This is a genomic window from Fusicatenibacter faecihominis, from assembly GCF_020686945.1.
GTDB lineage: Bacteria > Bacillota > Clostridia > Lachnospirales > Lachnospiraceae > Limivivens > Limivivens faecihominis.
In genome coordinates this window covers 57672-115342 of sequence record NZ_JAJEPR010000004.1, presented here as the reverse complement: position 1 = coordinate 115342, position 57671 = coordinate 57672, and the positions used below count along the sequence as shown (strand labels likewise).

At 49.7% G+C, this 57671-nt stretch carries 55 protein-coding genes and 1 riboswitch (2 of these 56 cut by a window edge); of the genes, 3 read left to right on the top strand and 52 right to left on the bottom strand.

What is annotated here, in order from left to right; translation table 11 throughout:
• The 5 genes from LKD71_RS03560 to LKD71_RS03540 form a co-directional block, all read right to left on the bottom strand.
• Positions 1 to 276, bottom strand: the start of a protein-coding gene (locus tag LKD71_RS03560; protein WP_227614364.1) for a peptide ABC transporter substrate-binding protein. 1362 nt of this gene lie to the left of the window's left edge; the window shows 276 of its 1638 coding nt (coding positions 1–276); it begins with the start codon at positions 274 to 276; its stop codon lies off the left edge, out of view.
• A gap of 67 nt (positions 277 to 343) precedes the next feature.
• On the bottom strand, positions 344 to 2563 hold the full coding sequence (locus tag LKD71_RS03555; RefSeq protein WP_227614363.1) for an alpha-galactosidase: 2220 nt from the start codon (positions 2561 to 2563) through the stop codon (positions 344 to 346).
• A gap of 270 nt (positions 2564 to 2833) precedes the next feature.
• Complete coding sequence (locus LKD71_RS03550) at positions 2834 to 4045, bottom strand: NADP-dependent isocitrate dehydrogenase (protein WP_227614362.1); 1212 nt, start codon at positions 4043 to 4045, stop codon at positions 2834 to 2836.
• The gene (locus LKD71_RS03545) at positions 4033 to 4722 is read right to left on the bottom strand and encodes a GntR family transcriptional regulator (protein WP_227614361.1); all 690 of its coding nucleotides are present in this window, start codon (positions 4720 to 4722) and stop codon (positions 4033 to 4035) included. The genes LKD71_RS03550 and LKD71_RS03545 overlap by 13 nt, the downstream gene beginning before the upstream one ends.
• A gap of 7 nt (positions 4723 to 4729) precedes the next feature.
• A complete protein-coding gene (locus LKD71_RS03540; RefSeq protein ID WP_227614360.1) occupies positions 4730 to 6172 on the bottom strand; it encodes a 2-isopropylmalate synthase in 1443 nt (480 codons plus the stop codon).
• Between the two features lie 439 nt (positions 6173 to 6611).
• Here LKD71_RS03540 and LKD71_RS03535 point away from each other — a divergent pair, with 439 nt between their 5' ends.
• Positions 6612 to 7514, top strand: a complete 903-nt coding sequence (locus LKD71_RS03535; RefSeq protein ID WP_227614359.1) for a S8 family peptidase — start codon at positions 6612 to 6614, stop codon at positions 7512 to 7514.
• A 2-nt stretch (positions 7515 to 7516) separates the two neighbouring features.
• Here LKD71_RS03535 and LKD71_RS03530 read toward each other — a convergent pair whose 3' ends face one another.
• The 30 genes from LKD71_RS03530 to LKD71_RS03385 all read right to left on the bottom strand — a co-directional run bounded on the left by LKD71_RS03530 (position 7517) and on the right by LKD71_RS03385 (position 43225).
• Complete coding sequence (locus LKD71_RS03530) at positions 7517 to 7705, bottom strand: hypothetical protein (RefSeq protein WP_178046336.1); 189 nt, start codon at positions 7703 to 7705, stop codon at positions 7517 to 7519.
• 41 nt (positions 7706 to 7746) lie between these two features.
• Positions 7747 to 8934, bottom strand: a complete 1188-nt coding sequence (gltS, locus tag LKD71_RS03525) for a sodium/glutamate symporter (RefSeq protein WP_227614358.1) — start codon at positions 8932 to 8934, stop codon at positions 7747 to 7749.
• Positions 8931 to 9905, bottom strand: a complete 975-nt coding sequence (locus LKD71_RS03520) for a TAXI family TRAP transporter solute-binding subunit (RefSeq protein ID WP_227614357.1) — start codon at positions 9903 to 9905, stop codon at positions 8931 to 8933. Before LKD71_RS03520 ends, gltS begins: the two co-directional genes overlap by 4 nt.
• Before the next feature lie 22 nt (positions 9906 to 9927).
• Positions 9928 to 11322: an alanine/glycine:cation symporter family protein gene (locus LKD71_RS03515; RefSeq protein ID WP_227614356.1), complete on the bottom strand. Its 1395-nt coding sequence runs from the start codon at positions 11320 to 11322 to the stop codon at positions 9928 to 9930.
• A gap of 118 nt (positions 11323 to 11440) precedes the next feature.
• Positions 11441 to 13117, bottom strand: coding sequence for a diguanylate cyclase (locus LKD71_RS18280; protein ID WP_227614355.1), 1677 nt, complete (start codon positions 13115 to 13117; stop codon positions 11441 to 11443).
• 23 nt (positions 13118 to 13140) lie between these two features.
• Positions 13141 to 14076: a bile acid:sodium symporter family protein gene (locus tag LKD71_RS03505; RefSeq protein WP_227614354.1), complete on the bottom strand. Its 936-nt coding sequence runs from the start codon at positions 14074 to 14076 to the stop codon at positions 13141 to 13143.
• A 139-nt stretch (positions 14077 to 14215) separates the two neighbouring features.
• A complete protein-coding gene (gene eno, locus LKD71_RS03500) occupies positions 14216 to 15511 on the bottom strand; it encodes a phosphopyruvate hydratase (protein ID WP_227614353.1) in 1296 nt (431 codons plus the stop codon).
• Between the two features lie 405 nt (positions 15512 to 15916).
• Positions 15917 to 16122, bottom strand: a riboswitch (cobalamin riboswitch).
• Between the two features lie 69 nt (positions 16123 to 16191).
• Positions 16192 to 18978, bottom strand: a complete 2787-nt coding sequence (locus LKD71_RS03495) for a leucine-rich repeat domain-containing protein (protein ID WP_227614352.1) — start codon at positions 18976 to 18978, stop codon at positions 16192 to 16194.
• Positions 18979 to 19830, bottom strand: a complete 852-nt coding sequence (locus tag LKD71_RS03490; RefSeq protein ID WP_117764620.1) for a bifunctional 5,10-methylenetetrahydrofolate dehydrogenase/5,10-methenyltetrahydrofolate cyclohydrolase — start codon at positions 19828 to 19830, stop codon at positions 18979 to 18981.
• A 29-nt stretch (positions 19831 to 19859) separates the two neighbouring features.
• Positions 19860 to 20489, bottom strand: a complete 630-nt coding sequence (locus tag LKD71_RS03485) for a cyclodeaminase/cyclohydrolase family protein (RefSeq protein WP_178047397.1) — start codon at positions 20487 to 20489, stop codon at positions 19860 to 19862.
• Positions 20490 to 20581: 92 nt separating this feature from the next.
• Entirely contained in the window at positions 20582 to 21220 is a 639-nt protein-coding gene (locus LKD71_RS03480) for a DUF3786 domain-containing protein (protein ID WP_227614351.1), read from the bottom strand.
• Positions 21221 to 21250: 30 nt separating this feature from the next.
• The gene (acsV, locus tag LKD71_RS03475; protein WP_227614350.1) at positions 21251 to 23173 is read right to left on the bottom strand and encodes a corrinoid activation/regeneration protein AcsV; all 1923 of its coding nucleotides are present in this window, start codon (positions 23171 to 23173) and stop codon (positions 21251 to 21253) included.
• Between the two features lie 3 nt (positions 23174 to 23176).
• Positions 23177 to 23962, bottom strand: a complete 786-nt coding sequence (acsE, locus tag LKD71_RS03470; protein ID WP_178047395.1) for a carbon monoxide dehydrogenase/acetyl-CoA synthase methytransferase subunit — start codon at positions 23960 to 23962, stop codon at positions 23177 to 23179.
• Positions 23963 to 24040: 78 nt separating this feature from the next.
• Positions 24041 to 25390, bottom strand: coding sequence for an acetyl-CoA decarbonylase/synthase complex subunit gamma (gene acsC, locus LKD71_RS03465; RefSeq protein ID WP_178047394.1), 1350 nt, complete (start codon positions 25388 to 25390; stop codon positions 24041 to 24043).
• A 29-nt stretch (positions 25391 to 25419) separates the two neighbouring features.
• Positions 25420 to 26361, bottom strand: coding sequence for an acetyl-CoA decarbonylase/synthase complex subunit delta (gene acsD / locus LKD71_RS03460; RefSeq protein WP_227614349.1), 942 nt, complete (start codon positions 26359 to 26361; stop codon positions 25420 to 25422).
• 344 nt (positions 26362 to 26705) lie between these two features.
• Positions 26706 to 28829, bottom strand: coding sequence for an acetyl-CoA decarbonylase/synthase complex subunit alpha/beta (gene acsB, locus LKD71_RS03455; protein ID WP_227614348.1), 2124 nt, complete (start codon positions 28827 to 28829; stop codon positions 26706 to 26708).
• Between the two features lie 39 nt (positions 28830 to 28868).
• Positions 28869 to 29630 carry an ATP-binding protein gene (locus tag LKD71_RS03450; protein WP_178046725.1) on the bottom strand — a complete coding sequence of 254 codons (762 nt, stop codon included), beginning with the start codon at positions 29628 to 29630 and terminating at the stop codon, positions 28869 to 28871.
• 83 nt (positions 29631 to 29713) lie between these two features.
• Complete coding sequence (gene cooS, locus LKD71_RS03445; RefSeq protein WP_227614347.1) at positions 29714 to 31606, bottom strand: anaerobic carbon-monoxide dehydrogenase catalytic subunit; 1893 nt, start codon at positions 31604 to 31606, stop codon at positions 29714 to 29716.
• Between the two features lie 166 nt (positions 31607 to 31772).
• Positions 31773 to 32543: an ATP-binding protein gene (locus LKD71_RS03440; RefSeq protein ID WP_227614346.1), complete on the bottom strand. Its 771-nt coding sequence runs from the start codon at positions 32541 to 32543 to the stop codon at positions 31773 to 31775.
• 31 nt (positions 32544 to 32574) lie between these two features.
• Positions 32575 to 33495: a methylenetetrahydrofolate reductase gene (locus LKD71_RS03435; RefSeq protein WP_227614345.1), complete on the bottom strand. Its 921-nt coding sequence runs from the start codon at positions 33493 to 33495 to the stop codon at positions 32575 to 32577.
• Between the two features lie 43 nt (positions 33496 to 33538).
• Positions 33539 to 33730 (bottom strand): CooT family nickel-binding protein, encoded by a 192-nt coding sequence (locus tag LKD71_RS03430; RefSeq protein ID WP_178046729.1) that lies wholly within the window; start codon positions 33728 to 33730, stop codon positions 33539 to 33541.
• A gap of 29 nt (positions 33731 to 33759) precedes the next feature.
• Complete coding sequence (locus tag LKD71_RS03425; RefSeq protein WP_227614344.1) at positions 33760 to 34170, bottom strand: cobalt transporter; 411 nt, start codon at positions 34168 to 34170, stop codon at positions 33760 to 33762.
• A 246-nt stretch (positions 34171 to 34416) separates the two neighbouring features.
• On the bottom strand, positions 34417 to 35793 hold the full coding sequence (locus tag LKD71_RS03420) for a hypothetical protein (RefSeq protein ID WP_227614343.1): 1377 nt from the start codon (positions 35791 to 35793) through the stop codon (positions 34417 to 34419).
• A 95-nt stretch (positions 35794 to 35888) separates the two neighbouring features.
• Positions 35889 to 36683: an ABC transporter ATP-binding protein gene (locus LKD71_RS03415; protein WP_227614342.1), complete on the bottom strand. Its 795-nt coding sequence runs from the start codon at positions 36681 to 36683 to the stop codon at positions 35889 to 35891.
• The gene (locus LKD71_RS03410; RefSeq protein WP_227614341.1) at positions 36683 to 37615 is read right to left on the bottom strand and encodes an ABC transporter permease; all 933 of its coding nucleotides are present in this window, start codon (positions 37613 to 37615) and stop codon (positions 36683 to 36685) included. The genes LKD71_RS03415 and LKD71_RS03410 overlap by 1 nt, the downstream gene beginning before the upstream one ends.
• Positions 37616 to 37645: 30 nt before the next feature.
• Positions 37646 to 38683, bottom strand: coding sequence for an ABC transporter substrate-binding protein (locus tag LKD71_RS03405; RefSeq protein WP_227614340.1), 1038 nt, complete (start codon positions 38681 to 38683; stop codon positions 37646 to 37648).
• 166 nt (positions 38684 to 38849) lie between these two features.
• Entirely contained in the window at positions 38850 to 39863 is a 1014-nt protein-coding gene (locus LKD71_RS03400) for an NAD(P)H-dependent glycerol-3-phosphate dehydrogenase (protein WP_227614339.1), read from the bottom strand.
• A gap of 14 nt (positions 39864 to 39877) precedes the next feature.
• The gene (gene plsY, locus LKD71_RS03395; protein ID WP_227614338.1) at positions 39878 to 40531 is read right to left on the bottom strand and encodes a glycerol-3-phosphate 1-O-acyltransferase PlsY; all 654 of its coding nucleotides are present in this window, start codon (positions 40529 to 40531) and stop codon (positions 39878 to 39880) included.
• Between the two features lie 2 nt (positions 40532 to 40533).
• Positions 40534 to 41862, bottom strand: coding sequence for a ribosome biogenesis GTPase Der (gene der, locus LKD71_RS03390; protein WP_178045167.1), 1329 nt, complete (start codon positions 41860 to 41862; stop codon positions 40534 to 40536).
• Positions 41855 to 43225, bottom strand: coding sequence for a DUF512 domain-containing protein (locus LKD71_RS03385; protein ID WP_227614337.1), 1371 nt, complete (start codon positions 43223 to 43225; stop codon positions 41855 to 41857). The genes der and LKD71_RS03385 overlap by 8 nt, the downstream gene beginning before the upstream one ends.
• 166 nt (positions 43226 to 43391) lie before the next feature.
• Here LKD71_RS03385 and LKD71_RS03380 point away from each other — a divergent pair, with 166 nt between their 5' ends.
• Together LKD71_RS03380 and LKD71_RS03375 are read left to right on the top strand one after the other, a co-directional pair.
• Entirely contained in the window at positions 43392 to 44567 is a 1176-nt protein-coding gene (locus LKD71_RS03380) for a ribose-phosphate pyrophosphokinase (protein ID WP_178045169.1), read from the top strand.
• A gap of 109 nt (positions 44568 to 44676) precedes the next feature.
• Complete coding sequence (locus tag LKD71_RS03375) at positions 44677 to 45963, top strand: O-acetylhomoserine aminocarboxypropyltransferase/cysteine synthase family protein (protein WP_227614336.1); 1287 nt, start codon at positions 44677 to 44679, stop codon at positions 45961 to 45963.
• Positions 45964 to 46011: 48 nt separating this feature from the next.
• On the opposite strand, the gene pgeF is transcribed toward LKD71_RS03375, so the two are convergent.
• The 17 genes from pgeF to LKD71_RS03290 all read right to left on the bottom strand — a co-directional run.
• The gene (gene pgeF, locus LKD71_RS03370) at positions 46012 to 46863 is read right to left on the bottom strand and encodes a peptidoglycan editing factor PgeF (protein ID WP_227614335.1); all 852 of its coding nucleotides are present in this window, start codon (positions 46861 to 46863) and stop codon (positions 46012 to 46014) included.
• Positions 46864 to 46876: 13 nt separating this feature from the next.
• Positions 46877 to 47230 (bottom strand): YraN family protein, encoded by a 354-nt coding sequence (locus tag LKD71_RS03365; protein WP_227614334.1) that lies wholly within the window; start codon positions 47228 to 47230, stop codon positions 46877 to 46879.
• 37 nt (positions 47231 to 47267) lie between these two features.
• Positions 47268 to 48029: a ribonuclease HII gene (locus LKD71_RS03360; RefSeq protein WP_227614333.1), complete on the bottom strand. Its 762-nt coding sequence runs from the start codon at positions 48027 to 48029 to the stop codon at positions 47268 to 47270.
• 3 nt (positions 48030 to 48032) lie between these two features.
• Positions 48033 to 48578 (bottom strand): signal peptidase I, encoded by a 546-nt coding sequence (lepB, locus tag LKD71_RS03355; protein ID WP_227614332.1) that lies wholly within the window; start codon positions 48576 to 48578, stop codon positions 48033 to 48035.
• Between the two features lie 24 nt (positions 48579 to 48602).
• On the bottom strand, positions 48603 to 49457 hold the full coding sequence (ylqF, locus tag LKD71_RS03350) for a ribosome biogenesis GTPase YlqF (protein ID WP_227614331.1): 855 nt from the start codon (positions 49455 to 49457) through the stop codon (positions 48603 to 48605).
• A 20-nt stretch (positions 49458 to 49477) separates the two neighbouring features.
• Positions 49478 to 50023: a signal peptidase I gene (gene lepB, locus LKD71_RS03345; protein ID WP_178046105.1), complete on the bottom strand. Its 546-nt coding sequence runs from the start codon at positions 50021 to 50023 to the stop codon at positions 49478 to 49480.
• A gap of 59 nt (positions 50024 to 50082) precedes the next feature.
• Complete coding sequence (gene rplS / locus LKD71_RS03340) at positions 50083 to 50430, bottom strand: 50S ribosomal protein L19 (RefSeq protein ID WP_117764564.1); 348 nt, start codon at positions 50428 to 50430, stop codon at positions 50083 to 50085.
• 120 nt (positions 50431 to 50550) lie between these two features.
• Complete coding sequence (locus tag LKD71_RS03335; RefSeq protein WP_227614330.1) at positions 50551 to 52008, bottom strand: hypothetical protein; 1458 nt, start codon at positions 52006 to 52008, stop codon at positions 50551 to 50553.
• Positions 52009 to 52017: 9 nt separating this feature from the next.
• Positions 52018 to 52749, bottom strand: coding sequence for a tRNA (guanosine(37)-N1)-methyltransferase TrmD (gene trmD / locus LKD71_RS03330; protein WP_227614329.1), 732 nt, complete (start codon positions 52747 to 52749; stop codon positions 52018 to 52020).
• Entirely contained in the window at positions 52746 to 53258 is a 513-nt protein-coding gene (gene rimM, locus LKD71_RS03325; protein WP_227614328.1) for a ribosome maturation factor RimM, read from the bottom strand. The genes trmD and rimM overlap by 4 nt, the downstream gene beginning before the upstream one ends.
• 9 nt (positions 53259 to 53267) lie before the next feature.
• The gene (locus LKD71_RS03320) at positions 53268 to 54080 is read right to left on the bottom strand and encodes a C40 family peptidase (RefSeq protein ID WP_227614327.1); all 813 of its coding nucleotides are present in this window, start codon (positions 54078 to 54080) and stop codon (positions 53268 to 53270) included.
• 72 nt (positions 54081 to 54152) lie between these two features.
• Entirely contained in the window at positions 54153 to 54383 is a 231-nt protein-coding gene (locus tag LKD71_RS03315; protein ID WP_117764958.1) for a KH domain-containing protein, read from the bottom strand.
• A gap of 22 nt (positions 54384 to 54405) precedes the next feature.
• Positions 54406 to 54651, bottom strand: coding sequence for a 30S ribosomal protein S16 (gene rpsP / locus LKD71_RS03310; protein WP_178046110.1), 246 nt, complete (start codon positions 54649 to 54651; stop codon positions 54406 to 54408).
• A 35-nt stretch (positions 54652 to 54686) separates the two neighbouring features.
• Entirely contained in the window at positions 54687 to 56036 is a 1350-nt protein-coding gene (gene ffh, locus LKD71_RS03305) for a signal recognition particle protein (protein ID WP_227614326.1), read from the bottom strand.
• Positions 56036 to 56353, bottom strand: a complete 318-nt coding sequence (ylxM, locus tag LKD71_RS03300; RefSeq protein ID WP_117764551.1) for a YlxM family DNA-binding protein — start codon at positions 56351 to 56353, stop codon at positions 56036 to 56038. Before ylxM ends, ffh begins: the two co-directional genes overlap by 1 nt.
• Positions 56354 to 56436: 83 nt before the next feature.
• Positions 56437 to 57336 (bottom strand): phosphatidylserine decarboxylase, encoded by a 900-nt coding sequence (locus LKD71_RS03295; RefSeq protein WP_227614325.1) that lies wholly within the window; start codon positions 57334 to 57336, stop codon positions 56437 to 56439.
• 10 nt (positions 57337 to 57346) lie between these two features.
• A protein-coding gene (locus LKD71_RS03290) for a CDP-alcohol phosphatidyltransferase family protein (protein WP_178046112.1) crosses the window boundary here: on the bottom strand, positions 57347 to 57671 show its 3' portion. The gene runs 299 nt beyond the window's last position; the window shows 325 of its 624 coding nt (coding positions 300–624); its start codon lies beyond the right edge, outside the window; the stop codon is at positions 57347 to 57349.

Below are 57671 nucleotides of genomic sequence, written 5' to 3'. Positions count from 1 at the left end.
GGTCCAAACCAGGCCGTCGTCAGAAGTTTCGTAGCTTTCTGCGCCTGCGTTGGTCAGCTTTCCGTCGATCAGACGAACCAGGGTCTCCTGGCACTCCAGAACGATGGAGTTTTTCTGATCATCATCTGCACGTCCGGGATCCATGGTATCCGGATCGGAGAACATGACGGTGCTTACAACGGCCTCACCGTCTGCTGATACAGCAATTCCGGTTCCGGCTACTACAGTCATGGTCATGGCTGTTGCAAGTAATGCTGACAGAAGTTTTCTTTTCATAGTTTTGTCCTCTCTTTCATAAAAAGATTTTTATATTTACCATGCTTTGCATGGAAAAATATCTTTCTCAGAGTTTTTTCAGATAAAAGACTCTGGACTGGTAGTCCCCCTGGGGAACGCCGGTGCCGCTGACGCCGCAGGCTTCATCGGAGGTCACAAGACCGGCCTGTATCAGTTCGTCGCCATAAAAGCTTCCCTCAAAGCCCGATACCTGATATTCCGCCTCCGGATCCAGTCCTGAAAGCCGAAGTCTCTGATAACAGCCGTTTGCCGGCTGACGCTGGCGGTAATAACCGGCCAGAGCTTCCGTTCTGTCCTCGGAAACCACAACCCAGGCAGCTTCATCGCCCTCAAAAGGACTGATAAGACGATAAAAGTTTCCGGTCATGATGAGTTTCCGGTGTTCCTTCACGAAACGGATCTGCTGGCGGACTTCTTCTTTCTCTTCCTCCGTCAGGATGTTCAGATCCAGCTCATAGCCAAACACGCCAAAGAGCGCCGTCTCTCCTCTGGTTTTCAGAGAAGTGTTTCTGTGGGTCTGCTGGTTCGGCGCTACCGATACATGACAGCCCATGGAACTTAAGGGATAAACCACAGAAGTTCCGTACTGAATCCTAAGCCGCTCCACCGCGTCGGTGTTATCGGAAGTCCAGGTCTGGGGCGCGTAATAGAGCATTCCCGGATCAAACCGGGCCCCGCCGCTGGCACAGGATTCAAAAAGAATATCTGGAAACTCGGTGATCAGCCGCTCATAGAGCGAATAGATGCCGAGCATATGACGATGAAATACCTCACCCTGGAAAGCCGCGTCTCTTCCCTTGGAAAAGACCTCCGACATACTCCGGTTCATATCCCATTTAATATAGGAAACAGGCGCTTCCCGGAGAACCTTCGCAATCATGTCGCCGATGCCTTTTACGACCTCCGGCTTGCTGTAATCCAGTACAAACTGGTTTCTGCCGTGGCACTGGGGTCTTCCCGGCTCGCCCAAGAGCCAGTCCGGATGTTCCCGGTAAAGGCGGCTCTCGTGATTGACCATCTCCGGCTCAATCCAGAGACCAAACTTCATGCCCAGGGCTTCGACTTTTTTCGCCACTCCGGTAATGCCCTCCGGCAGTTTGGAAAGGTCCGGATACCAGTCTCCCAGAGAACTGGTGGCGTCGTCTCTCTTGCCGAACCAGCCGTCGTCCAGAACCATAAGCTCCACGCCGAGGTCTGCAGCGGTCCGGGAGATATTGAGGATCTTCTCCTCGGTAAAATTCATAAAAGTAGCTTCCCAGTTGTTGATGAGAACCGGTCTTACTTTATCTCTCCAGCTGCCCCGGCAGAGTCTCGTGCGGTACAGCTTATGGAAGGTCTGACTCATGCCGTTCAGTCCTTCGGAAGAATAAACCATCACGGCCTCCGGCGTCTGGAAACTCTCGCCGGGTTTCAACGTCCAGGAAAATCCTTCCGGATGAATGCCTAAAAGCACTCTCGTGACTCCGTAGGTGTCCACATTGACCTTGCCAAGGAAATTGCCGCTGTATACCAGGCTGAAACCGAGAACTTCGCCCTGCTTCTCATCCGCATTGGGTCGTTTCAGCGCCAGGAACGGATTAAACTGATGGCTGCTGTGGCCTCTCATGCTGTAGACTTCCTGGGCGCCCTCTCTTAAGTGTTCCGTTCGGACATAACGTTCTCTCGCCCAGGCTCCTGTCAGCGTCACCAGATCGTAATCCCGGTCCGGAAGATCCAGGGAAAGGCTCATAGCTTCATCGAGGACTACCGTCTCCTCTCCGGTCTGACGGAAGCAGGCGTTTCGACAGACAGCCGGGAACGCTTCATAGATCGTATAACTGAGGATCAGCTCGGTTCCGATGAGTTCATCTTTTAAAGTGATCTCAAGGGTCTCCGCTTCGTTTTCTTTTTCCACATAGGTGGCCGGAAGTCCTGGAAGCTTCGGTTTGCCCGGATAAATCCGGTGACTCTGGTAAACGAAACCGGAAAGGCGGCTGCCATTCTCACGGAGCAGCTCATAGGCCGGATAACGCATATCTCCTGTTCCGTAAGCCGGATATTCCTGCCTTAAGGCCTCCAGGGAGAAAAAACGGTCTCCCTCATAAACGCAAGGAGCCATATCCCGAAATCCAAGCTCACTTAAGTGGGAAAAATCTTCCCGGTCCCTCAGTCGCGCTCCCGTATAGAGCTGACCCAGCTGGCCATTCCGCATAATCTGGAAAATATAGCTGATCTTATCATTGTAAAGGTGAAATTCTCTGGTCTTTTCGTGATAAACGATGCTCATGGAATGTTTCCCCTTTTCTGATTTCTAATGAAAACTCATCAAAAATCATCTTCTCTTTTCTTTATTAACTGTTACAAATATACCACGCAGTATATTAACTTGTCAATACTATATACATATTTTCAACAAAATAATATTAGATATATCTTTTATTCTGTGCAATTCATTCAAAAGAAATACAGCAGATACAGAATCTCTGTACCTGCTGTATGGATGGGTTCTGATAGGAAGCATCTCTTATTATGCATACTTTATAATTAGATATATCTTTTATGCAAGACTTTTCTCCAGATTCTCGCGGACCGCCTTGATAAAGCCTTCACTGTTCAGCACGGTCGGATTCTCAATGCTGGTGATCAGAGCCAGATCCTTGGTCATCTTTCCACTCTCGATCGTGGAAAGGGTGGCCTTCTCGAGTTTATCCGCAAAGGTCATAAGCTCCGGAATCTGATCCAGCTCGCCGCGCTTTCTTAAGGCTCCGCTCCAGGCAAAGATCGTAGCCACGGAGTTAGTGGAAGTCTCCTCCCCTTTCAGATATTTGTAATAGTGGCGCTGTACAGTGCCGTGGGCTGCCTCGTACTCAAACTTGCCGTCCGGGCTCACGAGAACGGAGGTCATCATAGCAAGAGAACCAAAAGCGGAAGACACCATATCGCTCATCACGTCGCCGTCATAGTTCTTGCAGGCCCAGATAAAGCCGCCCTCGGCCTTCATGATCCGGGCAACCGCATCATCGATCAGGGTATAGAAATAGGTGATGCCTGCCTTTTCAAAGGCTTCTTTATAGTCTCTATCGTAAATCTCCTGGAAAATATCCTTGAAGGTATGGTCATATTTCTTGGAGATTGTATCTTTGGTGGCAAACCAGACATCCTGTTTCGTATTCAGCGCATACTGGAAGCAGCTCCTAGCGAAGCTCTCAATGGAACTGTTCAGGTTGTGCATGCCCTGAAGAACGCCCGGGCCCTTAAACTGATGAATCAACTCTCTCGTCTCGGTTCCATCCTCAGCCGTAAAGACAAGCTCTGCCTTTCCCGGTCCCGGAACGATCATCTCGGAGGCCTTGTAGACGTCGCCGTAGGCGTGACGGGCCAGAGTAATCGGTTTCTTCCAGTTTTTCACGCAGGGCTCGATGCCTTTTACCACGATCGGAGCACGGAACACGGTGCCGTCCATAATAGAACGGATCGTACCGTTGGGACTCTTCCACATCTCTTTTAAGTCGTACTCTTTCACCCGGGCTGCATTGGGGGTGATGGTAGCGCACTTGACTGCCACGCCGTATTTGATGGCCGCCTTGGCAGAATCCACAGTCACCTGGTCATCAGTTTCGTCTCTGTGTTTGAGACCCAGATCGTAATACTCAGTTTTCAGATCAACAAAAGGAAGAAGAAGTTCATCCTTGATCATTTTCCAGAGAATCCTTGTCATCTCGTCCCCGTCCATCTCAACCAGCGGGGTCTGCATCTTTATTTTTTCCATTTTGTCTCGTCCTCCATGATCGTTTCTATCTGACAGTTTCGGATATTGCTGATGGTATTCATCACATGTCTGGTAGCCAGCTCATCCGCCCGGTCCGGATTCTTGTCCCGGATGGCCAGCATAATATTTTCATGCTCCTGGGTGGATTTTTCCGCCCGCTGGCCGCTCTCCAGGGAAGTCTTCCGCACACGCTGGACATACTGGTGCAGGTTCTTAAGCTCATGCTCCAGAAGTTTGCTCTGGCAGCCCTCAAAGAGGATCTCATGGAAACGGCTGTCCAGCTCTACCAGCTGGTCATAGTTGCCCTTTTTCTCATGAAATTTGGAGAGGAGAATCACTTCCTCCATCTCGTCCAGCTGCTCTCTCGTGATCCGCTCGCAGGCCATCCGGGCGCAGAGCCCTTCCAGCCGGGAACGCATCTGGTAGATGACCTCCACATCCTGGGCCGTGATGCCGTTGACGTAAGCGCCCTTGTTCGGCACAATCGTCACCAGTCCTTCAAGCTCCAGCTGTCTTAACGCCTCCCGTACCGGGGTCCGGGAAACACCCAGCTCTTTTCCGAGGGTGCTCTCCCGGAGCTCCTCCTGGTATTTGTAACGGCCGCTCAATATATTTTCCCGTATGGTATGAAACACTTTCCCCCGAAGGGAAAACTGATCTGTCGCGTCCACAGACATATCCTCCTTAAAGTTCCGAATCCGGAACAGTTTCTTTGAGCGCCGGAGCCCCTTTTCTTCCGGGGAGCGGGATATTCAGTTTCTTGCAGGAATCGCTGATGACGGTCACAAGCTCCTGATTGGTCAGGATCGTCACACGACCGCTCTCATACTCCCGGTCTACCCACTCTTTGACCATTTTTACCAGAGGCGTATCCTTGCTGATCTTCTCCTCCTCCGGCAGATGATAGTAGGTATTGATCCAGTGGGCAATTCCCGCAAGGCCGGAAGTGTTGGATACTGCCACCAGCACCGGACGGTTCAGAAATTTATCCGTATCGAAAATATTGTAAATCTCCTCGTTTTTCAGAAGACCGTCCGCATGGATGCCCGCCCGGGTTACATTGAAGTTCTCGCCGACGAAAGGCGTTCTGGGCGGCACATGGTAGCCGATCTCCTTCTCATAGTATTCTGCCAGCTCTGTGATGATTCTGGTGTCCATTCCATCCAGAGTGCCGCGAAGCTGGGCGTACTCAAATACCATAGCCTCCAGAGGCGTGTTTCCTGTCCGCTCGCCGATACCGAAGAGGGAGCAGTTGACGCCGCTGGCGCCATAGAGCCAGGCTGTGGTGGAGTTGGTCACAGCTTTGTAGAAATCGTTGTGGCCGTGCCACTCGATGAGCTCGCTGGGAACGCCCGCATGGGTCATAATACCGTAAATGATACCGGGTACGGAACGCGGAATCACGGCTCCGGGGTAGTTGACGCCATACCCCATGGTGTCGCAGCAGCGAACCTTGATGGGAATCTGATAAAATTCCATCAGACGCATAAGCTCCAGGCAGAAGGGAATCACATAACCGTAGATATCGGCTCTGGTGATATCCTCCAGATGACAACGGGGACTCACACCGATCTCCAGGCAGTCACGGATGATACCGAGGTAATGCTCCATAGCCTCTCTTCTGGTCATTTTCATCTTATAGAAGATATGATAATCGGAACAGCTGACCAGGATACCTGTCTCTTTCATTCCGATGTCTTTTACCAACTCAAAGTCTTTCTTGTTGGCACGGATCCAGCTCGTGACCTCCGGGAATTTATAGCCCCGCTCCATACATTTGATGACGGCATCTCTGTCCTTCTTGCTGTACAGGAAAAATTCGGACTGGCGGATCTTGCCTTTGGGGCCACCCAGTTTATGCAGATAATCAAAGATCGTTACGATCTGTTCGGTGCTGTAGGGAGCACGGGACTGCTGCCCGTCACGGAAGGTCGTATCCGTGATCCAGATTTCCTCCGGCATGTGATGCGGAACCACGCGGTCATTGAATGCGATCTTGGGAACCTCACTGTAAGGAAACAGGTTCCGGAAAACGTTGGGGGTCTTTACATCCACGAGGGGATACATGTGCTCTTCCAGCTCGAGAAGATTTGTCTTGTTGTTCATTGTCACACGACGGTTTTCCATCTTTCTATCACTCCTATGCATCTGTTGTTTGTTTCTTTTTGCATCATTGTATACAATTATACATGTATTGTCAAGCACATTTCAAAATAACTTGTGAAAAATATATCAAAATGATGCCAGGGTCAAAAGTTCAAAAAGCTGTTCGTGCTTGCACGATAAAGCTTTTGAACTTGGGACCCGCCAAACATGAGAAAGCAGCGATTTACGCAGTAAATCAGCGGATTTCGAATGTTTATAGAATTGCGGGAGCTGCTTTGCAGCGGAGCAATTCGTAGGCATCAGTTGGGGGCAAAAGACCTTTTGACCCCAACATCATCAAAATACCAGGGGACAAAGTTCTCAAAGTCGTCCATGCTTGCATGATAAGACTTTTGAACTTAGGACCCGCTCCCCGCATATACTGATAAAAAATGCATTCCACAAAAAAGGATGGAAATTTATGGATCGCGTGCGAAAACTGACCGGAGCTGAGCCGCTCCTCACCAAAGGCTTTACCGGAAAGGGCATCACCGCGGCCATCCTGGACAGCGGAATCTACCCGCATCCGGACTTAAAGGAACGCATAATAGATTTCCGGGATTTCTTAAACGGACAGACCGGCTGCTACGACGATTACGGCCATGGCACCCATGTGGCAGGGATCCTGGCCGGAAACGGAAAACTCTCCCGCGGCCGTTACCGGGGCATCGCTCCGGACTGCCACCTGCTGCCGGTAAAAGTCCTGAACCGCCGCGGAAACGGCAGCCGTCAGGATATCCTCCGGGGCATCGAGTTTGTCATCGCCACCAGAGAACAGTATCACACCCGGATTCTCAACATCTCTGTCGGCACTCTGGAGGAAGGAAAAGATGACGAGGAGCTCATTCAGGCCGTGGAAACCGCCTGGGACGCCGGCCTTGTCGTGGTAGCCGCCGCAGGCAATCTGGGGCCCGGAAAGGAAAGCATCACAAGCCCCGGGAGCAGTCGGAAGATCATCACAGTCGGAGCCTCCGACGACGAGCGAAAAGAAGAATTTTTCAAAAGGAGCCGGATCCAGCCCGGCTATTCCGGCCGCGGGCCCACCTGCGCCTGTATTGTAAAGCCGGAGCTTACGGTTCCCGGCACAGGGATCGTCTCCTGCAACGCCCGCTACGCTTCCACCCGCCGGGCTTACACAGTAAAAAGCGGCACCTCCATGGCCACGCCTGTGGTTTCTGGAGCCGCCGCTCTGCTTCTCTCTCTGCATCCGGATCTTTCCAATCTCGATGTCAAAATGCATATGTGCGAAAGCGCTGTCGATCTGAAACTTCCCGGAAGCCGTCAGGGCTGGGGTTTTCTCCGGATCGACCGGTTACTTCGCTGATCTTATTTTTTCTTTCTGTGAATGTGGATTTCCGGAATCGCCACATTCTCATAAGTGATGTTTTCTTCCGGCTCCGGCTCCGGTTCTTTCTCGTGGGCCTCTCCGATATGAACCTCGGGGACAGCGAGATTCTCGCTTTCTATCTTGTAAGAAGTTTTTGCCTTCTCTTTTTTCTTTCTTCCAAAAAACATAAATCCTCCCTCGAATGTCCGCATCCGGACATTCTTTTTTATTATATAAAGTTGATAAAAACAGTGATCGCCAGGCTGTTGATGAAGTCTGCGAAAAGGCTGCCCACCAGCGGCACCAGAAGGTAAGCCTTGACGGAGGGCGCATATTTTTCACAGAGCACCTGCATGTTTGCCATGGCGTTGGGCGTCGCTCCCATTCCAAAGCCACAGACTCCGGCAGAAAGAACGGCAGCGTCGTAATCGCTTCCCATGACACGGAACACGATAAAGTTCGTGTAGACAAAGAGCAGCACGGTCTGACCAGCCAGAAGCACCAAAAGGGGCAGGGCCAGAGCCGCCAGCTGCCAGAGCTTCAGGGTGATCATGGCGATACCGAGGAACAGGGACAGACTGATGCCGCCGATATCGTTGATCTCGCCCATGTAGATCGTGAACTTGCCGGAATATTCGCCGATATTCCGGATAAAGGCGGCCACGATCATGGCTCCGATATAGACCGGGAAGGTCATTCCCGTGAGAGAGAGAAGCCTTGACACAATGGTTCCAAGGCCCATGGCAATGATGAGCTGGAACACAGCGGAGGGGTACATACTGGCATGGCGTTCATGTTTTTTCTCCTCCTCCACCAGAAGGCTGTCATCCTCGGAAACCACAGTGTCTAAGAGGTTCTTTTTCTCAATCAGACGTTTTCCCAAAGGACCGCCCATCATGCTGCCGGCAATCAGGCCGAAGGTAGCGCCCGCGGTACAGAGGGTCGTAGCTCCGGAGATTCCGAAATCCTCCAGAATCGGTCCGAAAGCTCCGGCAGTTCCGTGGCCTCCCACCATCGGAATGGAACCAGTGCATAAACCCACCAGAGGGCTGATCTGAAGAAGTTTCGCAAGACCCACTGCCAGGAAATTCTGGCAGAAAATCAGACCGATGACAAGGCCAAGAAACACAATCAGAGCCTTTCCTCCGCTCTTTAAGACTTTTAAGTTTGCCTGGAAGCCCACGGAGGTGAAGAAAAATACCATGCACACATCCTTTAAGATATCGTCAAAGGAAAACTCCGCAATACCTGTCACATAGCAGATACAGGTAAACACCGCGAAAATGACGCCGCCAATGACCGGAGCGGGAATACAGAATTTTTCCAGAATACTGCACTTACGTTTCAAATATTTTCCAAGCATCAGAACCAGCACTGCAGCCGCAATGGTCTGATACATATCCAGCTGAATCTTCATTTGCTTCCTTTCTCCGTCCCGTCTTCCAGAGCCACACCGCAGTCCTCGTAGTATGCGGCCGCTCCTTTATGGAAGGGAACGGTGATTCCCTCCAGGGCTGCCGTCTCATCAAGGGAAATATCCACCGGCAGGGCGTACTGGACTTTCTCTTTGTTGTCAAAAAGTGTCTTTGTGATCTCTTTTACCTGAGCCGAAGAAAGCCTGTCGCTGGCCAACAGCACAGCCTTGACTCCCAGCGTTCTCGTTTCTTCCTCCTGTCCTTCATAGGTACCGGCCGGAATGAGATACTCGGAATAAAAATCATAGGACCGGGTCAGCTTGTTCAGCGTCTTCTCATCCAGACTGAGGAGCCGGACGCCGCACTGCTTCGCTAGCTCGCTGATGACTGTGGTCTCCACGCCCGCCGTACAGAAGAAAGCATCGATCCTTCCATCTTTCAACTGCTCGGCTGCGTCTGTATAATTGAGATTTACTTCCGTCAGCATCTGATCCGTCAGGCCGCTGGCCGCCAGGATCTTCCCGGCGTTCTGCTTCGTACCTGACTCTTCCTCTCCGATGCTCACCGTTTTTCCCAGAAGATCATCCATACTTATAATAGAAGAATCTTCTCTCACCACGATCTGGCAGGCTTCTGTATAAAGGGCAGCCACCGCCCCATATCCCTGGTAAGTTTTCCTGTCGGCAAAGTTTCCATCGCCGTTCCAGGCATCATGGAGGAGGTCCGCCTGGGCGACTGCCAGCTGGATATAACCCTCTGACAGCAGCCTTAAATTTGCCGCGGAACCGGCCGTCGTTTTTACGTCTATCTGAAAATCATTATTTTCCGTGCTCAGAACATTGGCGAAGGTATCTGCAAAGATGTGATACACGCCGCCAAGCCCTGCCGCTCCGAAGCGCAGCTTCTTCGTTCCCGCGCTGCAGCCTGTAAGCAGAAGGAGCATGACACATAAAAAAATCCATTTTTTCTTCAAGGGAACACTTCCTTTCTTTTTTTCAGGCCTTCTCTTTCTCAAAAAACTCCTTCGCCAGCTTCACCACCGTACCGGAAAGCAGGAAAAGAGCAATGAGGTTCGGGATCGCCATCAGCCCGTTAAAGGTGTCCGCGATATCCCACAGAAGTCCCAGCTCCATCGTCGCACCCAGAATCGTCACAAAAGAATAGACCACAAAGAAGGGACGGACAACTTTTTCACTGGAACAGAGATATTCGATGCAGCGGGCGCCGTAAAGGCCCCAGCCGATGATTGTGGAAAAGGCAAAGCAGCAAAGAGCCACAGCCGTAAAGACAGAAAACCAGCCGCCGTAAGTGGCGGTAAAGCCTGAGATCGTCAGTTCAGCTCCGGCAGGCTTTCCATAGCCGACGGAAACGCCACTGCAGAGAATCACGAGAGCCGTCAGGGTGCAAATCACAAAGGTATCTGCGAAAACTTCAAAGATACCAAACATTCCCTGCTTTACCGGCTTCTTTGTGTCCGCGCAGGCGTGAGCAATGGAGCCCGTACCAAGGCCGGCCTCATTGGAAAAAATTCCGCGGGACACGCCTTTTTTCAGGCTCAGGAACATGCTTCCCACCAGACCGCCGGTGAAGGCTTTCGGTGAAAAAGCGCCGCCGATGATGGAGGCGAAAACCGCCGGAACATTCCGGATATTGAGAAACACCACGCCCAGAGCCATGACCACATAGAAAAGAGCCATGAAAGGCACAAGCTTCTCCGTCACGCTGCCGATCCGTTTCACACCGCCGAGAAGCACCATGGCCACCAGCATGGCAATGAAAATACCGATAATGAGATTCAGCATTGAGAGAGCCGTCCGGTTTGTCAGATTGTACTGGACCAGAGCCGTATCGATTGCGGTGGTAATCGTATTCACCTGGGTGGCATTACCGGTACCGAAGACCGTCAGCACGCCAAAGAGCGAATAGAAGAAAGCCAGCCACTGCCATTTTTTCCCGAGGCCGTTTTTGATGTAGTACATGGGACCGCCTACCAGGTCACCCTCCTTATTCCGCTCGCGGAAATGGACAGCCAGCGTCACCTCTGCAAATTTGGTACACATGCCGAAAGCGGCAGAACACCACATCCAGAAGATGGCTCCCGGGCCGCCGATGGCAATCGCTCCCGCCACTCCTGCGATATTTCCGGTTCCCACTGTAGCGGCCAGAGCCGTGCAGACTGCCTGGAAAGGCGTCATGGAACCGTCTGAAGCATCCTTTTTCCGAAACATCCGCCCGATCGTGGTACGGATGGCATAAGGAAATTTCCGGATCTGCAGAAATCCCGTGCGAATACTTAAGAACATACCCACGCCAAGAATGCAGATCATGGCAGGAACACCCCAGATAAAATTGTTGACCGCATTGTTCACGGCCATTATGATTTCAACCATTTTTCTGTTTCTCCCTTTTCTTTTGTTTTCCCCGCGTTGCTGTAAACAGCTGACGCGTCAGATTCCTAAATTAGTATGTTATCACAAAAGAAAAAAGATGACAAGCCCGGATATGTCATCACCCGGGCTCGTATCTGTTCTCTCTGTGATATTTTTCTTTCTCTTTGTACATCTGATGATCCGCCGTCTTGGTCAGCGCTTCCAGATCCATGGTCTCCTCTTTCCAGACGAAGCCCGCGGAAATGCTCACCTCTTTTTCCTTCATTTTCGCATAGACGGTCTTAAGCTTCCTGAAGAACTCCTCTTCCTCCATGCCCACGGCAATAACAACAAACTCGTCCCCGCCAATGCGGAAGGCTTTCTCCGGGAAGGAAGTCTTAATGACTGCCGCCGCATTCCGGATCAGCTCATCTCCTGCCTCATGACCTTTCTGATCGTTGACCTTTTTCAGACCGTTCAGATCGATGAAAGCCACTCCGACTTTTTCCACATGCCGGTTCTTGTAGCGCTCCAGAACCTCAATATATTTATTTCGGTTAAAAAGCTCTGTCAGCATATCCCGGTAGCTCAGATATTTCAGTTTTTCCTGCTCTCTTTTCCGGGTGAGGCTGTCGGTGACAAAGAACTGAAGCGAAGCCAGCAGAGTCTCATCGCTGTAGTGCTTCCTGGGATTGTCCACGCCCATGAAGCCGACGATTTTTTCATCTCTTAAAAGAGGAACAGCCAGCAGGCGGTTGATATCCTGCATTTTCAGGATCTCATAGTGGGGCGTTCCTTTTTCTAACTCCAGATCCGGAATATAGTATACATTTGACTCCTCAAATTTCTGCATCCAGATGGAGATCACCTCCACAGGAATCCCCTGAAGGTTCTCCTGCTGCTCCGTCACCTGATCTTTCACATACTCGTAGGTGTTCGTCAGGATTCCCTGGTCCGTATCCAGTTTGAAAATGTAGGTCCGGTCTGCGTCAAAGTAATCGTTGATGATCTCCAGCAGATGATGAATTGCCTTATCTACATTCACGCTCGAGGAAAGCGCTTTGACGCAGCGGTTCAGAATCGTGGCGATCTCCAGACGTTCCTCGGTCTGGGCCTTGCTTTTTGACATTTTTTCGAGTTCTTCACTCTGCTCCTCCATGGCTGCAACATAGATCAGCACCATAGAAAAACTGATGGCTATACTGACAAGAGAAGCTTCATAATGGAAAAACTGCACCAGCGCCGCCAGAGTCGGAAGAATAATATAGGAACTCATAAACAGGAAATCTCTCCGACGGATCCGCTTCCGATACTGAACCAGCAGAGTAAAATCAAGCAGCATACCGCTGGCCGGAAGCACCATGGCGAGCAGACAGGTGGAAGTTCTGTGATAAAGATTTGTCTCGTCAATAGTATAATAGAGATGCGTAAACTGCGATACAACCACCAGAAAGGCGGCAAAAAATCCAATATACGATACCAGTCTGTATCTTTTATTCTGCTTCCGCTCTTCCGGAGGCATCAGGTGACAGCCGACATACCAGTTGAAAAAGACAAGGACGAGATCTGAAGTCAGAAACAGCAGAAAGTTGCTGATCCGTACCATCCACCAGGCCGTTTTTCCAGGTCGGCCATCGAAGGCCCAGGCAAAAGCCTCACTGCTCAGAAACAGGGCTGTAAAGAGCTGCATATGCAGCATCCATCTCTTTTTCTCCCGGTTGTAATTTTTATCTTTCCCCATACACCAGGCTGCCAGAAGGCAGAAAAGGCTTCCCCACATAAGGACTGTAGTATGGGCCATATGATGATCCGGCACCGTTATTTCCTCCGTTTTTTACGTTAATGATACTTTCTTTCAATGAGTTTTCCATAGCATGCCGCCAACACCTGCTGAAACAGCGTTCCGATCATCACAGGAAACAGAACCTCCCCGGGAAAATAAGCCGCCGCAATCACGGCCCCCGCGCTGATGTTCCGCATGCCGGAGCCATAGACCATGGACACCGCCGTCTCCCTCTCTCCTCCAAAAAACCGGGACAGAAACCAGCCGATAGCATAACCCGAGGCCGCCAGCAGGAGAATTGCCGCCGCCACAAGAACACGCTGGGGCGTCAGATCCCGCACATAGGGAGCGACCTTCGATGAATTAGAGGTCACGACGAAGATCAGACACATTTTGGAAAAAGGTGCCAGCTTCGACGGCCATTCTTTCCGCACTCTTCCATGAGTCAGCTCGTTGAGACTCATCGCCGCCAGCGCCGGAAGGGCTATCATAAAAAGAAGTTCCCGCATCATGCCCGCCGCATCCATGGATACCCGGGAACCAACAAGGAGCTGAAGGGTCGCCGGAATCAGAAAAGGTGCCAGAAGGGTGTCAGCGATGACCAGAGACAGGGACAGCGGGCTGTTTCCGCCGTAAATCGTCACCCACATAAGGCCGACCACGGCTGTAGGCACGGAAAATTCCAGCACCATACCCGTGATGAGGTCGTCATTTCCCGGAAAGAGCAGGTGTCCCAGGCCGCAGGCCAGAACCGGCAGCAACACATGGAGCACGCCGAGACAGGCCAGCAGGGGAAAAGGCCGCTTCAGCACCCGGGCCATATCGTGAAAATCCGATTTCAGAGCTCCCGTGAAGGTCATAAAGGCAAACACCAGGGAAACATAAGGCAGCCCATGCTTCGCGACATCCGGAAAAAGCACACCAAAAAGAAGACAGGCCGGTGTAACCAGCGCCATCCATTTTTCTATAAATTGATTAAATTTACTGAGCATATTTCTTTCTTCCTTAATATATATTTTTTATGATACGATGAATCTGGAAAAAAGGCAAGAAAAAAAGACCTCCGGGGAACATCTTCGGCGATATTCCCCAAGGTCTTTTCGTTTTCAGGTCAGATGTCTGCAGATTGCCTTAGCGGCTGATATGGAAAGCTTTTTTGCCCGGATAAACGGCAGACGCGCCCAGTTCCTCCTCGATGCGGAGCAGCTGATTGTATTTTGCCACACGCTCACTTCTGCTGGGAGCGCCGGTCTTGATCTGGCAGGTGTTCAGTGCAACAGCCAGGTCTGCGATTGTGGTGTCCTCAGTCTCACCGGAACGATGAGAGGTAACAGCGGTGTAGCCTGCATTGTGGGCCATCTTGATAGCTTCCAGAGTTTCGGATACGGAACCGATCTGATTCAGTTTGATCAGGATGGAATTTCCGCAGCCAAGAGAAATTCCTTTGGAAAGACGCTCAGTGTTGGTAACGAAGAGGTCATCTCCTACCAGCTGAACCTTGCCGCCCAGCTCTCTGGTCAGCACCTGCCAGCCTTCCCAGTCTTCCTCATCCAGGCCATCCTCGATGGAATAGATCGGGTATTTCTCACAAAGCTTCTTCCAGTGCTCAACGAGCTCTGCAGAAGTATATTTCCTGCCGCATTTCGGAAGGATGTACTCGCCCTTCTTCTCGCCCTTCCACTCACTGGAAGCAGCGTCCATAGCCAGAACGAAATCTTTACCCGGCTCGTAACCGGCTTTTCGGATAGCTTCCAGAATGCACTCGATAGCTTCCTCGTCACTTCCAAGGTCCGGAGCGAAACCACCCTCATCACCTACGGAAGTAGCCAGTCCTCTGGATTTTAAGAGAGCTGCCAGTGCGTGGAACACCTCGGTACACCATCTGAGTCCCTCACGGAAACTCTCTGCGCCAGCAGGCATAATCATGAACTCCTGTACATCTACGGTGTTTGCTGCATGAGCGCCGCCGTTCAGGATGTTCATCATCGGAACCGGAAGACGGTTGCCGTTTACGCCGCCCAGGAAACGGTACAGGGGAATCTCCAGTGCGGTTGCTGCTGCTCTGCAGCTTGCGATGGATACAGCCAGGATCGCATTAGCGCCCAGGTTGGATTTATCCTTGGTTCCGTCTGCTTTCAGCATTGCTGCATCTACTGCATAAATATCAGAAGCATCCACGCCTTTCAGCACGTCGTTGATGACAGTGTTGATATTGTTCACTGCCTTGGATACTCCTTTTCCTCCAAAACGTTCTTTATCTCCATCACGCAGCTCCAGAGCCTCGAACTCACCGGTGGATGCTCCGCTGGGAGCAGCTCCTCTTCCGATGGTGCCGTCTGCCAGATAAACTTCCGCCTCAACGGTGGGATTGCCTCTGGAATCAATGATCTCTCTTCCGATTACTTTTTCAATGGATAAATGTTTCATCTTTATTTCGATCCTTTCTCCATGCACCCTCCCACCCTTGCTCAGGGGGCGGAAGGAGTCTGCATGATTTATTCACAGTAAGTTAGGTTTTTCTAACCATGGTTAGCTTATCATAACTTTCTGCGAAATGCAAGAGAAATCCCGGAACATAATTGAGAAAGTTTGCGTAACAAGTATTTTTGTATAGCAAAACAGCAGCACCATAACGGCGCTGCTGCTTTTTTTACATCGAAAGAACAGATGCGGAATTTCTGTTCTTAAGAAGGAGGTATTGTTCGTGTATATTAATATGCTCGAGATGCATACAATCATAATCATAAATAAAAACTGCCTGCCTACCCATGGCTGACATCTCTGAGACACCTGCGGAATAGTGTCCGATTGGATGTTTGACTTTACTCGGAAGCCCATCTCAAATACCAAGCAGGTTTCCTGACTTACAGATCGTTACACCGGCTCCCCTTCTCACATTTAATATGGGTAATGCAATGGGATCATTGAGCGGTATTCCCTGTTTACAGTGACCGGATCGTCCAGGATTCTCACCTGGTTCCCTCTTCAGACAGTAACTGCGGAATTGTACTGCCTGCACTTGATACTGCAATATTAAATTACACTAACAACATTATAGACTTAAAAAGGGAGGTTGTCAACCCCCCCTTTTTCTAATAAAATTGATTCTATTTTGTAATTTTTGCTTTTGTGGAAAGTCCTTTGCTGCGAAGCAGTTTTTTGTAGGTGTTAACTTTGTTCTTCGGTACCTTCACCACCAGCTTTTTGTAATTGTTTTTTCCCATATTGGTGAATGCCTTGCTTCCGATTTTTTTGGAGGTCAGTTTCTGCGTCTGGATCGTAAAGGAAACCATTTTTACGTCATTACAGAAAGCCTTGCTTCCGATTTTTTCTACTCTTGCCGGAAGCGTCATTTTCCGAAGGGAAACACAATTTGCAAAGGACAGGTTTCCGATCGTTTTGACATTTTTGCCAAGAACAACCGTTGTCAGTTTCCCGCAGCCGTAGAAGGCTTTCGAACCGATGGTCGTTACACGGCTTCCCGTTTTAACTGTAGTCAATGAGGTGCAGTTCTGGAAAGCTCCTGCTCCGACCGTGGTTATATAACCGGAAATGGTCACTTTTTTCAAGTTCTTATTATTTTTAAAAGCACCGGCAGCGATGGAGGTCACCCGATAAGTTTTTCCATTGAACTTCACCGCGGACGGGATCGTAACCATGGAAGCATTTTTATTTTTCAGCTGTTTCAGTTCTACCGTACTTGCAGTTTTCACTTTATAGACATTCTTTGTTTTGCTGTCGGTCTTCACAGTTCCCGGCTTTAAAGCCATATTGGAAGCCGATGGTTTCTGCTCGGATGGTCTCTGACCGGACGGCTTCTGATCCTGGCCGGTGGAAGCGGCTGCTTTGATCTCAAAAGTCAGACGGATGCTTCCGTAATAAGACTCGTTTCCGCTGATCGTCAACTTTGCCGTTCCTACCTTCTTGTTATTGGAATAAGAAAGGCTGTAGTCTTCTCCTGCTTTCAGTGTCTGGCTGCCAAGCTTTACTGTTACAGCCGGCGTGATTGCCTTTCCGGTGTAAGTATAGCTTGCATTGAGACCGCTTACCTTGGCTCCGGAAAGATCGATCTTATAGCGGAGTGCATTTTTCTTCGCGTACTGGACCGCATAGGAATTGTATGGCGCATAGATCGTTCCTGCCATCACATGGCTATAATTGCCAATCCAAAAATATCCTGTCCAGGTGATATCCTCGCCGATCTTTGTCACACTGGCCGGAATGGTCAGTTTTTCCAGATCATCACAGCCGTAGAACGCCTCTTTCCCAATGCTTTTAAGCCCTGGTTCGATCTCGATCTCTTCCAGATTGGTAAAATACGGAAATGCTCTTTCCGGTATTTCCGTGATACCAGAGCAAATGACCACTTTTTTTACTTTACTCTGGATCGCATGCCAGGGACCCTGCTGCGTATAGGAATATCCGTCACCCGAAGAAGCAACCGGAAAGCGGTAGCGATCCTCCGGATCCAGGAAGAGTGCACCGTTTCCATAAACAGTCAGTACGCCATTTTGAAGTTTCCAGCCGACCCCTTCTCCTGCCACATGGTACATTTTTTTAGTTGTATTTCCGGTATTGCTGTCAATGGAATAAAAATCCACCATATTTTTATTGGAGGCATAATAAACGACTTTTTCGCCTTTTACAACCGGCTGACAGCCGCTGATCGGAGCTCCTGTGGTATATTCCTGGCTGATCCGGTTTCCTTTTCCATCAATGAAAACATAATGGAGTGTACTGCCAGCCAGAGTATCCTCTTCCGTTCCGCTTCCTTCTGTCTCATCGTTGTATTCTTCCCAGGAAACCATAAAGCGGTTGTCATTCACCTTTGTGATTTTAACGCCCATAAAGGCTTTTCCGGATTCTGTATAATTGGTCAGTGAAATTACTTTTGTCGCTTCCTCTGTGAAATCATCCAACGGAGTCACGGTAAGATAAATATTCATGGGAAGATTATTTTCTCTTGCCGTGTCATACTTTGTCTGATCAATGGAGGTTCCCAGACCAAGAACAGATGTATCCGAAACTTCCATGGCATCTACGCTGGCATAACAGGGAAGCGCCCAGGAAGAGGTACGGTTTCCTCCGTACTGATACACCGAGATCCGTTTCCACTGCTTTGCTGCCGTATCATACCTGGAAAGCGTCGTGCAACGAGAACCTTCACTCTGCTCCAGAAGATAAAGCTGGTTATCTCTCACTTTCACATACTGCGCAAAAGAATGCCAGAGATCATTATCAATGATCTCACCCGTCATGGTTTGCTGATCCACAGCGATCACCAAAAGTCCCTGATGACCCTGGCCTAAAGAGGCATCTACATACCCCTCATGTCCGGTAGCGATATAGAGAATCCCATTGAGTTCCGTCATTTCCACACAGCCATCAAAGGGATAACGTACCTGTCCGAACTCATCACCGGCAATACCGGTAATATGCGCCGTTTCCGTTTTATTCCAGTTCCGGTCATAGCGGATCACACGGATGACTTCCTTTGCGTCGTCTTCTCCCGTATTATTCTGGCCCTCTACCAGATAATAGCCGTCGGAGCCATTATAAAAGCCACCCCAGAGATCCAGTTCCAAAGGAATACTTTTCTTGCTTTTGATATTAAAATCATTATCGTAATACTCAATACAGACCGTTTTTTCCTTGTTAAAAACTCTCATATACCCATCATCCAGGCTGACCAGATCCGAATATCTCTTCAGATAAACTCCACGGTTGTCCCACGCTGTGGGTAGAAGGGTGTCATCTGCTTTCACATTTCCCGCCGGGAAAAACAGAATGCAGAACAGCAGGACCATAAGGATAAAAATATTTTTTCTCTCTTCATAACTTTCCTCACTGTCAAAAAGGGATGCGCCACCAGGCACACCCCTTCTAAAAATCATTTATGCAAGTGTTCTTGCAGCTGCCTCTACGACATGGCCTACCAGTACAGAGGTAGTAACGCTTCCAACACCGCCCGGAACCGGAGTGATGGCATCAACGATCGGCTCAACTTCATCAAAAGCAACGTCTCCACAGAGTTTGCCTTCTGCATTTACATTGATTCCTACATCGATGATCGTCTGACCCGGCGCCACATAAGAAGCATCTACAACACCGGCGCGGCCTGCAGCCACGATCACGATATCAGCCTCTTTTACTACGGACGGCATATCAACGGTTTTCGTATGGCATACGGTAACGGTTGCGTTTTTCTTGATCAGCATCATGGCAGCCGGTTTACCAACTACCAGGCTTCTTCCGACAACAACTGCTTTCTTTCCGGTGCAGTCGATTCCGTAGTAATCCAGAATCTCCATGCAGGCCTGCGGTGTGCAGGGCGGGAAACCTACGTTCTTGCCGGTGAATACGCCGGACATGGAACCATCGGTCATGCAGTCTACATCTTTTGCCGGATCCAGAGCATTCTCGATCACAGACTGATTCAGATGTTTCGGAAGCGGACGGAACAGAAGAACGCCATGGATCTGCGGATCTTTGTTCACTTTGTCAATCACAGAAAGGAGCTCTTCCTGAGAAACGTCAGCCGGAAGAAGGATTTTCTCACAGGCAACGCCCAGAGTCTCACAACGTTTGGTTGCTCCTCTCTCATAAGAGATATCGCTCTCATTCTCACCTACACGGATGATGCAGAGAGTGGGGTTTACACCTTTCCCCTGAAGCTCAGCAACCTGAGCTTTGATCTTTTCATTTAATGCAGCCGTTACTTCTTTACCTAAAAGTCTCTTTGCCATTTTATCTGTACCTCTCTTTTATCTCATTCTCAGCGCAGGCGTGCAGCCACACTCTGATAAATCTCTTCTGCCTTTTTGGTGTATACAGAAAGCATCTCATCTGCTTTCTTGTTCAGTTCATCAGCATACTCACGATTTTTCATGGATTTGGTATTGATGAACACATTCAGAGAAGCTCCCTCAAGAGCTGCTTTACAGAACGTTGCACCAACGCCGGCATCGCTGATCGCCAGAGTAGAACCTTTCTCAGCAAACACTTCGATCAGGTCAATGGCTTCACAGCATCTCTCCATGATTTCCATGGGTACAGAGCAGGCATCTTTGAGAACGATCTCCATGACACGAGCTTTCTCAGCCTTCTCTTCCTCGGTGTTTCTTGGCATACCATATGCTTTGGAAAGGGGCTCGAAGACCTCTGCATCTCTCTCAATGAGATGAAGAAGCTCTTTCTGAAGAGCATCTGCCTTTCCTTTCAGCTCATACATTTCCTCTTCTACATCCGCATATTTCTTTTTGCCGACGGTAAGGCTGCCTACCATGTTTCCAAGGGCAGTTCCGATGGCTCCGACCAGAGCGGAAGCTCCGCCGCCGCCGGGAACGGGTGCTTTGGATGCCAGTACTTCTACAAATTCATTGCAGGGTACAGTTGAAAATCCCATAATTCATACCTCCTGATTTTATAGCTTTTTAGAAACTATCCGGTTTTTCCTGACTGCGAGTCAAAATGTCTCATGGAATGATCCCGGAGTAATTACAGCTTTTTCATGGTTCCGATCGTGATATCTCCCACCACTGCCATATCCTCCGCAGAAAATGACAGGGGAAAATTATCGGAGAAAAGGATCTGAGCAGATGGTGGAAACTCATCGTCTCCGGCCCAGAGAATAAACTGGACAAAATAACCATTGATAAACTCAAACTCATAGGAAGCATCTCCCATGGGCAGTTTTTTTGCTCCCATCCGTTCCATAACTGCACAAAAGTCTGCCAGACGATTGCCATAGGAAAACGCCAGTCTGCTGATACATCGTCCAGTAAACTGCTGAAGATAAACGGTTCCCCAGGGCACCTCACGATAGGTAAGATACTTACCCGTCGGTGCGGCAGCTATGCCGTTGGCGATCATGCGGATCGCCATGATCTTCGCCGGCACTCCCTCCAGAATCGCCGCATACTGAGTATCTGTCTCATCAGCCCGGCGGACTTCAAATTCCGGCCAGGAAATGAGAAATTCCTTTCCCAGCATACGAAGGGTGAATACTTTTTTATCTTTATCGTAAGGAATTCCAGAACGCAGAGATGCCGTTTCCGGATCCAACGCCTGAAACTCCTCCAGATAATGGGTAAAGGGAATCCGTTCTTTGTTATCTTTTTCGTAAGGAATATTCATGTATTACCTCATCTGCTTTATCTCACTGTCTTACTGAATACTCGGGAAAAGGCTTTTATCCGTATGAGGCACAAAACAGGCTGCCACAAACTCATCCATATAGGTGGGCACATTGCTGAGCTCAATATAGGTCATGTTCTGAGCAATTTCATATACCTTTCTTTCTGCCTCCGTTGAATACAGCATTGCGTATGCACCGGCCAGTGAAGTATTTCCAAGATAATGGTACATCTCCACAGGGATATCCGGGAACATACCAATCTCAATGGCATTGCCCATATTGATGCCGCTTCCGATACCACCCGCCACATAGACATTCTCGATCATGCTGATATCAAAATCACAATAGGAAAGCATCGTACGGATGGCTGAGAAAATAGCGCCCTTTGCACGGATAAAGCTGTCAATATCTGCCTCTGTCAGTTCCACATCCTTGACAGAGCCTGCCTCTTCCTCAAAGGCAATGATATAGCTTCCCATTCCAAACTCATCTCTGCGGATCCGTCTGCCCTCCCGGATGATCTGTCCTTTCGGGTTGATAACGCCGCAGCGGAACAGTTCAGCAATCATATCAATGATACCGGATCCGCAAAGACCTACCGGTTTGGTTCCCGGATCACCGATCACCGAATACGTCGGCTCCAGTGTCTCTTTATCCAGTTTGATGGCTTCAATGGCTCCGTCTGTGGCACGCATACCACAGCTGATATCTCCACCCTCGAAGGCAGGACCAGCGGAACATGCGCAGCTCATCAGGAAATCAGAATTTCCAAAGACAATCTCACCGTTGGTTCCGAGGTCGATAAAGATGGAGAACTCGGGTTTATTCCAGATCATGCTGACAAAAGCGCCGGCTGTGATATCTCCGCCCACATAGCTTCCGATATTCGGAGCCAGAATGATATGGGCATCCGGATTGACCTTCAGACCGATATCAGAGGCAAACAGCGAATTCGTTTTGAAAAATGTGGGAATATAGGGCTCCATACGAACCGGATCTGCATCCACTCCCATCAGAAGATGGTTCATCGTGGTGTTGGCGCCGATGGCGAGACGGTAAACCTGAACCGGTTTGATCTTCGCGCTGGCACACATATTCAGAATCAGCGGATTTAAAGTTTCTTTGATGATCGCATCCTGAAGCTTCTCTCTTCCACCAGGTTTTCCGGACTCGATGATACGGTTGATCACATCCGCACCATAACGGATCTGGCCGTTTCCGGCACTACCTTTTGCAAGAACTGCTCCATTCAGCATATCAATGATAATGGCGGAAACGCTGGTAGTACCAATATCAATGGCAATACCGGCCACTACGGGCTCTTCTGATGCCGGCAGTACATCATAGACAAACACATCTTTGTCTGTCTTGCGGATGACTGCTTTCACATGAAAATCACTGGCACGGAAAACATGTGCCATTTTCTTGATGACAGAATAAGGCACCCGGATCTTATCCATACCGGTAACCTCTTCCACAGCCCATGAAAAGCGCTCATTGTCCGGCATGGTATCATCCAATGTCGGTGCACTCATCGTTACATCGATAACTTCCAGGTTATTTTTAAGTTCAATACCTACTTCCGTAATCTGTTCTTTCAATTCCTCAAAGATCTTAACCTCTTCCGCTGAGCTTAAGTCTGCCATTTTCATCCGGCTCTTATATGCACTGGCAATATCCGGCACCAGAACTTCCACATCATCTATGATCTTACTGATGCAGGCCAGACGCCAGCCTGCCGCATACTCTTCATCGGAAATATGGCTGGTTTTCTTTGAGTCGAGGGTGCCTCCCACAAGCTTTACCTTACATTTTCCGCAGGCTCCGTTTCCGCCGCAGGGTGCATCGATAGCTACGTTTGTTTTTCTCGCTACCTCAAGAAGGCTTTCACCGAAAGCAGCGAAGACTGTTACATCTTCGCTGTTTTCAAACTTAAAAGTGACCTTATGCATTTATTACAGCTCCAGATAGGAATCTGCGTACAGGGTGTTTCCTTTGAATACATCACAGGATTTGATGGTCTCCATCAGACGGAGGTCATTCGGGTTTACGATAGCGGAGGTCAGACCCTGCATCATAGCCATAGCTACCAGAGCGGAATCCATAATCGGACGGATGGTCTTCGGCATACCGTTACTGTTGTTGGAAAGTCCGCCGGTGGAGTTCAGACCCATATCAGCGAACATCTTGATGCACTCAAGAACTTCCATCTGTTTGTCCTGCATTCCTTTAACAACCAGGAACAGCGGATCGAACCAGAGATCCTCAGCTTCCATACCGTGCTCCAGACCTCTCTCCAGAAGCATCTGGCAGTAACCCATACGCTCGTCGTTGTCTTTTGCGATTCCTTCGCCGTTGCAAAGCGCGATTACGATTGCATCGTTAGCAGCTGCCAGATCAATGTTCTCGATTCTTCCTGCAGCATCAGCGGAGTTTACAATCGGTTTTCCTTTGCTTCTGTTGTAAACAGAGATACCAGCCTCGATAGCCTCTTTGTTGGAAGTATCCAGTGCCAGAGGAACGTTATCGAACTCGCCCTGAAGAAGCTGTACTGCCCATTTCATCAGGTCCGGGCCGTAACCCTCAGCCGGTCCGATGTTTACATCCAGGTAAACAGCGCCTGCATCCAGCTGCTGTTTTGCTCTTTTCAGAATCGGCTCCGGATCTCTCTCCATAAATGCCTTGTTGACTGCCGGAGCAGTAGTGGAAAGTCTCTCACCAATCGTAACAAATTTTGCCATGGTTGTGTTCTCCTTTATTCTTTTTTATTTTAGATGCCGGCATCAGATTTTTCTGAACCGACATCCTGCTTTTATATCTTAGCCCTGCATATCCTTAAGGAATTTTACAAGCTGAACGGCCTCTCTGGGTCCAACAATGATCTCCCAGCCAGGCATTTTAGCTTCCAGATCACCCTTCAGTACAGCAACTTTACCCGGGATAACCAGTTTGTGGTTCTTGATCTTGCCGGCAATATCCTGCTCCTCGAAGAATTTGGAGATAGAGGTAGAGGAGAATTTACCAGCTGCCCAGGAAGTCAGAACGGAAAGTCCGCCTGCATCGTTGATGATCAGGTTGCACGGTACGCCGGAACGCTCCAGCTCACCGGATACTACGAAATATGTAAGAGCAAAGTCTACAGTGGTCAGACAGATAGAATTCTCATCACCACCGTTGATGGAGTAGATACCCGGCTCTACCTTCATGGGCTTCTGCGGGTCTGTGAATACGTTCTGTCTTAAGCCGTACAGCGGAAGTGCGGTAGCGTAATCCATCTCTTCTACTACTACGATAGAACCGTATTTCATGGTAAACAGAGATGCCAGTGCTGCCTGCAGGTGTTTGTCACCATGAGCCAGAACAGCTGCATTTACCAGAGACGGATAACCGCAGGTTCTGTTGCCGTCTTTGATAGCGGCACGACGGAACTGAACAGCGATGGCATAAGCCTCTTTGATAGAGTTTTTGCCGCAGTCGATGATCAGATTCTTGTTGCCCAGTTTCTCCAGAGCTGCTACGGTATCGTAAAGCTCGTTGATGTCTTTTCCGGATACGCCAAGTGCTACGCCAGCCTCAGTAGCTACTGCGCTCATAGCCTCGTAGTTGGAAGCATCTGCACCGTTCAGGATCGGTTTCTTGTCTTTGCTTACCTCAAGGGCAGCTTTTGCAAGCTCAACATCCTTGGTATCGATGATCAGTACTCTTCCCTCGATATCAGCTGCTTTTTTCACCAGCTCTACGAAATCTACTTTTGCATCTTCGCTGTGATTTACATATACCATCTCGGTGTACATTCTCTCACCGATACGATCATAATCAACGGCTTTTACTTTGGCGATTTTCTCGTCAATCGTAGCCTCGTCCATGCTGTCGCACAGATGAGCGGCATATCTGGTTTTGCTCACGAAAGTTTTCTCGTGACGGAACAGAACGGTCTCGCCGCCCAGAGACTGCTCAGCATCGCCGGTACCAACTTTGATGGTTTTCATTGGCGGAGCTGTTGCCTCAGACAGGGAAGCCAGAGCGTCAGCAGAGAAATACGGACATTTGGAGAGCTCGATAGCTCCGGAAGCAACCTTCATGGAGAAAGCCATACAGGTCGGGCATCCGCATTCTTTACAGTTTTTCTTCGGTGATAATTTAAAAATATCAAGACCTTTAAGTGCCATTATTTTATATCCTCCTTATGTAGCAACAATTACATTAATTCCTTGATCATGGTAGAAATGGTTTTAATGGATACCGGGTGTTTCAGAATTACTGCGTCAGAACCGGATGCCAGAACTGCTGCTGCAGTCTCAACTTCCATATCAATTCCACGCTCTTCCTGATTTCCCCATTCCGGCATATCAGCTTCGGAAGCCATAGCCTCTTTCACGCCCCATGCTTCGGATGCTACAGGAGTAATGATCGGCATCTGCAGAGTTGCATCGCCCTGAGCCAGAGCTGCTGCTTTTACACGGTCCATGGTGGATACTGCGTACTCAAAACCATAACCTGCTGCTGCAGAACCAACGTTCATAACAATGCTCTTACCGTCCACGCCCAGCTGAGTAAGAAGTACATTCAGCTGTTTAGCAAGGTTGATATCTACTGCGGACTCAGCACCTACGACCTGTTTGTAAGCAAGGCCTGCTGCTGCACCCACCTGTTTGTAGTTTTCTTCTTTTGCAGCCAGGATCAGGGCATTTCTTCCGTCTACAGCCTCAGCTGCTTTGGAAAGGAGCTCTGCGTCCTTCTCTGCATGTTTACATCCGCAAACTACCAGCGGAAGATCTACTGCTGCCACGATTTCTTTCAGCATAGCAATGAGCTCTTCGGTAGATTTGTTTGCACCGTTCGGATCTCCGCCATCCATACGGAAGCTTAAGAAATCTACTCCCTCAAAGCTTGCTGCTCTCTTTGCCATATCGGCAACAGTCTCGCAGCCCTCATAATATTTCTTCACACACTCCGGCTCATTCTCAAGACCGGAATCTGTGATCTCAACGCCAACCTTCGGTGCGTTCTCGACCGGTGCGTCAAAGGTGTAGAACGGAAGTATGTTCTCTCCGCCGAGAACGATCTTCTTATCTCCACAACCCACCTCAACGGAGTTGATGCTGGCGCTGAATTTTCCTGATTTTGCAGTAAATGCCATTTTAATAAAACCTCCTTCAAAAAAACTGGTTATTTCTTTGTAATTATTTTTAACTTAACTAGTCTATTCTACAATATTCCGCAATAAATTTCAATAGACAGAATGACAATTTTTTAACATTTTTCCGGATTATGGAAAAAGTTTGTGTGGTAACGCCTTGGTTACCGGACGTTTTGCACAGGTTAGGGACCCGCCTGCGTGACGCAGGCTGTACGCTGCCTGAACGGCAGCTTCCGTCCCTTCCCTAAATGGGCATTCTGCCCATAATAACAGATAAACTCAGTCTTTTGCGTGTAAACACGCAACGCCTGCTTTTATCTGTTATTGCGTGCAAAACTGGTGAATTACATCATCGGATCCATTCCAAGTGCCGGATGACCTTTCTCAGTCAGGAACTCCAGTAAGGTCTCAGGATCTTCAGCGATGGTCTCGTCACCGATCATATCAGTAAAGTTATCGATACCGTACAGCTCTTTGGCTGTTGCATTCAGTCTGTCTGCAACCTGCTCTTTCAGAGCCTTCGGCATCCAAACGATACGCTCGATACCGCCCTCAGCCTTCATGAACTTCTTGGAAGCGATGAAGTGTTTACCATGTCCCATGAAACCAGGAGTCTGAACTCCGCCGCCGGTCATGGAAGCCAGCTCCGGGAAGGTCATTCCAAGAGGAGTCATGCCTGCATACTCACGGTTGGTGATGCATACGCCGTTGGAGAAGGGCTCGATACCGCAGATACACTCGAAGCATCCGCAGGAGGTCATCGGTTTCTCCATGATGGAGTACAGAGATACATCTTCCAGAGCACCCTGAGAGAGTTTCTTAACTGCCTCGTTGACATCCTCATACTCACCGATTCTCTCATCGATCGGTCTCTCTTTGGTGATCACCTGACAGGGACCATTCGGATCCAGCTGGTTGGTAGCTTTTGCATCCAGCCATGAAACAGCACCGCAAAGACCAAGTCTCTCCGGAGTAACCACACATACATGGCTCGGGGAGAATGCCTGGCAAAGGATACAGCTGTAATATACATCTACAGACTCATCGGTAAGGTTTGCAAGACGTGCATCACGTTTGTCGAAAGTGGGGATAGCCACCTCATGACGCATTCTGGTACACTCAGCCGGATCCGTGTAGATCGTAACCTGACACTTGTCAACAACTGCATCGAACTCATTCTTTACAGAAGCGTAAAGAACTTCACCGATATGTTTGATACGGAAACCAGCATTGAAAGCATCCTTGCTGATACGTACACGCTGCATGTCACGCTGACCGGTATGGTATACACCCTCGATGCAGTTGATGTAGTTATGGAATTTACGCTCGATAACCGGCTCGAAATCCGGCTGCATGTTTTTGCCTGCAACCTGTACGACATAAGCGATGCTGTTCTTGCTGCCCAGCTCCATCTCATCTACTTCCGGCCCTACAACAGTGATCTTGTGATCCTCAATCTCGGAAGCATCCATGGTCTGAACCAGCTCGCAGCAGTCCACACGGGAACCATCGAACTCAACCTGCATGTCACCACGACGGATGATCTCACCCTCGAATGCGGATGCGAATGCAACCGGGATATCGATATTGGTGATCTTGATTTTAATGTCACGAGCCTCAAGAGAGGTAGCATTGAATTTGCTTACGTCTTTCTGTACGATCAGGCTCTTCGGTACGCTGAAGGTCTCCTCATTGGTGATTACCGGGAAACCAAGAGCGATAGCGCCTGCACCACAAGCTACGATAACCGGATCCAGCGGAGCAAAAGCATTTACGAATGCCGGTACACGTTTCATGGTGTACTCCATCAGAGCTGCAGCGTCGCCAGGAGTTACGTTACCAAAGATCAGAGCCGCACGGACTGCTACAGATACAACGTGGATAACAGAGGTTACATCTTTACCAAGCGGGATAACACGTACGTTAGCGCCGGTCTTCATGCCAGCCTCAGCCACCTGATCGATGATGCCGCCTACCAGAGTTACCAGAATACCCTGTGCCTGATAGGATTTCACCAGAGCCACACCTTCCTCAACAGAGGGAGCAGAACCAAGGATAACAGCAACACCCGGGATATCGCCGGTTACAAGGGGAACACCGAGTTCACGGATCACAGCATCTGCCAGATGTCCGTAGCAGGGCTCTTCATACGGTGCAGCACCGTCAATGTATTTCAGAGCCTCAATAAACTCAGCGCAAAGTGCGGTAGCAACACCGGACATGAAAGCATCGTTCAGCTTCTGCTCTCTGGTCATCAGGGATTTCACAACGTCCAGAGCATTTTTCATATCACCCAGGTTGGTGATCTTGGTTCCTGTTACTCCATAGTAGCAGGGAAGGCTGTATGCAGTATGCGGGAAGCTTACTGCTTTGTCAGCGCCGTTTGCTGCGATGGCATCATCGACAGCTTTTACTGTCAGATCATAGACTGTATCGTTTCCGCTGAAAATCACGTCAAATAAAGTCACGATAATTACCTCCATTCAGAATACTGGAGCCTCTTGAACTCAGGCTTCCAGTTTTTCTTTTATTTTTTTGATTTCTTCCACTGCAGTTTCACTGCAGTCATAGGGGGATTTCCCCTGCCGGTCTGCGTCGATCACTTCCGGATTGTAGTGGATAAAGCCCAGAAGGTCCTCTTCAGGAATCCTTTCTTTAATAAATGCTTCATCGTCCTCATTCCGAACCTTGTTGGCTACAACCCGGACTTTCTTTACTCCAAGTCCTGAGGCAAGGCGTTTTACGTTCTTGTAGGTCTGGATACTTCTTGCTCCCGGTTCGATTACAACCACGAACTGATCCATTCCCTCTGTGGTACCTCTTCCCAGATGCTCCAGTCCGGCTTCCATATCGAGAATGACTACGTCATTGCTCCGCAAAACCAGATGGTTGATGATCCGTTTCAGCATCACATGCTCCGGGCAGACACAGCCGCTGTTGGCCGTATCCACGGTTCCCAGTACCAGAAGTTTTACACCATTGCAGACTTTGGAATAGGTATCCGGAATATCGTCTACCTTGGGGTTCAGTTTATAGAACTGATTGTTCGCATTTGCACCTGTCCGTTCCTCCACCAGCTTACGCATTTTGGTGATCGGAACGATCTCATCCAGCTCCTCCTCGGAAAAACCAAGGGCCAGTCCCAGATTTGCATCCGGATCCACATCGGCCGCCAGAACGTTTTTTCCCTCTTCCGCGTATAATCTGGCCAGAGTAGCTGCGAAGGTTGTTTTTCCCACGCCGCCTTTGCCGGTCACTGCAATTTTCATGTCTTCATCCACCTTCCAGAATTTTTTCCGCATCAGAGAATCCCCGCCGGCCCTGAATGGGCCGGCAGACAAACCACTCCCGATCAGATTCCCAGAGCAGTTCTCTTCTCTTCGATTCTTTCAATCATTTTATCAACCAGTTTATCGATATCCTTCTCTACGGTGTAGGAAGCCTCAACCCAGTCTTTAACGCCGCTGGTCAGAAGCTCTGTGATCTCGGTGGATCCGCTTACATACGGGTCAACGCCAAGGAAGGTATCGATACCGGTAGCTACCACATAGTTTCCGATGGAAACGGCTTTCTCAGACATCCACTCCGGAGCACAGCCTACAACAGGAAGCTGGGAGATATTCAGTCCGGAATCTTTAGCCAGCTCGGAAACCAGTACCATCATACGGGAAATGTCTACGCAGGAACCCATGTGAAGTACCGGCGGGATATCTGCCAGCTCACATACTCTCTTTAAGCCTGCGCCGCAGAGATCTTTTGCTGCTTTGTCCATCAGACCTGCTTTTGCAGCGGCCTGTGCGGAACAACCGGATGCTACAACGATGATATCATTGGCGATGAGTTTCTTCATCAGCTCGATATGAGCGTAGTCCGGGCGGATCTTCGGGTTGTTACATCCAACCATAGCCACAGCACCACGGATAACACCGGAAGTGATACAGTCAACAAGCGGTTTGGTGGTTCCTGTCTTGTCAACCTGAGAGTTGGTAACACCATCCAGAGTTTTAACGATAGCCTCAACAGAGTAACCAACGGTTGCTTTCTGCTTCATATCCGGGATGTATACCAGATCCGGTTTTCTGTTCTTGAAGTTCTCAATGGCAGTTTTTACGATCTCTTTTGCTTTCTCCAGTGCAGTACCAGCGCTGAACTCAATGTAATCAGAATCCGGCATCTGAGCGATCGGAGAAGTGGTGATGAATTTGGTATGGAAGCATTTGCTTAAGGGGCCAAGAGCCGGGAAGATACACTGTACGTCAACAACGATAGCCTCACAGGCACCAGTCAGTACAACGTTCTCCTGCTGCAGGAAGTTACCGGCCATGGGGATACCACGTCTCATAGCAACCTCGTTGGAAGTACAGCAGACACCTGAAATGGTGATTCCTTTTGCTCCCATCTCTTTTGCATAAGCGATCATCTCGGGATCATCTGCGACCTCGCAGATCATCTCGGAAAGGCTGGGATCATGTCCATGAACAACGATGTTTACGTTCTCAGCAACCATAACGCCTAAGTTTGCCTCGGTGTCGATCGGCTTGGGAGTGCCGAACAGAACATCGGAGAACTCAGTTCCGCACATGGAACCGCCCCATCCATCGGACAGACCGTTTCTTAAGGACTGACGAATCAGAGCTTCCGGTTTGGAAGAACATCCCATATGGGTCATATGTAATGCACAGGAAACCTCGCGGTCGATTGCTCTCGGCTCGATTCCTGCATTGTGCCACAGATCCTGTGTATGCTGGGGCGCTCTCTTCAGCCATCTGGAAACACCGTGGTTTTTACCATACTCGCTCAGTGCAAGCTCGGACATCTCATGAGCCAGATCGTAGATATCTCTGCCCTCTGTCTCAACGCCCCACTCTTTTGCAATGCGGATCAGCTTAGCAGGATCTTTTACCTTGTAAGCGCCATCCGGAGCCGCATGTCCCAGGGTATTACAGATCTCACGGCCGTGATCGGAGTGAGTAGCTGCGCCGCCTGCTGTAAATTTCAGGTAGTTACGTCCTACGATACCGTGAACGTCACATCCGCAGATACCTCTCGGAGCCTTCGGAGTAATACGGCAGGGTCCCATGGAACAGATACGGCAGCAGACACCCTGCTCACCGAATTTACAATGCGGAGTCTGATTTTTCACACGGAACTGCCATGCGTCAGCGCCAACTTTTGCGCCTGTCTCCAGGAGTCGGTTGGTAGCAGCCTCCATTTCTTCAACAGTTGTCATCTTAAAGTTTCCCATTATTAACCTCCTTCGTAATCGGGCAAAAATGCGGGGCGGTTTTCTTATATCCCATCCACCCCCTAGGGATATACACTTTTTAATAAAACCCTCTGCCACCGGCACGGTGCTCCATTTTTATCCGTTAACAAAACAGAGCACCGAATGCAGAGGGATTATTCACATATTAGAAATTCAGCTTATCCAGAATCTCATAGAGAGCTTTCCGGACAGGTGAATCTTTCGGAAGCTGGACGATGGGTTTGCCATCGCAGTCATACTCATAAACTGCCTCATCCTGGGGAATAACTCCCAGAAGATCCAGTCCCTGTTTCTCCACTTCCTCCATTGTTCCCTGATTCAGTTTACCTTCCGGCGCCCTGTTGATAATCAGTCCAATAGAGGTCGGACGAAGATCACATTCTTTGATCAGCTCTTTGATGCGGCCCACCGCCTGTACGCCTCTCCGGGAGCAGTCGCTCACCAGAATGATGGTATCCACTTTCGGAAGGATTCCACGGCTGATATGTTCCATACCGGCCTCGTTATCCACTACCATGTATGGGTAATTCGGGGTCAGCTTCGCAAGCTGAGCCTGCAGAAGGCCGTTTACAAAACAGTAACAGCCTTTGCCCTGGGTCCTTCCCATGACGAGCATGTCGAAATCATCGTCTTCGATCAGACAGCGATTCACCATCATTTCCATATAGTCAGCCTTGGACATTCCGGCAGGAATCTTACTTGTAGAACCATCTGCAGAACGCTCCACATCCTCACGGATCTCGCCGAGTGTCATTTCCACATCCACACCGAGGACCTCATTCAGATTGGAATTGGCATCCGCATCCACAGCCAATACCGGGGTCTTTCTCTTGTCGCAGAGATACTGAATCAACAGACCGCAAAGAGTCGTTTTTCCAACGCCGCCTTTTCCGGCGACGGCAATTACATGTGCCATTGGAAGCACCTCCTAAAATCTATTCAAACAATCAGATCATCGTACGCATACCGGATGCGTTGATGATCTCTGCAACGTCTTTCCATTTGTTCAGAGCGTACAGATGAATACCGTTGATACCCAGTGCGCGGTACTCGTCGATCTGTTTGATCGTGTACTCGATACCGGCTTTCTTGAAGTCCGCTTTCTTCTGCTCCAGGGCATCGTCGAAGGGTTCTTTGTCGAACGGGTTCGGGAAGATCCAGTACTTGGAGATCAGACGGCTGAGCTCTCTCGGCATTACACAGCCGTTTCTGGACAGTGCCATGTTAATGGTAGCTGCCTGATCCAGGATCGGCATGATTCCTACGTCAATCGGCATGGTAACACCTGCTTTGTCGATAGCGTCCAGCCAGTATTTGAACTGCTCCATATCCCAGCAGAGCTGAGTCATGATGTAATCCGCGCCGTTGTCCTGTTTCTGTTTCAGAACAGCGATATCGGACTCCAGGCTTCTGCATGCGATATGACCTTCAGGGGAACCAGCTACAGCGATCTCGAATTTGTCGCCGAACTCTTTACGAACGAAAGCTACCAGATCAGTTGCATAGTTGAAATCTCCGCAGGTTGTGGTCTCTCCTCTCGGAATATCTCCGCGGAGAGCCAGCATATGATCAACGCCCTCATCCAGGTAAGTCTGCAGCTGCTCTTTGATACCTTCTTTGGTGTTTTTGATAACGGTGAAATGGGTTACAGGGATGGTGCCAGCTTTGATGATCTCCTGACATACCTCTCTGTTACGGCCTACATTTCCACCGCCTGCACCGTATGTACAGGAAATGTACTCCGGTTTGAACTCACAGAGTTTCTCAATGGTTCCCGGAAGGTTCTCCATTCCTTTATCGGTTTTCGGCGGGAACAGCTCAAAGGACAGAAGCTGTTTTTCTTTCATCATTTCAGATAATTTTGTCATTTCAGTTTATACCTCCTGTTTTTTTTATCTTAACCGACAGCCTTTATTCGGCGCAGTTAATGATCACTTTGCTGTTGGCCAGATCCACCATCTTGATGGTTCCGTCCAGCTGCCTTTCTTCTCCCATCACGTCAATAAGCGTGATGTGATTTCCATCCACAAGAATCTTGCTGACATACTGCAAAAGAATGCTGTCAGGCTCTTCCTGCTTCTTATAAACGGTTGCGAGACACATGGTTTTTCACCTCCATCCGCTGCCACAAACTACTTGTCTTCCTTTACCATGGAAAGGGCAAGACTTAAATAAAGATTACCCTTCTGGAACTCTGCAACGCCTTTTCTGATCTGCTCCGCAGCCTCAGGCATGCCGGCCTCCGCAATCTTGCCAGCCATCTCATCCAGCTCCCTGGCATGGCTTTCATTATGATTCAGCATATAGCCAAGAAGAGCTGTAAGCTGTGCTTTCGGGTCCTGAGCCGCCCCGCTGCAGCCGCTGCAGCCGGTGTCACAGCTTCCCTCGCATCCATGCTCATGGTCATGATGGTGATCATCTTCATGGCCATGTTCATGCGTGTGAGGATGGGTGTGTGTATGGCCATCCTCATGACTGTGCTCATGGGTATGTTCAGCGCCGTGAGGAATAATGTTTCCATTCTCATCTTTCAAAAGATGCATGTTGACTACCTCCTTTTATATCGTTAAAAAAAAGACATACTAAGTATGTAAACTTCATTTGGAATTTATTATAGCATAAAATATTGTGATTCTCAACAATGTGAATTGTATTTTTTTTCGTAATTCTGGAACTTCTGCTGGATTTTCTCCGTCTTATGCGAGCAGTTGTCGTTCTGTGACGGATTCTTTTTTTACTGTATTCTGACAACGTATTCCCGTATCAGAACAAAGAAAAAGCAGGTCCCATCAAAGGGATGCCTGCCATTCTTTCGTCTCGCCCATAAAGTAAAGTTCTGCGCCGATCCGGTCGCAGTTTTCAGCCACCTCAAAGACCGTGCTTTTCGTTCCTTTTTCCTTCCAGGGGAGAATAGAAAGCCTGTAAAGACTCAAAGGATCATCGGAATCAAAACGCTCAGACAGGGTCGTAATGCCGCCGAAATCATAGGTGGAACGTGTGCTGGAAAGATCCGTAAGATAAAGCTCCATATCCGAGGCCTGCAGATAATCCCGATCGTTGTTGACAAAATCCTGAGTGATCTGATAAAACACGGAACCACTCTCCGCTTCCTCGCCCCGGTACTGGTTTCCGATCCGTTCAATCACAGGTGCAGCATAGGTGGACTTTGTGGCCGTCTCGTCGAGTTCTTTCTTTTTCCATACAGCCTCTGCGCTTACGGCTGTCTCCGAAGCTGCCTCCTCATCTTCCAGTGGCAGCGTCACCTCATAGATCACCGGCAGGTCCGCCCCGTCCTTTCGGAAGCTTAAGCTTAACTGAACTGTTCCGCTCTCCCGCTCCCCGGAAAAATCTCCCACGAAAATCAGGGATTTATCTTCGTCGGAATAGGCGTTATTCAGCGTTCCTATTCCCTCGACGCCATAAGTGTCTTCCATAACATAGGCCGGAACTGCATCCAGATAGAGCCCATTGTTGGCAACATAGCATTTGAGATCGTACTCCCGGGCGATTTCCTGGGTGGTCTCCGGCAGGCTTTCTACGATCTGCCGATAGGGGATCACCAGAAATTCCTCGTCATCCGTATAGAGCTCATAGGCAGAGCCAAAGGTCAGCATTCTGCCGCCCACAGCTTTTTTCTCCGTATAGGTAATCTCATCTGTATGCTTCAAACCGGAGAGGGAATCTTTCTCAGCAAAATATTCCTTGTAAATTTTCATGCAGAACTGCTCGATCTCCGTACTGTATTCCGAGCAGACTCCGATGGCCACACAGAAGAGCAGGGCAAGAATGCCGCCTGCTTTGGATTTTTTCTTTTTCTTCTCTTTTTTCGCGGTCTTTTTGTCATGATCACAGTAGGGAACGGTCTTTCCGTCTTTCACGGTGGTCTCCAGATAGGGATTGCTGAGACGCTGCTGAAATTCTTTCTGTTTCTTTGCGTTATTCCTGGAACGCTTTCGAGACACAGTCTCATCCATTCCGAAAAACTCGCTCATATCTCCAGCGGACATCACCGGCGGGTGATATTCTTCCTCAAAGCCTCCTGCGTTCTCGCCCATAACGGTCTTCATCTCGTCCTTGCCGTCCGGCCGATTGTAGGCGGCACATTTCGGACAGATGCCGTAGTAGGTATCGTAATCGAAGTTGGTCTTACATCTTCTGCACTTCATAAACCTTCCCCCTTGTCTTCCGGTTTCTTTCAATATAAAGAAAGCATCGCTACTTTTATGATAATCGAAATTCACAAAAATAGCAATGCTTTTGTTTATGCCAGCATCATCCGGTCGTTGGCGAACTCGCCGCCGCTGGCCTGCTCGAATTTTTCCAGAAGGTCGGATACCTGGAGTTTTTTCTTCTCCTCGCCAGAGACGTCGTAGATGATTTTTCCCTCATGCATCATGATGAGGCGGTTGCCCAGACGAATGGCATCTTTCATATTATGTGTGACCATAATTGCCGACAGAGACTGTTCCTCAATGATATTTTCCGTTACATCAAGCACCTTTGCTGCCGTCTTCGGGTCAAGTGCCGCCGTGTGTTCATCCAGAAGCAAAACTTCCGGACGAATCAGGGAAGCCATGAGAAGTGTCAGAGCCTGACGCTGGCCGCCTGAAAGAAGACCTACTTTAGAAGTCATTCGATCCTCAAGGCCCAGTCCCAGGATTTTTAACTTCTCGCCAAAAAACTCCTTTTCATCTCTGGTGATGCCCCAGGCAAGACCACGCCGTTTTCCACGACGATAAGCCAGAGCCAGATTCTCCTGGATCTCCATATTGGCGGCTGTTCCCATCATCGGGTCCTGAAACACACGGCTAATGTATTTCGCCCGCTTGTGCTCCGGTTCCCGGGTCAGATCTTTTCCATTGAGGACGATCTTACCTTTGTCGATGGGGTAAACGCCGGCAATCATATTCAGCATCGTGGACTTGCCCGCGCCGTTTCCGCCGATGACCGTAACAAAATCCTTGGAGTTCATATTTAAATTGACCCCCGTGAGGGCCTTTTTCTCATTTACCGTACCTTTATTAAAGGTTTTCTGTACATTTTCAAGAAGAAGCATCAGGCCTTTGCCCCCTTTCCGTTTTTCAACTGGAGAAGTCTCGGCACAGAGAGAGCCGCAGCTACCAGGATGGCTGTCAGAAGCTTCAGGTCACTGGAACGCATACCCAGCTGAAGGACGATGGCCACGATCATACGGTACACGATGGAACCGACGATAATGCCGGTGAGCCGCCACTTAAAACTCGTAGCTTTTGCAAAAAGCACCTCGCCAATGACAATGGAAGCCAGGCCGATGACGATGGCGCCTGTTCCGGAACCTACATCCGCTACCTTCTGGTTCTGAGCTACAAGGGAACCGGAAAGGGCGATGAAACCATTGCTCAAAGCCAGAGCTACCAGCTTCATATGGTCGGTGTTGACACCCAGGGCACGAATCATTTTCTCATTGTTTCCCGTGGCCCGGATAGCGCTTCCCAGCTCTGTTCCAAAAAACCAGTAAAGAACCGCAACGGAGAGAACACAGAAAACAAGGCCGATACAGGCTGCGATCACCGTCGTGGTCTGACTCATGGTCCGTATGGATTCGGGGAGAAGTTTCTGTATAAAAGTTACCATGCTCTCCACTCCCTCTTCCCGGACATTGATGGGAAGATTTGCCTTGTCGGACATGATCCGGAGGTTGATGGAATAAAGAGAAATCATGGAAAGAATACCTGCCAGGATCGGCGGAATTTTCAGCTTCGTGTTCAGAAGACCTGTCACCGTTCCCGCGATGGCTCCGCCCAGGAAGCCGAAGATCAGGCTGACAAAAGGATTCATATGGTAAGTCACCGTCATCACGGCACTGATACAGGCTCCCATGGCAAAGCTGCCCTCACAGGTAAGGTCTGCAAAGTCCAGAAGACGGAAAGTGATATAAACGCCCAGTGCAAGCATTGCCCAGAGCATTCCCTGGGCAACGGCACTGAACATGGCTAATAATACGCTCATGTAAACCTCCAAATATTGGATTTAGTTTTTTTATTCTGCAGCAGACTCAGACTCAGTCTCGGTCTCTTCTGCGGTCTCTGTGGAAGCTTCTGTTTCCACCTCCTCGGAATCCTGAAGGAATTCCTCCGGTATCTCAATGCCGATCTCTGCGGCGGTATCCTCATTTACGGTGTAGGTGTAGGAATCCTCCGGGCAGTACTCGATGGGCATTGTAGCCGGGTCTGCACCTTCCAGAATCTCTGCTGCCTGTTTTCCGGTCAGAACACCAAGATCAAAGTAATTGATTCCGTTGGTGATGAGTCCTCCATTTTCTACCATTCCGCTCTCACCACAGATTGTCGGGATCTTTGCCTGGTTTGCAACCATGGAAACCGTCGGCATATTGGAGGCAAGCAGATTATCTGTAGGAATATAGAGTGCATCGATCTTTCCGACCATAGACTCTACTACCTGCTGAATTTCAGAGCTCTGAGAAACCGTATAAGTCTCCATCGTGTAACCAAGCTTCTCTCCTGCTTCAATAGCCATATCCGCCTGAAGTTTGGAATTGGTCTCACTGGAGGTATAGAAAACGCCTACCGTTTTTGCATCAGGAACCAGTTTCTGGATCATTTCGATCTGAGAAGCTACCGGTGTCAGATCGGAAGTACCGGTGATATTTGCTCCCGGAGCCTCATTGCTGTCAACCAGTCCGGAAGCAGCCGGATCGGTAACTGCGGAAATCAGAATCGGGGTGTCGGTGATCTCATTGGCACAGGCCTGAGCCGCCGGAGTAGCGATAGCGAAGACAAGGTCGCAGCCGTCGTTTTTCAGCTTGGCAGCGATGGTGGCACAGTTGGACTGGTCACCCTGTGCATTGTTCATATCGATCTCCAGGTTCTTGCCCTCCTCGTAGCCGGCTTCCTTCAGGCCTTCCACGAAACCATTGTAGGCTGCATCCAGAGCGTCGTGCTCCATGAGCTGGCAGACACCGATCTTGTAGGTCTTCTCTTCATCTGCGGAAGCAGTAATCGTCATTGTAGATACACAGAGTCCCAGACTTAATAACAAAGCAAGTTTCTTTTTCATAATATCTTCTCCTTTACCTCTTCAATCTATCGATGCTTTAACGCTTTTATGCTTTAAAGTCTCAAGTTATCTGTACTATACACCCTCTGTATCAAAAAAGCAACTGTTTTTTGCAAAAAAATCCCCTATCCGGTAGCAGTAAACCGGACAGGGGGATTTCAACTCTTTAAGCCTCCCAGACGAGAGTACTGTTTTCTACTTTTTTGTCTCTGAGCATGAGCTCGGCCACAGCCTCCTTCGCGCTCTTGTTCTCAAAGAGGACTTTGTTGACCTGCTCCACAATGGGCATTTCCACCTCGTACTTGACAGCAAGCTCCATAGCGGCTTTGGCGGAATAGACGCCCTCCACCACCATCTTGACTTCTTTCATGGCCTCGTCCATCGTGTAGCCTTGGCCGATCAGATAACCGGCTTTCCGGTTCCGGCTGTGGCGGCTGGCACAGGTAACGATGAGGTCGCCGATGCCGGTAAGCCCGTTAAAAGTCTCAACCTTCGCTCCCATGGCCACTCCAAGACGGGTGATTTCGGCGATACCTCTGGTAATCAGAGCCGCTTTCGTGTTGTCGCCGTAGCCCAGACCGTCCGCCGCTCCTGCTGCCAGAGCAATGACGTTCTTAAGGGAACCGCCCAGCTCCACGCCCAGGATATCCGGGTTTGTGTAGACACGGAAGACGGGGCTCATGAAGATCTCCTGTAAATACTCTGCCACGGCTTTCTTATGAGCGCTGACAACGATATTCGTCGGGAGGCCGATGCCTACCTCCTCCGCATGGCTGGGACCGGACATCACTGCCACCTCCGCTTCGGGAAGCTCCTCCTCGATGATCTCGGAGAGAGTCAGCATCGTATGTTCCTCAATACCCTTGGCCACGTTGACGATAAGCTGGCCGGGCTTTAAGAAGGCTTTCATGGAGCGGGCGGTGCTTCTGGTAAAAGCAGAAGGAACTGCCAGAACCAGCACATCCTTGTCCATCATGGCCTTCTTGAGATCATTGGTGATCTCGATCTTCTCCGGAAGGATCACGCCGGGAAGTTTCGTCTCGTGCTGCCGTTTCGTCCGGAGCATTTTCACTTCATCCTTCATGATGGACCAGATCGTCACCTCATGTCCGTTTTTATCGCACAGGAGCGCCAGGGCCGTTCCCCAGCTTCCCGCACCGATCATACCGATCTTTGCCATAATCGATACCTCCGTTATTTTTTATTTTTGCTGCTGGAAAGATAAGTCTTTCTCTCCTCTCCGTGAAGGAGACGGACGATATTTCCTCTGTGTTTCCAGTAAGCCATGACCGTCAGAAAGGCCGTCACAACATAAAGCTCACAGAGAAGCGGCTGGCTCATGGCAAAATGGCCCGTCTGTCCCAGCACCAGCACCTCGATCATGATCCCGGCGTAAACCAGAAGGGAGCCTAAGGACACATAATGGGTGGTAAAAAAGATGCCGAAAAAGGTAATAATACCTAAAACTGACATGATGGGGTCAAAGGATAAAACGAGACCCGCCGTAGCCGCAATGCCTTTTCCGCCGTGAAACTGGAGATAAAAGGGGAAATTGTGTCCCAGGATCGTTCCCGCCGCCGCATACATCTTGAGAAGAGGAAGCATTTCGCTGTGACTTTTTCCAAAAAGCAGACATACAAGGCCTACGGCCAGCATACATTTCACGCAGTCGCCAAAGAAGGTGATGAGGCCGGCTTTGGTGCCGAGCGTTCTCATCATATTGGTGGTGCCTGCGTTGCCGCTGCCGTAATTGCGGATATCGATGCCGTGGGCCTTTCCGTAAATATAGCTGGTCTGAAAGAGACCGAAGAGATAACCGATGGCCAGACAGCCGACTCGAACCCACATACTCATCTCTCCTTTTCCTGTCTCTCCCGGATAATGAATTTCAGGGAAGTTCCCTGGAAGCCAAAGGTATCCCGGATCTTATTTTCCAAATAACGCACATAAGAGAAGTGCATCAGCTCTTTGTCGTTTACAAAGATCACGAAGGTGGGCGGTTTTACCGCTACCTGGGTAATATAGAAGAGTTTCAGGCGTTTTCCTTTGTCTGAAGGCGGCTGCTGAAGAGCCACGGCCTCGGTCATAATCTCGTTGAGCACACCGGTCTGTACCCGAAGAGTCTGGTTTTCCAGAACCATATCGATCTTCTCGAAAAGTTTCGGCAGACGCTGCCCTGTCTCTGCGGAGATAAACATGATCTCTGCGTAAGGCATAAAGGAAAGAGTGTTACGGATCTCATTCGTGTACTTGTAGATAGTCTTGTCGTTTTTCTCCACAGCGTCCCATTTGTTGACGGCAATGATGATACCTTTTCCTCTCTCGTGAGCGATACCGGCAATTTTCGCATCCTGTTCGGTGACACCCTCGGTGGCGTCGATGACTACGACTACCACATCAGCCCTGTCAACGGCCGTTACCGTACGGATGATACTGTAGCGCTCCAGCTCTTCTTTAATCTTGTTCTTCCGGCGAAGACCTGCGGTGTCGATAAACACATAGGGCTTCTTGTTCCAGACGATCTCCGTATCGATGGCGTCACGGGTGGTTCCGGCCACGTTGGAAACGATGACACGGTTCTCACCGATAAGCTTATTTATAATAGAAGATTTACCTACGTTCGGTTTTCCTACGACTGCGATGCGCGGGCGCTCGTCCTCAGCCTCTTCCAGCTGATCCTCATCGAAGTGTTTGACCACCTCGTCCAGCATATCACCGATACCCAGCTGGGAAGCGGCGGAAACCGGGATCGGATCGCCGATGCCGAGGTTGTAGAACTCGTAGACATCCGTCATGAATTTCTTGAAGCTGTCCACTTTATTTACCACGAGAAGCACCGGTTTGTGGGAGCGGCGGAGCATATCTGCCACCTTGGCATCCGCATCCACCAGGCCCTGGCGCACATCCGTGATAAAAATAATGACATCCGCCGTATCAATGGCGATCTGCGCCTGCTCTCTCATCTGGGAGAGAATGATATCCTTGCTCTCCGGCTCGATTCCTCCGGTATCAATCAATGTAAATTTATGATTCAGCCATTCCACGTCCGCATAAATACGGTCTCTGGTCACACCGGGCGTATCTTTTACGATGGAGATCTGCTCTCCCGCCAGCGCATTAAAAAGGGTGGATTTTCCCACATTGGGTCTTCCAACGATTGCTACTACTGGTTTACTCATATTTATTCACCTCACCTATCTGGGAATGACGGACCTCTCCGTCTTCCATTAAAAGGGCTTCCACAAAAGCCCGACCGCTTGATTTTACAATATTCACCGGCGTTTGTAAAGCAGTTTCCAGATCGCCTACCCGGTAGTCGTCCAGGAAAAGATCCTCGTCGCTCTTCACAATCGTGCTCGGAAGAAGCAGCCGCTCGCCCAGATTTTTCTCCAGAAGCTGTTCCTTCAGGTCCTGGAAAGTCAGAAGACCGGCCACAGTGATCCGCTCCCCGAAAAAATGGTTGACGATCGGATAAACTTCTGTGTAGACATTGGGGTATTTTTCCTGCACCCGGTCTGCCAGCTGCCTTAAGACCGGAGCCGCCGAATAGCCGGTGGCGATGGAAATTGCATGGGAAATGCTCTCGTCCTTTTCCCTCAGTGCCAGTTCCTCTTCCACCTCATCGATCAGGGAACGAAGCATGCCCACGCCGTTTTCATACTGGATGTAGCCGTCGTAGCGCTCTGCCTCCGGGAGCTCCCGTTCCGCCAGAAGATACCACTCATCCCCGGCATGAATTCCGTGAATACCGTATTTTTCATAAAAAATCTTCTGATAGTGCTCGATCATATCCAGCACTTCACCGGCGTCTTCCTTATTAAAAGGCTCCAGCGGATAAAGGCCCTCGCGGAACTTCGTAAGGCCCACAGGCACCACGGAGACGCTCTGAAGCACCGGCATATATTTTCCCAGGGCTTCAATGCTGTAGCGGAGCTCCTCCCCGTCGTTGACACCCTTGCAGAGAACGATCTGGCCGTTCATCTCGATGCCGTTTTCATAGAGCCGGTCCACTTTTTTCAGCGCTTCCCCGGCGAAACGGTTGTGGAGCATCTGACAGCGGAGCTTCGGATTCATCGCCTGGAAGGACACGTTGATGGGACCCAGATGATAGCGGATGATCCGGTCGATGTCGTGCTCGCTCATGTTGGTCAGGGTCACATAGTTTCCCTGGAGGAAAGAAAGGCGGGAATCGTCGTCCTTAAAATAGAGTGTTTCCCGCATGCCAGGCGGCATCTGGTCAATAAAACAAAAAATACATTTATTATGACAGGAGCGGTAATCATCCATGAGGCCGTTCTCAAATTCCATTCCGAGATCATCCTCAAACTCCTTCTCGATCTCCAGCTCCCACTGTTCCCCGTCGGGCTTCTCAATCAGTACGGTCAGGTATTCTTCATTGATCAGGTAATGATAATCGAAGATATCCTCGATCTCCTGATCGTTGACGGCCAGCAAAAAATCCCCGGGTTCAATCCCCAGTTCCTCCGCGATGCTGCCCGGTTCTACCGTACTCACCTTATGGCGGTGGTCTTTTTTCTTCATGTTGTTTTCTCCTTTGCTCTCATTATCATACTAAATCACGCTGTAAAATGCAATGATTACCCTCATGAAATTTATATTTTCCTTGACTCGCCCTGGCTGCAATGTTAAGATGATGTGAGATTATGTAAAATTATGTAAAACTTTATATTTTTTGTGGAGGACTGTCATGCCTAATTTTGAACCGCTTCAAAATTCCATTCCTATTGCGCCTTTAAAGCTGGCTTCTCTGGAGGGATGCCGCGATTTCGCGAATCTGGTGGACAAACACCTGAGCGATTTCCGTCACGAAAATCCCAGTCACACCAAAGATTCCATCGCTTACAGAGGCTATCTGGAGGATTCCTACCTGATCGACTGCTGCTGCCCGCGTTTCGGTTCCGGCGAAGCCAAAGGAATCCTGAAACAATCCGTAAGAGGCGTGGATCTTTTTATCCTTGCCGATGTGCTGAACTACAGCCTGACTTACACGGTCTGCGGTTACGAAAACCATATGTCTCCGGACAACCACTATCAGGATCTGAAGCGTATCATTTCCGCAGCAAACGGAAAAGCGCGCCGTATCAATGTGATCATGCCCTTTCTCTATGAGGGACGCCAGCACAAGCGCAGCAAACGGGAATCTCTCGACTGTGCCCTGGCTCTGCAGGAACTGACCCGGATGGGCGTTTCCAACATCATCACCTTCGACGCTCACGACCCCAGAGTCCAGAATTCCATCCCGCTTCAGGGCTTCGACACCTTCATGCCGACCTACCAGTTCCTGAAAGCGCTGACCAAGTCCGTTCCTGATTTCCGGATCGACAACGAACACCTGATGATCATCAGCCCGGACGAGGGAGCTATGGGACGCGCCGTTTACTTCGCCAACATCCTCGGCGTGGATATGGGTATGTTCTACAAGAGAAGAGATTACTCCACCGTTGTCAACGGCAAAAACCCCATCGTTGCCCACGAGTTCCTGGGTGATTCCGTGGAAGGAAAAGATGTGATCATCATCGACGATATGATCTCCTCCGGCGAGAGTATGCTGGACGTTGCCAAACAGCTGAAAGACCGGAAAGCCGGCCGCGTCTTCGTCTGCACCACCTTCGGTCTTTTCACCGACGGCCTGGAGAAATTCGACGAATACTACGAGAAAGGCTATATCTCCAAAGTTGTCACCACAAACCTTCACTACAGACGGCCGGAGCTTCTGACCCGTCCGTACTATGAAGAGGCTGATATGAGCAAGTTCCTGGCCAGCATCATTGATTCCATGAACCATGACGTCTCCATCAACCATGTACAGTCCCCGACAGAGAAGATCCACAAGCTGCTGGCTTCCTATCAGCCTGTCAAATAAGGATTGATACTTTTCTGCAAAAGTGTTAGTATAAAAGTACCTGAAATGCTCCCTGTAAGCGTCATCATGCAGGGAGCATTTTCTGTGTAAATAACAGGAGGAAAATGTGATGAACGAATACAGAATGGGTACAAAATGCGTACAGGCCGGTTACAAACCGGGAAACGGGGAGCCGCGGCAGATCCCCATCATCCAGTCCACGACTTTCAAATATGATACCAGCGAGGACATGGGAAAACTCTTTGATCTGGAGGCTTCCGGATATTTCTATTCCAGACTCCAGAACCCCACCAATGACCATGTGGCAGCCAAGATCGCAGCCATGGAGGGCGGCACGGCAGCCATGCTTACCTCTTCCGGTCAGGCAGCTAATTTTCTGGCTCTCTTCAATATCTGTGAGTGCGGCGACCATATCGTGGCCTCCTCTTCCATCTACGGCGGAACCTTCAACCTGATTTCCGTCACGATGGCAAAAATGGGAATCACCGCAACTTTCGTTTCCCCGGATGCCACCGAGGAAGAACTGAATGCAGCTTTCCGTCCCAACACCAAAGCCATGTTCGGCGAGACCATCGCCAATCCGGCCCTGACGGTTCTCGATATTGAACTTTTTGCCAAAGTGGCCCATGCTCACGGCGTTCCCCTCATTGTGGATAATACCTTCCCCACTCCCGTAAACTGCCGTCCCTTTGAGTGGGGCGCTGATATCGTGACCCATTCCACCACCAAATACATGGACGGCCACGGAGCAGCTTTAGGCGGAGCTATTGTGGACCACGGTGTCTTCGACTGGATGGCCCATGCAGACAAATATCCGGGACTCTGCACACCGGATGAGAGCTATCACGGAATCACCTATGCGGAAAAATTCGGAAAAGAGGGCGCTTTCATCACCAAATGTACCGCCCAGCTCATGCGCGACTTCGGTTCCATGCAGTCCCCGAATAACGCTTTCATCCTGAATCTGGGTCTGGAATCTCTCCATGTCCGTATGCCGAAGCATGTGGAAAACGGCCAGGCGGTAGCCGAGTTCCTGGAGAAACATCCGAAGGTTGCCTATGTAAACTATTCCGGTCTCCCCTCCAACAAATACTACGAGAGAGCCCAGAAATATCTGCCCAACGGCGGCTGCGGCGTTGTCTCCTTCGGCCTCAAGGGCGGCCGGAAAGCAGCTTCCACCTTCATGCAGAACTTAAGACTCGGAGCCATCGAGACTCATGTGGCTGACGCCAGAACCTGCTGTCTGAATCCCGCCACCTCCACGCACCGCCAGATGACCGACGAACAGCTCGTCGAGGCAGGCGTTCCCGCAGAGCTGATCCGCATCAGCCTGGGCCTGGAAGACAAAGAGGATCTCATCGCCGATATCTCCAACGCACTGGACGCTATCCAGTAAAAAAAATCCGCCGTACAGGGATTTTTCTTTCCCCGTACAGCGGATTTTTTATGCCCGTAAGCCTAAGAAACCGGCCAGATTTCCCCTTTTTCCGCCGGAAGCCCGGTGGGAAAAGAGAAGCTCCGGATTGCAGGCCGTACAAACATCCGTCACCGTGATATGCTCCGGCAGGATCCCGGCCTCCTCGAAGATCGACCGGTTAGCCTCCCAGAGATTCAGCTGATAGTGACCATTCTCCTTTCCATAGAAAAGCTTTGGCCAGAGCTCTTCGACGAAGTTTTCCCGGAAAAGCCCGATGACTTCCTCACTGACCTCGTAGCAATCCTGACAGATGGAAGGTCCCACCGCCGCCAGAATATCCTTCGGGTCGCTTCCAAACTCCCTCGTCATCGTCTCCACTGTGACTTTTCCGATCTTGCCCACGGTGCCGCGCCAGCCGGAATGGGAAAGGCCAATGCAATGGCGTACCGGATCCATAAAGAAGAGCGGCACACAGTCCGCGTAAAAGGTCGCAAGAACCACCTCCGGCTCATTGGTCACAAGACCGTCCACATCCCGGTAACCCACCGGCCGAAGGAGTCCTCTGCCGCAGTCTTCCTTTCCCACCCGGCGGACATTGGTCGTGTGAGTCTGCATGGAAAAGACCAGATTCTCCTCGGAAAATCCGATGCTCTCCGCCATCCGGCGAAAATTTTCCCGGACCCGCTCCGGCTCGTCTCCCCGGCTGAAGCTTAAATTCATGCTGGAAAGACAGCCCTCGCTCACACCGCCCAGACGGCTGGAAAAGCCATGCACGATTTCCGACAGCTTTTCGAAAGACGGAAACGTAAAATAGGGAACCTCTTTTTCTCCGTGCCAGGTCAGCACTTCTCTCTCTGATTTTCTTCGGATTTTCTTCATATGCGCTCTCCTTTTAACTGCCGCAGTCGAAGGCGTTCCGGATCAGCCGGATTCGTTCCTCCTCGATCCCGATCACATCAAACCGGCAGGGCAGATCTGCTTTCTCCTGATACATGCAGAGATAATACTCTGCCACCCGGATGATTTTTCTCTGTTTTCTCCGATTCACAGCCTCCAGGGAATCCCCGTCTTTTAAGGAACTGCGGTATTTCACTTCGATGAACACCAGATAAGCTCCATCCCGGGCAATGAGGTCGATCTCGCCAAAGCGACAGCGGAAATTTGCTTCCAGAATCCGGTATCCTTTTTTCTTTAAATAAGCGGCGGCCTGCATTTCGTAGGCCGCCCCGATTTTCCGTTTGTTCAATTATATCCGTCAGGCTCTCCCGGCCAGTCCCCGCAGACTAGCAGAAATGGGTGATAAAGGTCTTCCGGTGGATAGGGGAAGGACCATATTTCTGAAGAGCCTCGATATGTACCTTGGAACCGTACCCCTTGTGGGAAGCAAAACCATACTCCGGCATGATCTTGTCATACTCGTACATGAGCCGGTCCCTGGTCACTTTCGCCAGAATACTGGCTGCCGCGATGGAAACGCTCTTGGCATCTCCCTTGATGATCGGAACCTGGGGAATCGCAATGCCCGGGATCCGTACGGCGTCGTTGAGAAGAATCCGGGGTGCTCTGGAAAGTTTGCCCACGGCCTCCCTCATGGCCTCGTAGGTAGCCTGAAGAATGTTGATCTCATCGATCCGGGCAGGGCCTACAATACCAACGGCGGCAGCTACGGCCTTCTCCATAATCTCATCATAGAGCTCTTCCCTCTTTTTCTCCGAGAGCTTCTTGGAATCGTTGAGTCCCAGAATCTCACAGTCCTTCGGAAGAATCACGGCTCCAGCCACCACCGGGCCGGCCAGAGGGCCTCTTCCTGCCTCATCAATGCCGCAGATCAGCTCATACTGGCCCTCGTATTCATGCTCGTACTGACGCATCGCTTCCAGGCGCTCCCTCTCTTTGTCGAGAGCGTCCAGTTTTTTCTCGTATTTTCCGATCAGATTTCTGACTCCGCTTCTCTCATCCTCCCAGTATGCCTCTATCAGCGCCGGAATCTCAGAAAAAGAAGCCGCCTCAAACTCCTTACGGATCTCCGCTATCTTTTTTTCCATTCGTTATCCTCTCTTCCTGGACAGAAAGCCAAACTCCGTGAGGGGCCAGACCCGAAAAACGGCTCTTCCCAGGATATCCGCCCGGCGGACGGCTCCCACCTCCGGCTCCCGGCTGTCTATGGAATCGTTCCGGTTGTCTCCCAGCACGAAATATTCATCCTCGCCGAGGAGAAACGGCTCTGCCGCCAGGCCCGGATCTTCTATTTTCCCATAGGAATCATCCCCGGGAAGGCGCTGGCCGTCAATATAGACTTCTCCCTTCCAGATCTCCACCGTCTCCCCGGGAAGACCGATGACCCGCTTGATATAATAGGTATTTTCTTTATATTTTGGTGGAAAAACCACAATCTCATACCGCTTCGGATCCCGAAATCGGTAACTGATCTTGTCCAGGATCAGATTTTCTTTGTCCTTCAATGTAGGGGACATGGACATGCCCTCCACCTCCGTGCGTTGCCCCACAAACTCTGTAAAAAACCAGGTCAGGAAAAAGACCAGACAGATACAGGCCAGCGCTCCGAAAAGCCTCCTCACTCTGTGCTTATTCATACTCTCCCACCGTTTCCTTGCGGCTTACGCCTCTTTTTCTTCCGGCAGCTCCAGTGTCAGTCTTCCCAGACGGCCGCTGCGGAAATCATCGATGAGGATTCCTGCAGCCTTGCTGTAATCCAGGCCTTTTCCTTTCAGAAGACAACCTCTCTTCTCTGCAATGGCTTCCAGCATAGCCAGCGGCGTCCCTTCTTCTTCGATCCCGTAACGCTCTGCCAGAATCCCCTTATATTCGGCAGAAAGGAAGGTGATGAGAGAGATCGCGAGCTCATCGATATTCAGGATCTCGTCCCGGATGGAGCCGATGAGGGCTAGTTTCAGGCCCACAGACTGGTCTTCAAATTTCGGCCAGAGGATTCCTGGTGTGTCCAGAAGCTCTGTGGTCTTATTTAAGCGAATCCACTGTTTTCCCTTGGTGACACCGGGCTTGTTTCCCGTCTTCGTGCAGGCCTTGCCCGCATAGCTGTTAATAAAGGTGGATTTTCCCACATTGGGGATTCCCACCACCATAGCCCGGACCGGACGGTTTTTGATCCCCCGTTTCAAATCCCGCTCGATTTTTTCCCGGCAGGCTTCCTTCACAACGCCGTCGATGGCCTTCATTCCCGCGCCGGTCTTGGCGTTCAGTTCCAGCACATAGAACCCTTTCTGCTGGAAATACTCGACCCAGCGGGCAGTCTTCGCCTTATCCGCCAGATCGCTCTTATTTAAAAGGATCAGCCTCGATTTATTTTTCGCCAGCTCGTCGATATCCGGATTCCGGCTGCTGAACGGCACTCTGGCATCCACCAGCTCGATGACAAGATCAATGAGCTTGATGTCCTCCTGCATCATCCGTCTGGCCTTGGTCATATGACCGGGGTACCACTGATAATTCATGCAATATCCTCTCGTTTCTTTTACTTTACTAAACCCATATGGTTGCTCGGGGAAAGAACAAACCATACTTTTCCCTCGATATTTTTGCCGCTGACAACGCCCACATCCGCATAACGGCTGTCTTCACTGTTGTTCCGGTTGTCACCCAGCACAAAATACTGATTTGTACCCAGGGTAATTGGCTCCTCCGCGAGCCCCGCGTCTGTCATTGCCGGGTAATCCTTTTTCTCCAGATAGATCTCTCCATCGATATAGATCATCCCATCCTTGATCTGGATAGTCTCCCCGGGAACTCCCAGGATCCGTTTGATGGAGGAAGCTCCTTCCCGGTTTCCGTTCAGCTGAAATGCGATCACATCATTCCTTTTGGGATTTCCAAGCTTATATGATAATCCGTCCAAAAGTACCGCGTCTCCGCCCTCGATGGTCGTACTCATGGACTGACCGATACAGGCTCTCGTCTGTCCAAAGAAATAGACCAGTACAAAGGCGAACAGCACGACGATGACGATCTGGAAGACCCAGAGAAAAATCTGCTGGGGAATACTTCGTTTCTTCTTCGCCATAATGTTCCCTCATAACAAACAAGGGACAACTACTACTGTAATTGTCCCTGGTCCATTTTTTATTTTACTAATTCTTTTACCTTTGCGCTCTTGCCGACACGCTGTCTCAGATAATTCAGTTTTGCACGTCTTACACGACCGCGTCTTACAACTTCAACCTTCTCAACGTTCGGGGAATGTAAAGGCCAGGTCTTCTCAACGCCGATGCCGTTGGAATTCTTACGAACAGTGAAGGTAGCTCTTACGCTTCCGCCCTGTTTCTTTAAAACAGTACCTTCGAATACCTGGATACGCTCACGGTTTCCCTCTTTGATCTTAGCGTATACCTTAACGGTATCTCCAACGTTGAACTGGGGTGCATCTTCACGGAGCTGAGCAGCTTCGATGTTTTTGATAATATCGTTCATTGTGTTCCTCCTTATTATTCGGATGTTCTTAATACAATTCTTGTAACAGAGGACCATCTCTTACTCACAACATTTAATACTTTATCATAACTTTCTGTAAAATGCAAGCGGTTTTTGCCATTATTTTACGCGGCTGAAGAGATGGAAATAGGAACAGTACAGCGTTCCTGTCCGGAGGGTCGCTTCGCTGACCCAGTCGCCGTTGATCGTGGTCGGTCGTTTGTTGTAAATGGCAGAATCCAGTACGAGGAAACTGTTGTCGCTCTCCCGATACCCGGCGATCGCAATATAATGACCGGGCACCAGAGCCACAGCCGTACCGCCATTTTTGAGATGCTTCTTTAAAGAAGCCGTGTCATAGATCTTACCATCCCATTTAAAGTGATAGAAAACTCCATTGGTCCGGGCAAAATCGGCATAAAGTGTATCCGCAGTTCCCTGCATATAGAAATAATGACCGTGGGAATTGGAGTACCGGGCCAGTACGGTCGGATCAATATACTCTCCGTTCAGGGCGTAGATCGCATTTACAAAGGATACCACGCCGCAGCCAGAGCTGGAAATGGTCCGTACCGGATTGCCATCACAGTAGGTGTTTCCGCCCCATTTGGGATCATACTGGGAAAAGACCGTGTTCTTTCTCTCCTCATTCTTCACCGTCGTTTTGGTAAATACCCAGTTCTGAAGCGAGCTGGTCCGGGCATATCTCCGCTCGAAAATTCCCTTTCCGGAGACAAAGGCGATACCCTTCTGGCTCTTCACCTCACGGAGGGCAAAATAGCGGCCATATCTTGTGAAGGTCCAGAGTGTCTTGTCTGAAACGGCAGCAAGCTTCCCATCCTTAAGGCCCAGATAAAGCTCTGTTCCATAGGGTGAAATGGTATACTGATTATTCTCCACATGCTTCAGTGTATACAGCTGATTCTCTTTTCCCGTGGTTTTCCGGAGAAGGGCAGTTCCTTTGGCCGTATCTGCCGTCAGGGAAAAGCGGTTTCTCTCGCGGGCGCGGATTGTGTAGGTGCCGTCTGCCAGAAGCTGCTCCGTCGTATCCATGGAGAGACGGATTTTTCCATAGTCTGTCTTGGGAATCCAGCCCAGATAATAGCGGCCGTTCAGATAAAAGGTCATCTGATACCAGGAACCACTCTCTCCCACGGTGGAACCGCCCGTATAAAGCGGTATGGACTGATAATACATGGAAGTCGATTTTGCCTGGTAGAGCGTCAGATTCTGATTGGCAAAAGACTGTACGGCCTTAAAATCCTGCGTGAAGAAAAAGGTATTTCTCTTTACCCAGCCCTTGATGATCTTCGTTCCCTCTTTGCAGGTGACGTAGAGAGACTGTTTGGTCTTGTCATACTTCAGAATCGAAAACTCACGGTAAGTCAGCGTCGTGAGCTTCTTCTTTCTCGCCGCGTCGGTGTAAACAATGGTCTTTCTGGCCCGGGACAGAGGATAACCCATCAGAGGATGGGCCGCCGACATGGCCGCCGGATAAGCGGCCTGAACCCGGGGCTCAAAAGAAAGAGACAGCGCCAGAAACAACAGCAGAAAACCACAGGTTACTCTCTTTTTCATATTCTCTCTTTACCCCTTTTTCAATGAAGTCAAAAACTTTTTTTCTTTTTCCGTTAAATTGGCGTCCTCAAGAAGATCCGGCCGCCGTTCCAGTGTCCGTTTGATGGACTCCTCCCGCCGCCATTTTTCCACATTGGCATGATGACCGGAAAGCAGCACCGGCGGAACCGCCTTGTCTCTCCAGACCTCCGGGCGGCTGTACTGGGGATATTCCAGCAGGTTATCATGAAAGGACTCGATTGTGCCGGACTCGCCGTTGCTCAAAACCCCGGGGACCATACGGGAAATGGCATCGATCATGACCATAGCCGGAAGCTCTCCTCCTGTCAGGACATAATCGCCGATGGAAACGTAGTCCGTCACCACTTCCTCCAGGACACGCTCATCGATCCCCTCGTAGTGGCCACAGAGAAAGACAAGATCCTCCTCTTTCGCAAAATCCACCGCCATCTCCTGACGGAAGACCCTTCCCTGGGGTGTCAGGTAGATCACCCGTGGCTTATGGCTCATGCGTTCTTCCAGGTCCTTCACTGCCGCATAGACAGGCTCTGCCTGCATGACCATGCCGGCTCCGCCGCCATAGGGATAATCGTCCACTTTTCCGTAACGGTTTCCTGCATAATCCCGGATATTCACGGCCTCCAGGCTTAAGATTCCTTTCTCGATGGCCCGGCCGATGATGCTGGTATTCAGACCCTGAAGGATCATTTCCGGAAACAAAGTCAGTACATGATAGTTCATAAATCCAACAGTCCTTCCAGTATGTGTACTTTCATCTCGCCTTTTTCAAGGTCCACGGAAAGAATACAGTCTTTGATGGCCGGAAGGAGGATCTCCTTTCCGTTTTCGTCTGTGACCTGATAGACATCGTTGGCCCCGGTTTCCAGGACATCAGTAAGCTCTCCGAGCACCTTGTCCTCATCGGTGATAACCCTGAGGCCGATGAGATCTGCGATGAAATATTCATCCTCTTCCAGCGGAACTGCCTGGTCTCTCGTCACCAGAAGGCACTTCTTGCGGAATGGCTCCACATCGTTGATATTGTCAAATTCCTTGAATTTCAGGATCACAAACTGTTTAAAAAATTTTACGCTGGAAATGGTCAGGAGCTTTTTCTCTCTGCCCGTATCCAGATACACGGTCTCAAGATCCAGAAAACGCTCCGGATCATCCGTTGTCGGGAAAACTTTTACCTCTCCCCGGATTCCATGGGTGGCCGTGATCACGCCCACCTGTAAAAAATCTTCCATTTATTCACCTCAGTCGATTCCGTAAAGACGTTTGTAAAGGGCCGGTCTGCGGTTTCCGTAAACGATTCGTTTGATGGTAATGCCACCTTCCGGATAAGTTTTTCCATAATGACCGGAAGCGTTGATCATCAGATTGTTGCCGATGTAGACGCCGACATGATCGATCGGGCCGCTGGTATCATATTTCAGATAGAATACCAAATCGCCAGGTTTCAGATCCCTGTAAGAAACCGGTCTGGATACGCTCTGCAGCCAATCCGTATGAGGATAAGGCATAGCTTTTCCGGCTGCCTCATAAATCTGCTTTGTAAAGGTCGCACAGTCGATGCCATTCGTGATGGAGCTTCCGCCCAGAATGAAACGGGTACCCAGATATTTGTAACCGTAGCTGATGGCTGTCCGTACCGTACTGTTGGGAGAAGCATTGTTGATGTTTACAGCAGTCAGGGCAATATTTTTCGCATTCACATAGCCGGTCACCGGAACGCCGTTGGCCTGTTTATTGTTATGCAGGTAAACAGGAATCCAGGTGAGCTGCTTGTTCTTCATATTTCTGGTCTGATAGTTGACCCTGCTCATATTGACAACGATTCCGCCGCCCTTTTCCAGAGAACCATAGGTTCCGTTCTTAAAATTCGCCTGCTGGTAAACGTAGGCCCGGCTGGTGTCGGACTTGTTCCAGGCAATGATCTTATAGCCTCTTTTCGCATACTTCAGCGGTGTCGTCATGTTCAGTTTTGCCGCGCTGGCTCCCAGCGGCAGCAACATGAATACACTCATCAGCATCAGCACCAACAGAACTCCCTTTTTCTTTCCTTTCATAAAAAATCCCTCCACATTATAAAATAGTAATCTATATGGAAAAAACCCCGTTTTCACGAGGTTTTTTAGCTGTCACTGCAGGATATCTACAACGACTTTCTGGTCTTCCTTGGAAGCGGCGGCTTTCACCACGGCCCGGATGGCTTTCGCGATCCGACCCTGCTTTCCAATAACCTTTCCCATATCAGAGGGAGCAACCTTCAGTTCAAGAACTGTGGTTTTTCCACTCTGCTTCTCGGTCACAACGACTTCCTCGGGAAACTCAACAAGAGATTTCGCAATAACTTCTACAAGTTCTTTCATTTACATGCACCTCTCCAGTTAATTATTTCTCGATTCCGGCTACTTTAAGAAGTTTAGCAACAACGTCTGTCGGCTGTGCGCCGTTTGTCAGCCATTTCTTTGCCAGCTCCTCGTCGATTTTGAACTCGCTGGGATCTGTGTTCGGATTGTAGGTTCCGATCTCCTCGATAAATCTACCGTTTCTCGGGGATCTGGAATCAGCAACGATGATTCTATAGATAGGGTTCTTTTTCTGACCCATTCTTCTCAGTCTGATTTTTACTGCCATCTTTGATTCACCTCCTTAAGGTTTCCATTGATTATTTAAAAGGGAAGTCGAAACTTGCCTCTTTTAGCACTTTTGCTGTTCATCATACCGCCCATCTGTTTCATCATTTTGCGGGACTGTTCAAACTGTTTGACCAGCTTGTTCACCTCGCTGATGTCCACTCCTGCTCCGGCAGCGATACGCTTTTTCCGGGAAGGATTCAGAAGGTCGGGATTTGCTCTCTCCTTCGGTGTCATGGAGAGGATCATTGCCTCGATCTGAGCCATTTTCTTTTCGTCCATGGCATCCTCGATCTGCTTGAGCTGACCGCCGCCCATGCCCGGAAGCATTTCCAGCAGTTTTCTCATGCCGCCCATATTTTTCATCTGGTTCATACTCTCCAGATAATCGTCGAAGCCAAGCTGGGCTTTCTTGAGCTTCTGCTCCATACTTCTGGCTTTCTCTTCGTCGATATTGGCCTGAGCTTTCTCAATGAGACTCATCACATCGCCCATTCCAAGGATTCGGGAAGCCATTCGGTCGGGATAAAACTGTTCCAGATCGGAAAGCTTTTCACCCATACCCACATAGAGGATCGGTTTTCCGCAGGTGGCCTTAATGGAAAGGGCTGCACCACCTCGGGTATCGCCGTCAAGCTTTGTCAGGATGACTCCGTCAATGCCAACCTTCTGATTGAAGGTATCTGCCACATTCACAGCGTCCTGTCCGGTCATGGCATCTACGACCAGTATTGTCTGATATACATCCACAGCTGCTTTGATGTTTTCAAGCTCTTCCATCATGGATTCGTCCACATGGAGACGGCCTGCCGTATCGAGGATCACAACGTTATATCCGTTGTTCCTTGCATGTTCAATAGCTGCTTTTGCGATATCTACGGGATTCTGTTTGTCTCCCATGGAGAAAACCTCGACACCGACTTTTTCTCCGTTGATTTCCAGCTGACGGATTGCTGCGGGACGGTAAACGTCGCAGGCTGCAAGTAAAGGCTTACGTCCTTTGCTTTTGAGCTTTGCCGCAATCTTTGCTGTCGTGGTGGTCTTACCTGCACCCTGAAGACCTGCCATCATGATGACAGTGATCTCATTTCCAGGCTTTAAGGCAATCTCCGTTGTCTCGGAACCCATAAGATTTACAAGTTCCTCGTTTACGATCTTGATCACCATCTGACCCGGATTCAGGCCATTCATCACATCCTGTCCGATCGCACGCTCCTGGACGTTCTTGATGAACTGTTTTACCACCTTGAAGCTGACATCCGCTTCCAGAAGAGCAAGCTTTACTTCTTTCAAAGCGATCTTTACATCGGCCTCAGTCAGGCGACCCTTGCTGCGCAGGTTTTTGAATACATTTTGAAGTTTTTCTGATAAGCTTTCAAATGCCATTATAACTCCTCCAGAATCTCATCCGCGATGCGCTTGATGTTGTCGGGACAATCCGTTGAACTCCGGATCTCCTGGACCTTCGTACGGATCTCCAGGAACCGCTCTACCAGATGAAGCTTTTCCTCATAATCAGAAAGGATCTTGTCGCAGCGCCGGATCATATCATGGACTCCCTGGCGGCTGATGCCGCGCTCCGCTGCTACCTCCGTACAGGAGTAATCATTGAGAACTACGTCCTCATAAATGCTCTGCTGATGTTCTGTGAGAAGCTCTCCATAAAAATCATAGAGCAGAGTTCGTTCTACAAATTTTTCCATCTCGAGTCACCTTTGCTATCATAACTGATGAGTTCCTTTTTGTCAAGTATTTTTTCTTGACAAGTTTCAAAAATTTTAACCATCTATTTTGCGGTACCGATCCACTCTCCCATTTCCACCTGGGTCTCGATGCCCTGAGCCGTGTTTTTCAGAAATTTCTCTCGGAAAGTTGCCTGGCCTTTCTGGACCAGCAGAAGGATCGTAGAACCGCCAAATTCAAACCTGCCTTTCTCGCTGCCCTTCTTCACATACCTGGGACCATGGTAGTTGCAGATCCGTCCTACCATCATCGCTCCCACCTCCATCTGGATCAGGGTGCCGAAGCGCTCTGTCTTGAGCAGGCAGTATTCTCTCGTATTCTCATGGTAGACAGGCACGGACTCCACAGCAATAGGATTTACCGTGTGAAGAATACCGGAAATCCGGATGTTTTCCGACTTTTCTCCGTCTGCCGGGTAGGAATACCGGTGGTAATCATCCACACAGAGCCGGAAGACGCAGGCATAACCGCCCTCATACCTTTTTGCCAGGGAAGGATTTTTAAGAATCCGCTCCAGCGTATAGACGCTGCCCTTGACGGCAAACTCCGCCGTCTCATCCAGTGGATAGATGGAAATTTTTCCGTCGCAGGGGCTTACCAGGTGAATGGGATCGCAGTCGATCATCCGCTCGGTGGGAAGAATCTCCCGGGTAAAAAAGTCGTTAAAAGAACGATAAGGCCTTTTGACATAAGGCCTCATATCCATGTGATTCTTTTCGATAAAGGGACGGATCAGGAAACGGGAAGCCCTCCTGTCCAGAAAGGCTCCTGCTGCTTTTGAAAACCCCGGCTGCGTCAGAACTTTCAAAAGAACCCGTCCGTAAAAAGAAGTATACAGTTTCTGAAGGAAGCGGTCCTGACCGGAATCTTCCACTCTGATCGTTCCGTCCTTCCCCATACAGCGATGCACGGTCGGGGAAGCTGTCGTTTTCATTTTCTTCATATTTATTTCCTTAATAGATATGTAACAGTTTGCCAAGGATCACCAGACCTGCCACGATGAAGAAAGCCATGAGCTTGTTTCCCGGCTTCAGGACACGGATCTTGCTCACGAACAGGAAGGCCACGATGAACATTACCGCAATCAGAATCCGAAGATAAGCCGTGTGTCCGCAGTAGGGTCTTAAGAGATAAATCAGCGGGAAAATAATCGAAATCGAAGTCACCGGAAGGCCTTCATAACTCTTTCTCCGCTCTTCTGTCTCCTGCTGACGTCTCATCTCTTTTACATTAAAGTAACCCAGACGGATCACTGCTGCCAGCACATAGACGCACATA

Excerpts from the sequence above, each read along its gene's own strand:
- LKD71_RS03555 (WP_227614363.1), bottom strand. The coding sequence starts at position 2,563 with ATGAGCATCGTTTATCACGAAAAGACCAGAGAATTTCACCTTTACAAT.
- LKD71_RS03550 (WP_227614362.1), bottom strand. The coding sequence starts at position 4,045 with ATGGAAAAAATAAAGATGCAGACCCCGCTGGTTGAGATGGACGGGGAC.
- LKD71_RS03545 (WP_227614361.1), bottom strand. The coding sequence starts at position 4,722 with ATGTCTGTGGACGCGACAGATCAGTTTTCCCTTCGGGGGAAAGTGTTT.
- LKD71_RS03540 (WP_227614360.1), bottom strand. The coding sequence starts at position 6,172 with ATGGAAAACCGTCGTGTGACAATGAACAACAAGACAAATCTTCTCGAG.
- LKD71_RS03535 (WP_227614359.1), top strand. The coding sequence starts at position 6,612 with ATGGATCGCGTGCGAAAACTGACCGGAGCTGAGCCGCTCCTCACCAAA.
- LKD71_RS03530 (WP_178046336.1), bottom strand. The coding sequence starts at position 7,705 with ATGTTTTTTGGAAGAAAGAAAAAAGAGAAGGCAAAAACTTCTTACAAG.
- gltS (WP_227614358.1), bottom strand. The coding sequence starts at position 8,934 with ATGAAGATTCAGCTGGATATGTATCAGACCATTGCGGCTGCAGTGCTG.
- LKD71_RS03515 (WP_227614356.1), bottom strand. The coding sequence starts at position 11,322 with ATGGTTGAAATCATAATGGCCGTGAACAATGCGGTCAACAATTTTATC.
- LKD71_RS03505 (WP_227614354.1), bottom strand. The coding sequence starts at position 14,076 with ATGCTCAGTAAATTTAATCAATTTATAGAAAAATGGATGGCGCTGGTT.
- eno (WP_227614353.1), bottom strand. The coding sequence starts at position 15,511 with ATGAAACATTTATCCATTGAAAAAGTAATCGGAAGAGAGATCATTGAT.
- LKD71_RS03495 (WP_227614352.1), bottom strand. The coding sequence starts at position 18,978 with ATGATTTTTAGAAGGGGTGTGCCTGGTGGCGCATCCCTTTTTGACAGT.
- LKD71_RS03490 (WP_117764620.1), bottom strand. The coding sequence starts at position 19,830 with ATGGCAAAGAGACTTTTAGGTAAAGAAGTAACGGCTGCATTAAATGAA.
- LKD71_RS03485 (WP_178047397.1), bottom strand. The coding sequence starts at position 20,489 with ATGGGATTTTCAACTGTACCCTGCAATGAATTTGTAGAAGTACTGGCA.
- LKD71_RS03480 (WP_227614351.1), bottom strand. The coding sequence starts at position 21,220 with ATGAATATTCCTTACGAAAAAGATAACAAAGAACGGATTCCCTTTACC.
- acsV (WP_227614350.1), bottom strand. The coding sequence starts at position 23,173 with ATGCATAAGGTCACTTTTAAGTTTGAAAACAGCGAAGATGTAACAGTC.
- acsE (WP_178047395.1), bottom strand. The coding sequence starts at position 23,962 with ATGGCAAAATTTGTTACGATTGGTGAGAGACTTTCCACTACTGCTCCG.
- acsC (WP_178047394.1), bottom strand. The coding sequence starts at position 25,390 with ATGGCACTTAAAGGTCTTGATATTTTTAAATTATCACCGAAGAAAAAC.
- acsD (WP_227614349.1), bottom strand. The coding sequence starts at position 26,361 with ATGGCATTTACTGCAAAATCAGGAAAATTCAGCGCCAGCATCAACTCC.
- LKD71_RS03450 (WP_178046725.1), bottom strand. The coding sequence starts at position 29,630 with ATGAAAATTGCAGTGACCGGCAAAGGCGGCGTGGGAAAAACAACCTTC.
- cooS (WP_227614347.1), bottom strand. The coding sequence starts at position 31,606 with ATGGGAAACTTTAAGATGACAACTGTTGAAGAAATGGAGGCTGCTACC.
- LKD71_RS03440 (WP_227614346.1), bottom strand. The coding sequence starts at position 32,543 with ATGGCACATGTAATTGCCGTCGCCGGAAAAGGCGGCGTTGGAAAAACG.
- LKD71_RS03435 (WP_227614345.1), bottom strand. The coding sequence starts at position 33,495 with ATGACAAAATTATCTGAAATGATGAAAGAAAAACAGCTTCTGTCCTTT.
- LKD71_RS03430 (WP_178046729.1), bottom strand. The coding sequence starts at position 33,730 with ATGTGTCTCGCAACCGTTTATAAGAAGCAGGAAGAGCCTGACAGCATT.
- LKD71_RS03425 (WP_227614344.1), bottom strand. The coding sequence starts at position 34,170 with ATGCATCTTTTGAAAGATGAGAATGGAAACATTATTCCTCACGGCGCT.
- LKD71_RS03420 (WP_227614343.1), bottom strand. The coding sequence starts at position 35,793 with ATGAAGTGCAGAAGATGTAAGACCAACTTCGATTACGATACCTACTAC.
- LKD71_RS03415 (WP_227614342.1), bottom strand. The coding sequence starts at position 36,683 with ATGCTTCTTCTTGAAAATGTACAGAAAACCTTTAATAAAGGTACGGTA.
- LKD71_RS03410 (WP_227614341.1), bottom strand. The coding sequence starts at position 37,615 with ATGAGCGTATTATTAGCCATGTTCAGTGCCGTTGCCCAGGGAATGCTC.
- LKD71_RS03405 (WP_227614340.1), bottom strand. The coding sequence starts at position 38,683 with ATGAAAAAGAAACTTGCTTTGTTATTAAGTCTGGGACTCTGTGTATCT.
- LKD71_RS03400 (WP_227614339.1), bottom strand. The coding sequence starts at position 39,863 with ATGGCAAAGATCGGTATGATCGGTGCGGGAAGCTGGGGAACGGCCCTG.
- plsY (WP_227614338.1), bottom strand. The coding sequence starts at position 40,531 with ATGTGGGTTCGAGTCGGCTGTCTGGCCATCGGTTATCTCTTCGGTCTC.
- der (WP_178045167.1), bottom strand. The coding sequence starts at position 41,862 with ATGAGTAAACCAGTAGTAGCAATCGTTGGAAGACCCAATGTGGGAAAA.
- LKD71_RS03385 (WP_227614337.1), bottom strand. The coding sequence starts at position 43,225 with ATGAAGAAAAAAGACCACCGCCATAAGGTGAGTACGGTAGAACCGGGC.
- LKD71_RS03380 (WP_178045169.1), top strand. The coding sequence starts at position 43,392 with ATGCCTAATTTTGAACCGCTTCAAAATTCCATTCCTATTGCGCCTTTA.
- LKD71_RS03375 (WP_227614336.1), top strand. The coding sequence starts at position 44,677 with ATGAACGAATACAGAATGGGTACAAAATGCGTACAGGCCGGTTACAAA.
- pgeF (WP_227614335.1), bottom strand. The coding sequence starts at position 46,863 with ATGAAGAAAATCCGAAGAAAATCAGAGAGAGAAGTGCTGACCTGGCAC.
- LKD71_RS03360 (WP_227614333.1), bottom strand. The coding sequence starts at position 48,029 with ATGGAAAAAAAGATAGCGGAGATCCGTAAGGAGTTTGAGGCGGCTTCT.
- lepB (WP_227614332.1), bottom strand. The coding sequence starts at position 48,578 with ATGAATAAGCACAGAGTGAGGAGGCTTTTCGGAGCGCTGGCCTGTATC.
- ylqF (WP_227614331.1), bottom strand. The coding sequence starts at position 49,457 with ATGAATTATCAGTGGTACCCCGGTCATATGACCAAGGCCAGACGGATG.
- lepB (WP_178046105.1), bottom strand. The coding sequence starts at position 50,023 with ATGGCGAAGAAGAAACGAAGTATTCCCCAGCAGATTTTTCTCTGGGTC.
- rplS (WP_117764564.1), bottom strand. The coding sequence starts at position 50,430 with ATGAACGATATTATCAAAAACATCGAAGCTGCTCAGCTCCGTGAAGAT.
- LKD71_RS03335 (WP_227614330.1), bottom strand. The coding sequence starts at position 52,008 with ATGAAAAAGAGAGTAACCTGTGGTTTTCTGCTGTTGTTTCTGGCGCTG.
- trmD (WP_227614329.1), bottom strand. The coding sequence starts at position 52,749 with ATGAACTATCATGTACTGACTTTGTTTCCGGAAATGATCCTTCAGGGT.
- rimM (WP_227614328.1), bottom strand. The coding sequence starts at position 53,258 with ATGGAAGATTTTTTACAGGTGGGCGTGATCACGGCCACCCATGGAATC.
- LKD71_RS03320 (WP_227614327.1), bottom strand. The coding sequence starts at position 54,080 with ATGAAAGGAAAGAAAAAGGGAGTTCTGTTGGTGCTGATGCTGATGAGT.
- LKD71_RS03315 (WP_117764958.1), bottom strand. The coding sequence starts at position 54,383 with ATGAAAGAACTTGTAGAAGTTATTGCGAAATCTCTTGTTGAGTTTCCC.
- rpsP (WP_178046110.1), bottom strand. The coding sequence starts at position 54,651 with ATGGCAGTAAAAATCAGACTGAGAAGAATGGGTCAGAAAAAGAACCCT.
- ffh (WP_227614326.1), bottom strand. The coding sequence starts at position 56,036 with ATGGCATTTGAAAGCTTATCAGAAAAACTTCAAAATGTATTCAAAAAC.
- ylxM (WP_117764551.1), bottom strand. The coding sequence starts at position 56,353 with ATGGAAAAATTTGTAGAACGAACTCTGCTCTATGATTTTTATGGAGAG.
- LKD71_RS03295 (WP_227614325.1), bottom strand. The coding sequence starts at position 57,336 with ATGAAGAAAATGAAAACGACAGCTTCCCCGACCGTGCATCGCTGTATG.